The organism is Streptomyces sp. NPDC127106 (assembly GCF_042677605.1).
Classification (GTDB): Bacteria; Actinomycetota; Actinomycetes; order Streptomycetales; family Streptomycetaceae; genus Streptomyces.
Genome location: NZ_JBHXTC010000014.1, coordinates 25,491 through 68,564, shown reverse-complemented (window position 1 = coordinate 68,564; position 43,074 = coordinate 25,491). Strand labels below are relative to the sequence as shown.

The 43,074-nt window shown below is 69.7% G+C and carries 33 protein-coding genes, 1 pseudogene and 2 CRISPR repeat arrays; of the genes and pseudogenes, 19 read left to right on the top strand and 15 right to left on the bottom strand.

Annotated elements, in window-relative coordinates:
• Window positions 1-79 precede the first annotated feature (79 nt).
• Complete coding sequence (locus ACFVGY_RS15210) at window positions 80-859, bottom strand: esterase/lipase family protein (protein ID WP_385676490.1); 780 nt, start codon at window positions 857-859, stop codon at window positions 80-82.
• A gap of 221 nt (window positions 860-1,080) precedes the next feature.
• Between ACFVGY_RS15210 and ACFVGY_RS15205 the strand changes: the two genes are divergently transcribed.
• On the top strand, window positions 1,081-2,118 hold the full coding sequence (locus tag ACFVGY_RS15205; protein WP_360622425.1) for a rod shape-determining protein: 1,038 nt from the start codon (window positions 1,081-1,083) through the stop codon (window positions 2,116-2,118).
• Window positions 2,119-2,272: 154 nt separating this feature from the next.
• Here the strand turns inward: ACFVGY_RS15205 and ACFVGY_RS15200 are convergent, their stop codons facing one another.
• Window positions 2,273-2,725 carry an Lrp/AsnC family transcriptional regulator gene (locus ACFVGY_RS15200; RefSeq protein ID WP_385676487.1) on the bottom strand — a complete coding sequence of 151 codons (453 nt, stop codon included), beginning with the start codon at window positions 2,723-2,725 and terminating at the stop codon, window positions 2,273-2,275.
• Window positions 2,726-2,795: 70 nt separating this feature from the next.
• On the opposite strand from ACFVGY_RS15200, the gene ACFVGY_RS15195 reads away from it, so the two are divergent.
• Both ACFVGY_RS15195 and ACFVGY_RS15190 read left to right on the top strand, forming a co-directional pair.
• Window positions 2,796-3,503: a LysE family transporter gene (locus ACFVGY_RS15195; RefSeq protein WP_385676485.1), complete on the top strand. Its 708-nt coding sequence runs from the start codon at window positions 2,796-2,798 to the stop codon at window positions 3,501-3,503.
• A 17-nt stretch (window positions 3,504-3,520) separates the two neighbouring features.
• On the top strand, window positions 3,521-4,870 hold the full coding sequence (locus ACFVGY_RS15190; protein ID WP_385676482.1) for a carboxyl transferase domain-containing protein: 1,350 nt from the start codon (window positions 3,521-3,523) through the stop codon (window positions 4,868-4,870).
• Between the two features lie 61 nt (window positions 4,871-4,931).
• On the opposite strand, the gene ACFVGY_RS15185 is transcribed toward ACFVGY_RS15190, so the two are convergent.
• On the bottom strand, window positions 4,932-6,224 hold the full coding sequence (locus ACFVGY_RS15185; protein ID WP_385676479.1) for an MFS transporter: 1,293 nt from the start codon (window positions 6,222-6,224) through the stop codon (window positions 4,932-4,934).
• Window positions 6,225-6,438: 214 nt separating this feature from the next.
• On the opposite strand from ACFVGY_RS15185, the gene ACFVGY_RS15180 reads away from it, so the two are divergent.
• The 4 genes and pseudogenes from ACFVGY_RS15180 to istA all read left to right on the top strand — a co-directional run bounded on the left by ACFVGY_RS15180 (window position 6,439) and on the right by istA (window position 12,127).
• On the top strand, window positions 6,439-7,608 hold the full coding sequence (locus ACFVGY_RS15180) for a glutamate--cysteine ligase (RefSeq protein WP_385676476.1): 1,170 nt from the start codon (window positions 6,439-6,441) through the stop codon (window positions 7,606-7,608).
• A gap of 231 nt (window positions 7,609-7,839) precedes the next feature.
• Window positions 7,840-8,937 (top strand): NAD(P)/FAD-dependent oxidoreductase, encoded by a 1,098-nt coding sequence (locus tag ACFVGY_RS15175; RefSeq protein ID WP_385676473.1) that lies wholly within the window; start codon window positions 7,840-7,842, stop codon window positions 8,935-8,937.
• A complete protein-coding gene (locus ACFVGY_RS15170; RefSeq protein ID WP_385676470.1) occupies window positions 8,934-9,824 on the top strand; it encodes an RNA polymerase sigma-70 factor in 891 nt (296 codons plus the stop codon). The genes ACFVGY_RS15175 and ACFVGY_RS15170 overlap by 4 nt, the downstream gene beginning before the upstream one ends.
• 1,039 nt (window positions 9,825-10,863) lie before the next feature.
• Window positions 10,864-12,127 (top strand): annotated as a pseudogene (gene istA / locus ACFVGY_RS15165) (IS21 family transposase).
• A gap of 69 nt (window positions 12,128-12,196) precedes the next feature.
• A CRISPR array of direct repeats spans window positions 12,197-14,546; the repeat unit is 28 nt; unit sequence GGACCATCCCCGCGGGCGCGGGGTCCAC.
• Window positions 14,547-14,564: 18 nt separating this feature from the next.
• On the opposite strand, the gene cas2e reads toward istA, so the two are convergent.
• From cas2e to ACFVGY_RS15120, 9 genes are all read right to left on the bottom strand, one after another.
• Window positions 14,565-14,873: a type I-E CRISPR-associated endoribonuclease Cas2e gene (gene cas2e / locus ACFVGY_RS15160; protein WP_385676467.1), complete on the bottom strand. Its 309-nt coding sequence runs from the start codon at window positions 14,871-14,873 to the stop codon at window positions 14,565-14,567.
• Window positions 14,870-15,877 (bottom strand): type I-E CRISPR-associated endonuclease Cas1e, encoded by a 1,008-nt coding sequence (gene cas1e, locus ACFVGY_RS15155; protein ID WP_385676464.1) that lies wholly within the window; start codon window positions 15,875-15,877, stop codon window positions 14,870-14,872. Before cas1e ends, cas2e begins: the two co-directional genes overlap by 4 nt.
• Window positions 15,878-15,883: 6 nt before the next feature.
• Entirely contained in the window at window positions 15,884-16,639 is a 756-nt protein-coding gene (gene cas6e, locus ACFVGY_RS15150; protein ID WP_385676671.1) for a type I-E CRISPR-associated protein Cas6/Cse3/CasE, read from the bottom strand.
• Window positions 16,640-16,644: 5 nt separating this feature from the next.
• Complete coding sequence (gene cas5e / locus ACFVGY_RS15145) at window positions 16,645-17,442, bottom strand: type I-E CRISPR-associated protein Cas5/CasD (RefSeq protein ID WP_385676461.1); 798 nt, start codon at window positions 17,440-17,442, stop codon at window positions 16,645-16,647.
• Entirely contained in the window at window positions 17,439-18,593 is a 1,155-nt protein-coding gene (gene cas7e / locus ACFVGY_RS15140; RefSeq protein WP_385676458.1) for a type I-E CRISPR-associated protein Cas7/Cse4/CasC, read from the bottom strand. The genes cas5e and cas7e overlap by 4 nt, the downstream gene beginning before the upstream one ends.
• A 121-nt stretch (window positions 18,594-18,714) precedes the next feature.
• The gene (gene casB, locus ACFVGY_RS15135) at window positions 18,715-19,320 is read right to left on the bottom strand and encodes a type I-E CRISPR-associated protein Cse2/CasB (protein ID WP_385676455.1); all 606 of its coding nucleotides are present in this window, start codon (window positions 19,318-19,320) and stop codon (window positions 18,715-18,717) included.
• A gap of 142 nt (window positions 19,321-19,462) precedes the next feature.
• Entirely contained in the window at window positions 19,463-21,169 is a 1,707-nt protein-coding gene (gene casA, locus ACFVGY_RS15130; RefSeq protein WP_385676452.1) for a type I-E CRISPR-associated protein Cse1/CasA, read from the bottom strand.
• Between the two features lie 272 nt (window positions 21,170-21,441).
• A complete protein-coding gene (gene cas3 / locus ACFVGY_RS15125; RefSeq protein ID WP_385676449.1) occupies window positions 21,442-24,327 on the bottom strand; it encodes a CRISPR-associated helicase Cas3' in 2,886 nt (961 codons plus the stop codon).
• Window positions 24,328-24,534: 207 nt separating this feature from the next.
• A CRISPR array of direct repeats spans window positions 24,535-25,172; the repeat unit is 29 nt; unit sequence CGGACCATCCCCGCGGGTGCGGGGTCCAC.
• A 1,758-nt stretch (window positions 25,173-26,930) separates the two neighbouring features.
• On the bottom strand, window positions 26,931-27,752 hold the full coding sequence (locus ACFVGY_RS15120; protein WP_385676447.1) for a DUF4231 domain-containing protein: 822 nt from the start codon (window positions 27,750-27,752) through the stop codon (window positions 26,931-26,933).
• Window positions 27,753-28,357: 605 nt separating this feature from the next.
• Here ACFVGY_RS15120 and aspS point away from each other — a divergent pair.
• From aspS to ACFVGY_RS15100, 4 genes are all read left to right on the top strand, one after another.
• Entirely contained in the window at window positions 28,358-29,674 is a 1,317-nt protein-coding gene (aspS, locus tag ACFVGY_RS15115) for an aspartate--tRNA(Asn) ligase (protein WP_385676444.1), read from the top strand.
• A 422-nt stretch (window positions 29,675-30,096) separates the two neighbouring features.
• A complete protein-coding gene (locus tag ACFVGY_RS15110; RefSeq protein WP_385676441.1) occupies window positions 30,097-31,671 on the top strand; it encodes an N-6 DNA methylase in 1,575 nt (524 codons plus the stop codon).
• Window positions 31,664-32,848, top strand: a complete 1,185-nt coding sequence (locus ACFVGY_RS15105) for a restriction endonuclease subunit S (RefSeq protein WP_385676438.1) — start codon at window positions 31,664-31,666, stop codon at window positions 32,846-32,848. Before ACFVGY_RS15110 ends, ACFVGY_RS15105 begins: the two co-directional genes overlap by 8 nt.
• Window positions 32,849-32,851: 3 nt before the next feature.
• On the top strand, window positions 32,852-35,926 hold the full coding sequence (locus ACFVGY_RS15100; RefSeq protein WP_385676435.1) for a type I restriction endonuclease subunit R: 3,075 nt from the start codon (window positions 32,852-32,854) through the stop codon (window positions 35,924-35,926).
• Between the two features lie 162 nt (window positions 35,927-36,088).
• Here ACFVGY_RS15100 and ACFVGY_RS15095 read toward each other — a convergent pair whose 3' ends face one another.
• On the bottom strand, window positions 36,089-36,598 hold the full coding sequence (locus ACFVGY_RS15095) for an NUDIX domain-containing protein (RefSeq protein ID WP_385676432.1): 510 nt from the start codon (window positions 36,596-36,598) through the stop codon (window positions 36,089-36,091).
• Window positions 36,599-36,868: 270 nt separating this feature from the next.
• Here ACFVGY_RS15095 and ACFVGY_RS15090 point away from each other — a divergent pair, with 270 nt between their 5' ends.
• The gene (locus ACFVGY_RS15090) at window positions 36,869-37,432 is read left to right on the top strand and encodes an HD domain-containing protein (protein WP_385676429.1); all 564 of its coding nucleotides are present in this window, start codon (window positions 36,869-36,871) and stop codon (window positions 37,430-37,432) included.
• On the opposite strand, the gene ACFVGY_RS15085 is transcribed toward ACFVGY_RS15090, so the two are convergent.
• Both ACFVGY_RS15085 and ACFVGY_RS15080 read right to left on the bottom strand, forming a co-directional pair.
• Window positions 37,420-37,887, bottom strand: coding sequence for an NUDIX hydrolase (locus ACFVGY_RS15085; protein WP_385676426.1), 468 nt, complete (start codon window positions 37,885-37,887; stop codon window positions 37,420-37,422). The two genes, ACFVGY_RS15090 and ACFVGY_RS15085, sit on opposite strands and share 13 nt — an antisense overlap.
• Window positions 37,874-38,647, bottom strand: a complete 774-nt coding sequence (locus ACFVGY_RS15080) for an XRE family transcriptional regulator (RefSeq protein ID WP_385676423.1) — start codon at window positions 38,645-38,647, stop codon at window positions 37,874-37,876. The genes ACFVGY_RS15085 and ACFVGY_RS15080 overlap by 14 nt, the downstream gene beginning before the upstream one ends.
• A gap of 95 nt (window positions 38,648-38,742) precedes the next feature.
• Between ACFVGY_RS15080 and ACFVGY_RS15075 the strand changes: the two genes are divergently transcribed.
• The 7 genes from ACFVGY_RS15075 (at window position 38,743) to ACFVGY_RS15045 (ending at window position 42,930) form a co-directional block, all read left to right on the top strand.
• Entirely contained in the window at window positions 38,743-39,435 is a 693-nt protein-coding gene (locus tag ACFVGY_RS15075) for an HAD family hydrolase (protein WP_385676421.1), read from the top strand.
• Window positions 39,436-39,545: 110 nt separating this feature from the next.
• Window positions 39,546-40,448, top strand: coding sequence for a radical SAM protein (locus ACFVGY_RS15070; RefSeq protein WP_385676418.1), 903 nt, complete (start codon window positions 39,546-39,548; stop codon window positions 40,446-40,448).
• Window positions 40,441-41,082 (top strand): hypothetical protein, encoded by a 642-nt coding sequence (locus ACFVGY_RS15065; RefSeq protein WP_385676415.1) that lies wholly within the window; start codon window positions 40,441-40,443, stop codon window positions 41,080-41,082. Before ACFVGY_RS15070 ends, ACFVGY_RS15065 begins: the two co-directional genes overlap by 8 nt.
• Window positions 41,000-41,671: a class I SAM-dependent methyltransferase gene (locus ACFVGY_RS15060; RefSeq protein ID WP_385676412.1), complete on the top strand. Its 672-nt coding sequence runs from the start codon at window positions 41,000-41,002 to the stop codon at window positions 41,669-41,671. The genes ACFVGY_RS15065 and ACFVGY_RS15060 overlap by 83 nt, the downstream gene beginning before the upstream one ends.
• Entirely contained in the window at window positions 41,671-42,258 is a 588-nt protein-coding gene (locus tag ACFVGY_RS15055; protein WP_385676410.1) for a class IV adenylate cyclase, read from the top strand. The genes ACFVGY_RS15060 and ACFVGY_RS15055 overlap by 1 nt, the downstream gene beginning before the upstream one ends.
• Before the next feature lie 35 nt (window positions 42,259-42,293).
• The gene (locus ACFVGY_RS15050; protein WP_385676407.1) at window positions 42,294-42,647 is read left to right on the top strand and encodes a hypothetical protein; all 354 of its coding nucleotides are present in this window, start codon (window positions 42,294-42,296) and stop codon (window positions 42,645-42,647) included.
• Between the two features lie 121 nt (window positions 42,648-42,768).
• Complete coding sequence (locus ACFVGY_RS15045; protein ID WP_376117963.1) at window positions 42,769-42,930, top strand: hypothetical protein; 162 nt, start codon at window positions 42,769-42,771, stop codon at window positions 42,928-42,930.
• Window positions 42,931-43,074: the final 144 nt, after the last annotated feature.

Below are 43,074 nucleotides of genomic sequence, written 5' to 3'. Positions count from 1 at the left end.
GCTGCCCCCCCCCGCGGGGCGCCCCCCCCCCGCGGGGGGCCGGCTGTCCCACACCCGGGCCCCCGGGGGGGTGGCCCGGCTACCCCGCAAGGAAGGCGAGCACCCCGGCCGAGGTGACGTCGTCGCCCAGCAGGTCGTTGTGGCCGAGGCAGCCGACCGCCGTGTTCGCCGCCCCGGCCAGCGGGACGCTTCCGTCCGGGTTCACGACCTCGTCGCAGTCCGAGCGGAAGGTCGCGTACCGTACCGCGCCCGGTGTCTCGTCGCCGGAGTTCAGGTTCCGCACCACGTACGAATTCGGCGTCATGTCCCGGCACGCCTGGTCCCACAGGGCGCAGGCCGACGCGGTGGAGGTGCCGTGGTGGGGACCGGCCAGCGAGACCCAGCGGTCCACGGCCGCGGTGCCGCCGCCGTACTTGACGTACCAGCGGCTGACGAGCGAGCCGAACGAGTGCGAGACGACGTCCACCCGCTCGGCGCCGGTCTGCCGGCGGACCTGCTCCACGTACGCGCCGAGCTGCCCGGCCAGGACCTCGTTGACGGACCGGTGGGTGTCGTAGCCCCAGGAGAAGAGCTCCGCGTCGGTGTACCCGGCGGCGCGGAGGTCCGCGCGCAGGGAACCCCAGACGCCGGGGTCGGCGTTGTAGCCGTGGACGAGGACCACCGGGCGGTGCGCGGGAACCGCCGGCGCGGCGGCGGCGCGGGCGGTCGGCAGCGGCACGAGGAGCACCGCGCCGATCGCGACGGAGAGGACGACGGAGAACCCGGCGGAAAAGCCGGCGGGGAGGCCGGCGCGGAGCGTCGCACGGAGCGCCGCACGGAGCGTCAGGGATGCCGTGGGTTCCTGGCGGCGCGTCAGCATCGGGTCCCCCATACCTTGTTACGCGCGAGTAGCGCGGACGGTGCGGGCATGGTGCTGCCTGTCGGTACAGAAATCCACCCCCGTGCAGCACCTCCCGCCCCGTGTGGCGCACCCCGGCTGGAGCATTCCAACGGGCGCCATGCCCCATTCGCCCGAGAAGATATGAAATGCAACCGGCAATCGCCGGTCTTCCAGCATCAGCGCTCTCGGGAGGATCTGCCGTGACCGTCAGTCTTGAGCAGTTGCGCCGCTGCCACGTCGCCGTCGACCTCGGGGCCGCCAGGACCCGCGTGTACGTCAAGGGCGCCGGCCTCGTCGTCGACGAGCCCAGCGCGGCCGCCGTCAACACCCGCACCGGCGCGCTCATCGCCGTCGGCAGCTTCGCCGAGCGGATGACCGGCCGCACGCCCGACTACATCCGGGTCGTCCGCCCCGTCTCCGGCGGCACCGTCGTCGACATCGACATGGCCCAGCGGATGCTGCGTCACCTGCTCGGCGAGAAACTGCGCCGCGCCCTGCGCCGCAAGCCCCGGCTGCGCGCCGCCGCCTGCACCCCGCACGACGCCGACCCGCTCGCCCAGCGGGCCGCCGTGGAAACGATGGTCGGCCTCGGCGCCCGCCGCGTCGAACTCGTCGACACCCTGATCGCGGCGGCCGTCGGCTGCGGCCTGCCCGTGGAGCAGCCGACCGCGACGATGATCATGGTGTGCGGGGCCGCCGCCACCCAGGTCGCCGTCCTCTCCCTCGGCTCGATCGTCACCGCCCAGCGGATCCCCGTCGGCGGCGAGGCCATCGACCACGCCGTCGTCCAGCACCTGCGCCACGCCCACGAGCTGATGCTGCCCAGCCAGGCCGTCCGCCCCCTGCAGCTGGCCCTGCACGGCAACGGCATCACCGACGAGGGCCCCGCCTCCACCCTGATCCACGGCCGCGACGTGGCCACCGGCCTGGCCCGCTCCGTCCACGTCGACACCGCGGCCGTCCGCGACGCCATCCACACCCCGCTGACCGCCGTCCTCGACGGCATCGGCAAGGTGCTGCGCGACTGCCCGCCCGACCTGGTAGCCGACCTGACGGACCGGGGGATCATGATGGTGGGAGGCAGCGCCCTGCTGCCGGGCCTGGACCAGATGCTGCGCGACGCCACCGGCATGCCCGTCGCCATTGCGGAGAGGCCGGACGTGTGCGCCGTGCTCGGCCTCGGCGCGATGCTCGAAGGGAAGATCGCCCCCATGGTCCTCAACCCGCTGACCGGCTGACCCCTGACCGGCTGACCCCTGACCGGGAGTCCATTGGCCCCGTAGGCCCCGTAGGCCCCGTAGGCCCCGTAGGCCCCGTAGGCCCGTAGGCCCGGCGGGCCCGGCGGGACCCGTGAACCACATGGCTCCCGTGGGCCCCGTGAAGGGCGGCCGGTCAGGCGGTGTTCGGGCCGGACGGCGGCCTCTGCGCCGCCCGCAGCGCGAGCCGGGTGCTGGACTGCGCCACTCCGGCCTCCCGCTTGAGGCGGCGCAGCAGGGTGTCCAGCGCGGCCGGGTCGGCGGCCCGGGCCCGTACGAGGTAGTCGTACTCCCCCGTCACGTGCACCACCTCGGTGATCCCCGGCAGCCCTGCGACGCGCTGCTCGAACTCCTCGTTGGTGGTGTCGTGGCGGAGGGTGAGGTCGATGAAGACCACGAGCCCGCCCCGGGTGTCGGCGGCAGGATCGACGATGACCGTGAACCCGCGGATCACCCCGTCGCGCCGCATGCGCCGGACGCGGTCGGCGGCGGCGTTGGCGCTGAGCCCGACACGGACGCCGAGGTCCCGGAACGAGATCCGCGCATCCTGCTGCAGGATGCCGAGGATTTCCCTGTCTAGGCGGTCCATACCGCGATTCTCGCAGCGGCGGCCGATAATCGCCGCCGCAGCCGCCACCGCGCACCGCACCCTGCCGGGCATGACGGAACTACTGACCCCCGCCCTGGCGGGCACGGTCGCCGGGCTCGGCGTGGCGATGCCGATGGGCGCGATGAGCGTGCTGCTGCTCCAGGAGGCGATGCGCGACCGCCGCACCGCCGTGGCCGCGGCGGCCGGCATCGCGGCCGTGGACCTCGGCTACGCGGCCCTGGCCACCGCGCTCGGGCCCTGGGTGGCCTCCCACGTGGCCCCGGTCGAGGCCTGGATCCGGCTGGCCGCGGCGGCGGTCCTGCTGGCCATCGCCGCACACGGCCTCCGGGCGGCCGCCCGGGAGCCGGGGCTCGCGGCTCCGGATCCCGTGACGGAGCCCTCGGCTCCGGATCCCGCGGCCCCGGACGCCGGGCACCGGGCGGACCGCGATACCGGCCGCGGCACCGGCGGTGGCACCGGCGGTGGCCGCGCCAAGGCCTTCGCCCGCTACGTCGGCCTCACCGCCGTGAACCCCACCACCGCCCTGTACTTCGCCGCCCTCACCACCGCCCAGGCCGCCACCCTGCACACCGCCGCCTCCGCCGCCGCCTTCCTCACCGGGGTCGCCGCCGCCTCCCTCCTCTGGCAGCAGGCCCTCGTCGCCGTCGGCGCCCTCGCCGGACGCAAGGTGCCCGCCCGGCTCCGCGTGTGGAGCTTCCGCCTCGGCTACGGCCTCGTCGCCGCGTACGCCGTAAAGGTCGCCCTCCCGCTCCCGTAGCCCCCTAGGGTGACCCCGTGACGACCCGCCTCTCGGCCCGCGCGGCCATCGCCTCCGTGACCGACCCCGGAAGCTTCGCCGAACTGCCCGCGCCCCCGCGGGAGTCGGCCGCCGACGGCCCGCTGGCCTGGACCGGGTACGACGCCTCCCGGGCCCGTGCCGCGGAGCGGACCGGCGAGCAGGAATCCGTGGTCGTCGGCACCGCCCTCGTCGGCCGCCGCCAAGCGGTCCTGATCTCCTTCGAGTTCGGCTTCCTCGGCGGCTCCCTCGGCCAACGCACCGGAGACCTGCTCGAAGCCGCCTACGCCCACGCCCGCGAGCGCCGCCTCCCGCTGGTGTCCCTGATCGCCACCGGCGGCTCCCGGATGCAGGAGGGCATGCTCGCACTGGCGCAACTCCAGCGCGTGGCCCGCCAGTCCGCCCTGACCCGGGCCGCCGGGCTCTTCCAGATAGCCGTCCTGCGCGATCCCACCACCGGTGGCGGCTGGGCCACCCTCGGCGCCGGAGCGGACGTCGTCCTCGCCCTCCCGGGCGCCCAGGTCGGCTTCGCCGGATCCCGGGTCCGGCCCGCCGACGCCGACCCGGCGGCCTACACCGCGGAGAGCCAGTACGCCTCCGGGCACGTGGACGCGGTGGTGGAACCCGCCCGGCTGCCCGGCCTGCTGGCCGACTGGCTGCGCGTCCTGGCCGCGCCCCGCCAGGCCGGGCCGGTCGAGCCGCCGGCCGCACTGGGCCGCGTACCCGGCGGACTGCCCCCGGCCGGCGGCTGGGACGCCGTACGGCAGGCCCGGCACCCCGGCCGGCCGCGTGCCGAGGCGTACCTGGCCGCGTACTTCACGCTGCACCTGCCCCTGTCCGGGGACCGGGCCGGCGGCACCGACCCCGGAATCCTGTGCGGCTTCGGCCTGCGCGAGGGCCGGGCCGTCGCGTACGCCGCCCAGTGCGGCACGGCGACCCGCCCGGCGGGATACCGTACGGCCGCCCGGCTGATCCGGCTCGCGGACCGGCTCGGCATCCCCGTCCTGACCCTGGTGGACACCCCCGGCGCGGCCAACGACGCCGCGGCCGAGCGGGCGGGGGCCGGCCCGGCCATCGCGGACGCCTTCGCCGCGGTCGCGGCGGCCACGGTCCCGGTCACCACCCTCCTCATCGGCGAAGGCGGCTCGGGCGGGGCCCTGGCGCTGGCCGCTCCGGGCAACACCTGGGTCACACCGGACAGCTACTTCTCCGTCATCGCCCCCGAACTCGCCGCGGCCATCCTCAAGCGGCCTCCGTCCGAGGCCCCGGCCACCGCCGACCAGCTCCGCATCCGCCCCCAGGACCTCGTGGCCCTGGGCGTCGCCCGCGGCATCGTCGGCCCGGCCTGAGGTCGCGGGCGTGCCTGAGGTCGCGGGCCGGCCTGAGGTCGCGGGCCGGCTCGGGCTAGAGCTAGGGCTGGGGCGAGCGGGCGTCGTAGCGGGCGAAGCCGCGCCAGCGGGCGGCCAGCAGCGCGAGGACCAGGACGCAGGCGAGGCCGCCGCCCGTGATCGCCACCGTCGGGGAGGCGAGGTCGCCGACGGTCCCGGCGAAGAAGTCGCCGAGCCGCGGCCCGCCCGCGACGACCACGATGAAGACGCCCTGGAGGCGGCCGCGCATCTCGTCCGGGGTGGCGGCCTGCATCATCGTGGAGCGGAACACCATGGAGACGGTGTCCGCGCAGCCGGCCACGGCCAGGAAGAACAGGCCGAGCCACAGGTTCCGGGTGAGGCCGAACACGGCGACGGCCAGCCCCCACGCGGCCACGGACAGCAGGATCGCCAGCCCGTGCCGCCGGATCCGGCCCTGCCAGCCGGAGAACAGCCCGCCGAGCAGCGCCCCGACGGCGGGGGCGGCCGCGAGCAGGCCGACGGTGGTGGCGTCGCCGCCGTACCAGAGCACGGCGACGGCCGGGAACAGCGCCTTGGGATGGGCCAGGACCATCGCGGCCAGGTCGGAGAAGAAGGTCATCCGGATGTTGGGGCGGGTCCCGAGGAACCGCAGCCCGTCGAGGACGGACGCCCTCCCCCGCGCGCCGCCCTGCCGGTCGGGCAGCATCGCGGGCAGTCGCCACATCGCGTAGAGCGCGGCGGTGAAGCTGATGGCGTCGATCAGGTACGCGCCCTCGTAGCCCCAGCGGCCGACGACGAGCCCGCCGAGGACCGGGCCGAGCATGGCCCCGGAGGTCATCGTCACCGAGTTCAGCGCGTTGGCGGCGGGCAGCTGCTCGGCCGGCAGCAACCGGGGGATCATGGCGGACCGGGCGGGCCCGTTGAGGGCCCCGCAGACGGCCTGGAGCGCGACGATCGAGTACAGCAACCAGACCCGGTGGTAGCCGAGCAGCGCGGCACCCGCCAGCAGCACCGACAGGCCGGTCAGGCCCGCGGAGCTGTACAGGCCGAGCTTGCGCCGGTCGACGGTGTCGGCGATGGCGCCGCCGTACAGCCCGAAGACGACGAGCGGGACGAACGAGAAGAGGCCGACGAGGCCGACGGCGAAGCTGGAGCCGGTGATGTCGTAGACCTGGAGCGAGATCGCGAGGACGGTCATCGCCTGACCCATCCAGGAGACGGTGCCGCCGACCCACAACCGCCGGTAGTCGGGCGAGGTCCGCAGCGGGGTCAGGTCGGCGAATAATCGCGAGGAGCGCCGCGGGGACGCGGACCCCGGGGCGGGCGTGGGCGTGGGTGCGCTCGTACCGGTCACAGCGGATGATAACGAGCGGCCGCCCGCGGCCGACGGACCGGAGGGCCGCCGTTCGCACACCCGCAACAGTCGCCCCACGTGGATCCGCGGTTGCAGGCCGCGCGGATTCTTGCCGGTAACTCGCCACTGCTGCAAGACATTTGACTGAATCGACTGGCGCTCGCCGCCTGGTGTCGGCTCATGATGAAACGACTCGTATGTCCAGGGAGGCGTAGTGATCGAACCTGGCAACAGCACCACGAGCACCGACAACACGGGCAGCACCGTCAACGCGGACAACGACGTCCACGCACCCCTGACGGTCGGGGTCGAGGAGGAGTTCCTCCTCGTCGACGCCCGCACCTTCCGGGTGGTCCCGGCCGCCCCCCGTGTCCTCGAAACCGCCGCGGGCCTCCCCCACGAGGTCCACGCGGAGGGCACCCGCTACCAGGTGGAGATCTCCACCCCGGTCGCCGACTCGGCCCCGAAGCTGCGCGAGGAGCTGGCGGCGCTGCGGCGCACCCTGTCCCGGGCGGCCCGCGCCCACGGCTGCCGGCTGCTGGCCGCGCCCTCGCCGGTCATGGCCGTCGAGGGGCCGCTGCACCTGACCGACGACGAGCCGCGCCAGCGCGAGCAGCACCGCCGCTTCGGCGCGCTCACCGACACCCTGGTCAGCTGCGGCCGCCACATCCACATCGGCACCTTCGACGTGGACACGGCCGTCGCGGTGTCCAACCGGGTCAGACCGTGGCTGCCCACCCTGATCGCGCTGGCCGCCAACTCGCCGTTCTGGGGCGGCCGTGACACGGCCCACGCCAGCTGGCGCGCGATGGCCTGGTCGGGCTGGCCCTCGGCCGGCCTGCCCCCGCACTTCACGTCCACGGCCCACTTCCGGCGCTCGGTGCAGACCCTGCTCGGCTCCGGGGCGGCCCTGGACACCAAGATGGTCTACTGGGACCTCCGCCCGTCCGGGCACTGGCCGACGCTCGAGATCCGGGCGCCCGACATGTCCTCGGACATCGACACCGCCATCCTCCAGGCCGAACTGGTCCGCGCCCTGGTGGCCACCGTCCTCGGGGACATCGCGCAGGGGCGCCCCGAGCCGGTCGTACGGGACGACGTCCTGTACCTGGCCCGCTGGCGCGCGGCCCACGACGGACTGGAGGGCTTCGGCCTGGACCCGTACACGGGGGCCGAACTCCCGGCGGCGGACCTGGCGGAGGCCCTGCTCGACCTGGTGGCCCCGGAGCTGGCCGCCTGCGGCGAACTGGACCACGCGGCGGAAACCCTGGGGCGCCTGCTCCGCGACGGCTCGGGCGCCCACCGCCAGCGCGCGGCGTACGCACGCCGCCAGGACCTGAGGGACGTCCTGCGCCACCTGACGGACGAAACGGAGAACGTCTGACCCACCCGGGCCGCAGGTGCAATCGTTTCCGCACCTGCGGCCTGCGGTGGGTGGGGCAGGCCCCGACCCCATGGGAGGGCGTATCCGGCCCGTTGAGGGCATCGGCGAACGGTGGTCTGTTCGTCGACGAGCGCCAGATCCGCGAGTGATGCAGGTCACTCGACTCGCCCGTCACAAACACGAGGTCGGCTCCATCCCGTGTGTGAACTCGTTGCACAACAGGAGGCACACATGAGGGTCCTGGTGGTGGGAGCCGGTTACGCGGGGACGATCGCGGCGAACCGGCTGGCCAAGAAGGTGACGGCAGCGGAGATTACGGTGGTCAACCCCCGTCCGGACTTCATCGAGCGGGTGCGGCTGCACGAGCAGGTCGCCGGAACCGGAACCGCGGCGACCCCGCTGACGTCGATGCTGAACGAGAGGGTCGCAGCGCGGAGGGGCACCGTCGACAAGATCGGCGACGGCCAGGTCACTCTCGACGACGGGGCGAGTCTCGACTTCGACTACCTGTTCCTCGCGGTGGGCAGCACGGTCGCACCGCTGCCGGGCACCGTTGCGGTGGGGACCTGGGAGGGCGCCCAGGAGGCGCGGGCCGCGCTGGCCGGACTCCCCGGCGGGAGGGCGGTCACCGTCATCGGTGGCGGACTGACGGGCATCGAGACGGCGTCCGAGATCGCCTTCGGCCGACCCGACCTCCGCGTGCGGATCGTGGGACGGACGATCGCCGCGAGCCTCTCGGCAGGAGCGCGGAAGCGTGTGCGCACCGGCCTGGACCGCTTGAACGTGGAGGTCGTGGAGGACTCCGTCGCGCAGATCGACCCTGGCGCCGGGGAGGAAGGAGGCGACCTGGTGCATCTCCACTCGCGCCGGCAGTTCGCTTCCGACCTGACGCTGTGGGCGATCACCGGGACCGTGCCCGACCTGGCCGCCCGCAGTGGACTGGAGGTGGATGCCGACGGGCGTGCGGTGGTCGACGAGCATCTGCGCAGCGTGACCGACCCGCGGATCTTCGCCGTCGGCGACTGCGCAGCGGTTCCCGGAGCCCGCGCGGCCTGCGCGACGGCCATGCCCCAGGGTGCACACGCAGCGGATACGCTGGCGCGGATGATCCAAGGTCGTGAGCCCGAGCCCTACTCCATGGGGTACAGCGGACAGGCGTTGAGCCTGGGCCGGCACGACGGGTTGCTGCAGGCCAGCCGCAGGGACGACACCGTGCGGCGGCTCTACTTCGCCGGGCGCACCGCGGCCGTGCTGAAGGAGCGGGTCTGCCGCTACGCGAAGTCCGGCACCCTCACCGCCACCTACGCCTGGCTTCAGGGGCCGAAGTGACCGAGCAGCCGGATCCTGCGGACGAGTTCACCAGGCACAGGGCTCTGCTGTTCTCGATCGCCTACGAGATCCTCGGGTCGGTGGCCGACGCCGAAGACGTCCTTCAGGACAGCTACCTGCGGTGGCGGTCGGTGGACCGCACCTCGGTGGAGAACACGCGGGCCTATCTGGCGAGGATCGTCACCCGGCAGGCGCTCGGCGTACTGCGGTCGGCCGTCCGACGGCGGGAGCAGTACGTGGGCCCGTGGCTGCCCGAGCCGCTGGTGACCGACGCCGCCGGCGACGCGCCCGACGGCATCGACCACGTGCTCACCGGCGAGGCCGTGACCACGGCGATGCTGCTGGTGCTGGAGGCCCTGACCCCTGCCCAGCGCGCGGTTTTCGTGTTGCGCGAGGTGTTCGGCTTCGACTACGGGGAAATCGCTGCCGCGGTGGGTAAGTCGGAGGCTGCGGTACGGCAGTTGAACCAGCGCGCCCGCAGCAGCGTGCGAGCGAGGCGACACACCGCGGTCGCCACCCCCGCCGAGGCGCAGCCGGTCGCCGAACGGTTCCTGACGGCGGCCGCGACCGGTGACGTCCAAGGCCTCATGGACCTGCTCGCACCCGATGTGGTGTACCTGGCTGACGGCGGCGGGGTCGTGAACGCGGTGCGGCGCCCCGTGGTCGGGCCCGACAAGGTGGCCAGGCTGCTCCTCGGGCTCCTGGCCAAGGGCGCCCGCATGGGCGAACTCGACGTCCGCATCGGCATCTACAACGGGATGCCCTCCCTCGCGGTGCTCATCGACGGCGAACTCGATCAGGTGACCTCGGTCGAGATCCGCGGCGGGGCCGTGACGGCCCTCTACTGCGTCCGCAACCCGTCGAAGCTCACGGCGGTCAAGGTGTGACCCGCGCCCCTTCAAGGCCGAGTTCACAAATGGGACGGGGATGCCGGCAATGCCCAATTCCCCCGTCTCCCCCCTCACCAAGAGGAGTTCGGGGCAGCCGAGCGGACGCGGCGGGACGCGGAGAAGGCCAAGCTCGCCGCATGCCGGCCTTTCGGAAGATCACCAGCACTTGCTTTACCCAGCAGAGCATCCGCCGGACCCTCAGGGCCGCCCTGAACACCTCCATCGCCCAGCAGCCGCTGACGTTCAAGCCGGCCGCGCGCGTCGAGCCGGTGTCGCAGAGACGACCCAAGACGCAGCTCTGGATCGGGGAGCGGGTGCGGCGATGGCGTGGGACGGGTGTGAAGCCCAGTCCTGTGATGGTGTGGACGCCGGCTCGGGCCGGCACTTTCCTCGACGCGGCGAAGGGCGACCGGCTGTACGCGTTCTTCCACCTCATCGCCTCCGCGGGCTCCGGCGCGGCGCGAGCACCGAACACCAGAACGGACCATCCCCGGGGGCGCGGGGTCCACCAACGGGCGTGCCGCCCTCGGGGCGCATGGTGACCGGACCATCCCCGCGGGCGCGGGATCCACATGAACGCGGAGAGGTTGTTGTCCTCGTACCACGGACCATCCCCGCGGGCGCGGGGACCACGGCTCGCCGCAGGTGATGGGGTAGACCTCGCACGGACCATCCCCGCGGGTGCGCGAGGTCCACACGTAGGCAATCTCGTCCACCGCGAGAATCACGGGACCATCCCCGCGGGCGCGGGGTCCACCCCCCGCACATGGCGGCGGCCCGGGCGGCGCCCGGACCATCCCCGCGGGCGCGGGTCCACACCGAGCCGCCCAGGGTGACAGCGTAGGTCTGGGGACCATCCCCGCGGGCACGGGGTCCAAAAAACAGTCCCGGCCCAGGAAGGGACCCATGGGCCTGGGACCATCCCCGTCTCGGCAACGGGTGAAATGAGGGCCACGGGCGGCGGATCAAAAGCAGGCCACTCTCGGATCTCTTGATCATCCTGACTTCACTGGTCTGAAGTCAGGAGGAAGCGAGGGTGATCCAGGTGGAGGACTGGGCTGAGATCCGTCGGCTGCACCGGACCGAGGGGCTGTCGGCCCGGGCGGTGGCCCGGCAGCTGGGGATCTCCCGGAGTACCGTGCTGCGGGCGCTGGCCTCGGACCGGCCGCCGGTTTACCGGTGGGCGCCGAAGGGCTCGGCGGTGGACGCGGTGGAGCCGGCGATCCGGGAGTTGCTGAAACAGACCCCGACAATGCCGGTCACGGTGATCGCGGAGCGGATCGGCTGGGAACGCGGGCTGACGATCCTGCGCGAGCGGGTGCGCGAGCTGCGGCCGGCCTATCTGCCGGTGGACCCTGTGTCGAGGACGGTCTATGAGCCGAGCGAGTCGCGCAGTGCGACCTGTGGTTCCCGCCGGTCGACATCCCGCTCGGCTACGGTCAGGCGGGCCGCCCACCGGTGCTGGTCATCGTGTCCGGCTACTCGCGGGTGATCACGGCCCGGATGCTGCCCTCGCGGACCACCGCCGATCTGATCGACGGCCACTGGCGGCTGCTGACCGGCTGGCAAGCCGTGCCGAAGACGCTGGTCTGGGACAACGAGACGGGCGTCGGCAAGGGCAGGCTGACCAGCGAGTTCGCCGCGTTCGCGGGCCTGCTCGCCACCCGGGTGCACCTTTGCCGGCCGCGCGACCCGGAGGCGAAGGGCCTGGTGGAACGGGCCAACGGCTATCTGGAGACCAGCTTCCTGCCCGGTCGCGTCTTCACCGGCCCAGGCGACTTCAACGCCCAGCTGACCGCGTGGCTGCAGGTCGCCAACCGGCGCCACCATCGCGGCATCGACGCTAGGCCCGTCGACCGGTGGGAGGCCGACCGCGCGGCGATGCTCACCATCCCGCCGGTCGCCCCGCCGAACTGGTGGCCGCTTCGCACTCGCCTGGGCCATGATCACTACATCCGCCTGGACACCAACGACTACTCCGTCCATCCCCGGGCCATCGGCCGTGTGGTCCAGGTCCGCAGCAACACCGAGGAGATCACCGTGACCTGCGGCGACGACGTGGTGGCCCGTCACGCCCGCTGCTGGGCCGCCACCAGTCGATCACCGACCCCGAGCACGCCGCGGCTGCCCGGCGCCTGCGCGAGGAGGTCTGGCAGCAGCAGACCGCCCGCGCACACGCCGCCCGCGCCGCGATGACGGCCCCGGACAGCCTCGGCATCGAGGTCGAACAACGCGAGCTCGGCACCTACGACCGCATGTTCACCCTCATCGAGGGCGGCGCCGGGAAGGAGGACACCTGATGCCCCGCACCGCCACGGCCGCCACCACGGCTGACGCAGCCAAACCCGACGGCCAGACGGCCAGGACCGCGGACCATCCCCACGGACGCGGGGTCCACTGGTCGGCAAGGCACACAAGAAGGCCACCAAACGGACCATCCCCGCGGGCGCGGGGTCCACGACCGGCTCAGGTACTTCCGGACGTGGTTCTCCGGACCATCCCCGAGCGCGCGGGGTCCACACCAGGCTCCAGTGCACGATCTCTAGGCGGGCCGGACCATCCCCGCGGGCGCGGGGTCCACGTACCACAGACCCCTCCCCGAGAGTCACGTTGACCGGACCATCCCCGCGGGCGCGGGGTCCACGACGAGGGGTGACCCGCCCTGTCGGCCTGCGCGGGACCATCCCCGCGGGCGCGGGGTCCATCCGCAGTACACGGTGCAGGAGACCTCGAAGCTCGGACCATCCCCGCGGGCGCGGGGTCCACCACCACAGATCCTTGTGCCGGGTGAACAGGTTCGGACCATCCCCGCGGGCGCGGGGTCCACTCACCCGCCGCATCACCGCTCTGCGGGACCGGAGGACCATCCCCGCGGGCGCGGGGTCCACGGCCGGACCGGGGCATCGCTCAAGTGGGGACACGGACCATCCCCGCAGGCGCGGGGTCCACGAACTTCGTCAGGAACGGGCGAGACTGCCCGCGGGACCATCCCCGCGGACGCGGGGTCCACGACGACGACCCGGACGTTCCGCCGGCCCCGCCCGGACCATCCCCGCGGGCGCGGGGTCCACAGCACCTCACGCGGCACGCCCAGCGTGGACATCGGACCATCCCCGCGGGCGCGGGGTCCACCGAGTGACCGGGCACTCGCTGGCACCATGCGCCGGACCATCCCCGCGGGCGCGGGGTCCACTACCAGAGCGTGTATGACAACCACTACGGCCCGGGACCATCCCCGCGGGCGCGGGGTCCCCCGGTCGGTGATCTCGACGGCCTTGCCAGCCTCCGGACCATCCCCGCGGGCGCGGGGTCCACCCGCCGATGGTCGGGGCGAGGAGCGCGGTGGTCGGACCATCCCCGCGGGCGCGGGGTCCACGCCCAGGTGAGCAGGTCGAAGGCGTAGTAGCCCGGACCATCCCCGCGGGCGCGGGGTCCACCTCCGGTGCCATCCCCTAGGTATGGAACACCGCGGACCATCCCCGCGGGCGCGGGGTCCACCCGGGGATGCCGGCCACGCGCCAGCGTTTGCCCGGACCATCCCCGCGGGCGCGGGGTCCACTCGAACGGGGTCGGCAGCGGCGTCATGTCGAGCGGACCATCCCCGCGGGCGCGGGGTCCACCAGTCGGGGTTCGGGGCGCGTGTGTCGAACGCCGGACCATCCCCGCGGGCGCGGGGTCCACGTCCAGTCGACGCCTGGCACGCCGGTAGGACAGGGACCATCCCCGCGGGCGCGGGGTCCACATCTGCTGAACAGCCATGTCTTCCTACCTCTACGGACCATCCCCGCGGGCGCGGGGTCCACCACGACGTCGCGGACGTCCAGGAGTCGTACGCCGGACCATCCCCGCGGGCGCGGGGTCCACCAGCAGGTGGCCGACGCCCTCGGGCGGGCCTACGGACCATCCCCGCGGGCGCGGGGTCCACAACTGCACCTCCATCAGCCGATCACCCCCCGGAGGACCATCCCCGCGGGCGCGGGGTCCACGGACGATCCGATACGCCCACCAGCACGCCACGCGGACCATCCCCGCGGGCGCGGGGTCCACACGATGAACAGCGCGCACGTGGCGGACGCCCGCGGACCATCCCCGCGGGCGCGGGGTCCACCGAGGCATAAGAAGAACTAATGGACAAGGCGCCGGACCATCCCCGCGGGCGCGGGGTCCACGCTGGAGCAGTCGGAGTAACCGACCTGCCAGCGGGACCATCCCCGCGGGCGCGGGGTCCACCGCCTGGCGCGCGTACCCGAGCACCACCCAGGCGGACCATCCCCGCGGGCGCGGGGTCCACCTTCTTCCGGTGCGTTGCACCCATGGTGCGTCCCGGACCATCCCCGCGGGCGCGGGGTCCACGCGTCGGTCATGGTGGGCATGGGCTATCCCCTCGGACCATCCCCGCGGGCGCGGGGTCCACCCCACGACCGGGGCGGAATACATGCTCGACAGCGGACCATCCCCGCGGGCGCGGGGTCCACGTGTACCGCTCCACCGTGATCAGGGCGGAGCGCGGACCATCCCCGCGGGCGCGGGGTCCACTCGCTCGTCGCCCCCATCGCCAGCGTGGGCAAAGGACCATCCCCGCGGGCGCGGGGTCCACCACCTGATGAGCGCGACCACGGGCCCGATGCTCGGACCATCCCCGCGGGCGCGGGGTCCACCTCGGGGGCGCATGGCTCGGCTTCCTGGTCGGCGGACCATCCCCGCGGGCGCGGGGTCCACACTTTCTGAGCTGGGGCTTTATTGGCCCGGGTGGCTGTTTTCGTTTAGTTGCTTTTGGGGGCGGGCGGAGAGGATCAGCCCGTCGAAGTCGACGGGCTGCCAGCGGTCGCGGCCTGCGGTGCGGACGGCCCAGCCCTGTTCGTTGGCGGCGGGTTCGATGAGGATGGCTTGGCCGTCGCCGATTCTGGTGGCTAGGAGTTCCCAGAGGCGGTCGCGGATGCGGCGGCTGGGATTGCCGACGAACACGCCGGCGCTGGCCTCGACCATCCAGCGCGTGAGGTGTCCGCGGAGGCCGTCCGGGGCCGCGATGAGGATGATGACGGTCATGGTGTCGGCTCGGCCTCGTTGAATTCGGGTCCGATGACCGCAATGTGGTTGTCGGTCATTCCATGTGCCGAAAGATCCGCGTGGCTGGCGTAGTTGGTGCCGCCCTGGACGGTGCCGAGGTGTTCGTCCCACAGGAGGTTCGCTTCGGGGTCTTCGAAGTCCGTTCCCTCGGGGGTGAGGAGGTTCTTGATGTCGGTGACGATGCGGCCGAGGAGTTTGTCGCGGGCGATGAGGTCGCGGAGGCCGAGTCGAGCGTCGCGTTCCTCTGTGAGGCCTTGCGCGGCGAGGTCGAAGGCGAGCGGGATGGTGTATTCGGCCTTGTAGAGGTCCGCGATGTCCAGGACGAAGGACGTGGCTTTGCCGGTGTGGACGAAGCCGAGTCCCGGGCTGGCGCCGAGTCCGGTGATGACGGCGTGGCAGATGCCGTAGAGGGCGGCGTTGGCCGCCGATAGCAGGCGGTTGAGGTCGTCGCCTGCCGCGAAGGCGTCGCCGGCCTTGTAGACGCGACCGTTCCAGGTGACGCCGGTGCGGGCTGCCTGGGCGCGGTAGTACTTGCGGATGCGGGTGCCTTCGCGGCCGCGGAGTTGCTGCATGGTGAGGGTGGAGACGTCCTCGCCGGGGAAGCGCATGCCGTACATGGCGCGGGCGACAGCGAGGCGCTCCTTGGGGCGGGTGACGAGCCAGGCCTGGCGGTGGAGGAGGCCCGCGCCCCGGCTGGGGCCGAGGCCAGCCGCGTACATGCGGACGCCTTGCTCGCCCACCCAGCACACGGTGGTGCCGGAGTCGGCGAGCAGGCGGATGGCCCCGTGGGTGACGCGTGTGCCTGGGCCGAGGAGCATGACGGCCACCATGGCTGCGGGGACCCGGACCGTTTGCCGCTTGTTGATGATGACGACGGCGTTCTCGTCACGGTCCAGGTGGCTTCGTTCCACGTAGATGCTGGAGACGCGGTCGACGAGGCGATGCAGGTCGTGGGGGTCGGCCTTCCACCAGATGTCGGGCACGGGTGGTCATTCCCTTTCAGGGAGCGGGGCGAGGGTGAGCAGTCCGCATCCGTAGGCCTTGGAGGGGCCGATGCCGGCCAGGAGGTGTTCGGTGAGCAGGGCGGGGTCGGTGATGCGCAGGCGTCCTTCGAAGGTCACGGAGCTCATGACAACCTGGGATTCCTTCGTGGTAACCGGCCCTTTGCCGAAGGAACGGCGTTGGCGGGTGGTGATGCGGATGTCGCGTGGGCGCTCCTCGTCGGCGTTGTGGGTTCCGTCCAGGTGGGGGGCGGGGGGGACGTCGAAGCCCCACCGTGCGGTGCGGGTGAGGAACCAGTCGAGTTGGGCGGCGGCGGTGCGGTGGCCCAGGCGGAAGCCGCGCCGTCGGCCGCCGGCGTCGATGCGTGTCTGTTGACGCGCGGTGGGTTTGTCGGGGCGGCTGGTGTTCTGGACAGGGTTGGCGGTGAGGCGGAAGGCGAAGCTGCGGCCCGGTGCCAGCTGCTGCAGGAGCGGGGCGTAGTCGCGTACGGCGTAGTGCTCGCCCTCGGCGCCGGGCCATCCTGCCGCTTCGACGAGGTGGGTCCAGTCCGGTTTGTCGGTGGTGAGGACGAACAGGTGGGGGCGGTGGGGATTGTCCGGGTCGAGCCGCCACAGGGTGCGTGCCTGTTCGGGCAGGCCGGGGAGGCCGCCTTGGACGGCGGCGTGCATGGCACGCGGGCTGGCGAGGAGTCTGCGGCTTTCGGCGCGCAGGGGGTTGATGCGGATGCGGGAGAGGTAGGGCATGTCGGTCACCAGCCCAGGAGGGCGAAGGGGTCGTGGCCGCCGGTGTTCCGGGGGCGTGCGGGGTCGGGTGTGAGGCCGGTGGGGGCTTGGAGGTAGGTGTGCCGAGTGTGTCGGGTCGTGAAGGTCCGACCCTTGGGGGCGAAGGACAGGGGGACGTCGTCGCGGACTTCGTCTCCTGCCGGGTCTTCGAGGGTGGCGGGCAGGTCGATGTGGGCTGCATCGCCGTTCTCGCGTCCCCACCGCTTGCGTACAGCGGGGGCGGCCTGCCAGGGCTCCGCACGCAGCACGTCCTCGAGCGTTCCGGTGCGCTGCCCCAGGGACAGGGGCTGTGCGGGTACGCAGGAGCGGCGGCCCAGCGCAAGGGGGAAGGCGGGGTGGCATACCGCGTGTTCAAGGGTGCTGATGAGGCCTTCAGGGCCTTCCACCGCCGCAAGGAAGATGGCGTCCTGGAGGTAGAACCGCTGGGTGATGTGTGTGTGCTTGGCAGGTGAGGTGGGCTTCTGCTGGCCCTTGGCGGTGACGGCGGCGGAGAGGAGCGGCTGGCCGCGGTAGTCACTCACGGTGTGGTAGTCGCGCAGGATGCTTCCGGGTTGGTCGATGCGGATGCCCAGTCCAAGCCCGGCAAGGTCGTCCAGAGCCGCGTAGCGCGAGCGGCCGGCGGCTGCGGCGAGGAGACCGACGATCCCGGATTTCGTGGGTTCGGGTCGGGTTTCGCGCCGGTTGAAGGTGCTGCGGTCCCCCCATGACTGAAGCGGGCCGGCAAGCCGGAGCAGGAGGACGGAGCTTCGGTCGGGGGCGGTCACGCCCGGGCCCCCAGGGCGGTGGTGATGCGGGCGCGCAGGGTGGCGCGCAGGTCGGAGAACGTGACGGGTTCACCGAAGGCCTGGGCAAGAGCTTCGGCGGTGTCCTTGGTGCGGGGCTCGCGAGTGGTGAAGGTGTGGCTGGCCGCGCCGTAGAGCGGGGCGTCGCCCCATACCCGTGTGGCGGTGATGTGTTCCTCGGCAAGGCGGCGGGCGGAGTTCGCCTGGATGCCGGCTTCCGCCGCGACGGGCTCCTCGAAGGCGGAGACCAGGTTGACCGGCTGGTCGGTACGTACGACGACCGCCACGAGGCTGGGCCGGGTGCGGTGGGCGAACGAGTTCTGGTAGCCGGTGGGCACGGACAGGGCGAAGCTGTCGACGAACCGGTCGAGAGCGTCGAGGGCAGCTTCCGTGTCACCACCGAGGTTGTCGGTCAGCTGGACGAACCCGACGGTGGCGTAGCGGTAGAGGGTGGCGGAGTTGAAGCCGATCGTGCCGATCATTCCGGCGCCGGTCTCGTCCTTCTCGTTCTGGTCGTCGACGGCGGTGAAGTAGTCGAATTCGAGCTGCGTCTCGTGGGTGGAGAGCGCGTGGGCGACCTGTACGGCGGCATCGACGTTGAGCTTGGGGATGTCGGCGACCATCCTGCCGAACAGGGCGACGCCCATGGGGTGCCCAGTCGTGAAGGTCTCTGCGACGGGCAGTTCCTTGGCCGCCTCGGCCAGGGCCTTTTCGTCCAGGGCTGCCAGGTCGGCGGCGCGGTCGTTCACCAGAGCGGCGACCGCATCGAGCTGGGCGTTGCCGTAGAAGAGGAGGTACGCGGTGTCCCCGGCCTTCTTGCCCTGACTCAGACCGAGCTGGGCGAGCAGAGCAGCGGCGATCCGTCCGGCGTCGTCACGATCCAGGCCGGTGTTGCCCGAGATCCGGGTGACGAGTTCGTTGGTGATGCGCTTGGTCCGGGTGGCACGCTCGGGCTCAGGGGCCTGGGCGTCGAAATGCCGGCGGGACGCCCGCTTCCACGCCTGGGAGGAAACGCGGGAGCGGCGGACTCCACCGTAGACGGCTTCCTTGGGGTTCCCCTGGTCGTCCCGATTGAGGTTGGCGGGCGGGACGGTCTGGACGACGTGCACGTCGATGTAGAGGCGCTGGGTCATCGGATGGCTCCAGGTCGGATGAGTGAGCAGTGCACGGCGGCCTGCGGCCGCCACGCGCGCGAACGGAGGGAGGGACGGCGGGAGGGCGTCTGCGTCAGGCGGACACCGGACTTGCTGTCTGTCAGCGGCTGGACTGCGGAGATGCCGTCTTCTGGGTCCAGGCGTAGTAGTCCAGGCCCCAACGGCGGCGTACGCGGGAGCGGGACTCGGGCCGGTTCCAGTGGAGGATGTCGGAGGCCAGTCGGTTGTAGTCGAGGGGCTGCTTGATGTCCCGGAGCTGGGTGACCAGACCGCGCAGCCGAAGCTGGAGCGCTGGCGCCGACGTCGCGGAGAACGTCTGTTGGAAACGGGCGTCGACTGCCGCCTCGCTGGTGCGGTCGTGGCGCCGGAGCTCGAGCACGGCCCGACCGAGGCCAACCCCATCACGGTGCATCGGCCGGTCCTGGCTCTGCTGGTGCAGTCCGTAGAGAGCGAGCGCCGTGTGCTCGGCTTCCTGTGCGGCGGAGACCTCCCCGCGGCGCGCAGCGAAGTCGTCGACCGGACAGGTGTAGAACGGGAACATCTCCAGCACGGTTCCGGCGGGGCGGCCCAGCCCCCTGCGCAGCACTGCGAGGTCCTCCCCGGGCGGGCGTTTCTCCGCCGCATTGCCGGTCTTGCGGCGCCAGGTGCCGTCCGCGGCGATGTAGCGGTGCCAGATTCTCTGCTTCGTGTGGTCTTCGTCGGTCATGACCGTGTCCAGACGTGATGAGGGATTCTGTGTCACAAAGGGCATGCGGGGACGCCCTGGAGGGCATGGCCCAATCGCTCGCTCCGGCCGGCCGAGCACTAAGGGCTTACGACGCCTCGAAAGGGCCCGTGGCGTGTGGCGCCTACTCGTTGTCGGGATGGGCGCCGTTGCGCTGAAGGGCGTCGGCCCGGTGGAGGATTTCCGCACGGCGCCGGAGGAAAGAGGCCTCGGCCAGCGGGACGCGATGCGTACGCTCCGGCTTCCCTTCTCCCTGGGAGGTGCTTCGCCCGGCGAACGCTCCGACGGGCACTGCCAGCAGGAGACGGTCAGCGATCTCCCAGCTCCGGCGCCAGGCGAGTTGTTCCCATGCGAGCTGGCCGGCTTCGATGCGCTCCAGGTCCTCCACTCCCCTCATCCCCGTCAACAACCGTCGCACCAGGGGGTCCAGGGCGTGCAGGACGAGTTCGCCGGGGCGCTGCCCCTTGTCCCAGGGGATCGGTTCGGTGCCCAGCGCGCGCCGCAGATCGGCTGAGAGATGATTGACCGCTGCGGCCAGCTGTTCTGCTTGTTCGGCTACTTCGAGGAGGGCGGAGCGGACGTCACTGTCGGCGTCGAGGGCGGCCAGCGGCAGAGGCAGCGCGTCGAACATCACGTCGTCGATGACGGCCGACTGGTTGCCGTACGCGACACCGAAGAGTTCCACACGCAGCGGATAGGCCCCGCCCAGCTCAGGCACGAGACCGCCGGCCTGGTCCAGGACCTTGCTCGTGGCGAACCCGCTCGTCTTCTCCCCGGCCTCGCGAGACTGCCGCTCGGGCGCCAGGAGCGCATCGAGCCCACGCCATGCGGCCTTCCCCGGCTGCAGGCGCAACGGACGGCGCGACGACGTGGTGCGGCCTCTGTCCTGTGCCGGGTTCCTGCCGCCGGTCGGTTCCACGCGCCACATGGTGTGTGGCTCGGTCTCGGGCGTGTGCGGCATCCGGTCCCCCGCGGCGACCAGGACCCGGGTCACCCGCAGGCCTTCATCGGTCGCTTCCGGAAAGAGCCTGATCCGGCGGGACTGCCAGGTCCACAGGTCCAGGAGCCCCTCGGGGGCTCGCGTCTGCCACTGGGGGGTGCTGGCCGGACGCGGCTCAGCGGGATCTCGTCTCTTCCACTGCGGCAGGTCGGTCGACGCCGGTGGTGCTCCGACCGGGATGTTCAGTAGCAGCGTCTCGAACAGAGTTCTGCCGGCCAGTAGGGTGACACCCATCTGCCCGAGGGGCCCGGTCGGGTTTCCCGTGGTCTTTCCTGCCTTCGCCTGCGGGTCGCCCACGGCACCCGTTTTGATCGCTGCGGTGTCCCAGCACTGCGTGTGCAGCAGCCAGTGCGCCGCCTGCGCCGGAGTCAGCGAGAAGGCGTCGCCCTCCGTACGCGAAGCGAACAGGGGTACGTTGTTGCCGGTAGCCGCCGTCGCGACGATCAGGCCGGCATTCTTCGTCTCGCCCTTCGCGGTGGACAGCCCGGCGACCTGACCGAAGGGCTGCACCGGATCGAACAGGTCGAACAGTCCTCGGTGCGCGTCCAAATATTCCTGGAGCTTGCGACGCTGCTCCTGCGACCACTGCCCTGTGGAGTACCAGTTCATCCACTGGCGCTCATCGGCCGGGCGGCCCAAGGCAGCGAGGACCACGGGGAGCAGGACCTGCCGGAACACGGCCGGCTTCTGCGTGGGGATCTCCACCACTAGGTCGCCGAACTCGTGCGCCTCCAGGAGCGCCGTACGCAAGGAGCGTTCCTGTGCCGGTTCTCCCGTGGCCGACGGTAAGAGCAGCCAGGGATCGTCCGTCAAGGAAAAGCCATGAGTCATCAGTACCCCTTGATGGAATCTCTTCTGTTTGAAGCTAGCAGTGGCGTTGGGACGCGCGCGCGCTTTCTCCACAACCAGCTGCGACAATCCGGTAGTTGACCCCGCCTGCGCACAGCCAGGTCCGCGCTGCGGGGATGGTCCCCTCTTCTGTTTGCATCACGGATCGGGGTTCACGTCGTCCCCGCACCGGGCGGGGTACCGAGCCGCCGGGCTCCGGCCCGGCGGCTCACTACGCCCGTGAGGCAACTGCCGACGCGATCGGCCACGAGCCCCTACACCTGCCGGAGCCCGAACTCTTCGTCGTACGACACGGTGAAGTCGCCCACGCGGGCTCTGCCTGAGGCGTCCAGCACCAGAGCACGGCTCCGTCGCAACCACGGGTGCCCGTGCCAGCCGGGCAAAGGTCGCAGTTCCAGAGCCGGTCGTGTGAGCTTGGAGGGCAGCCGCACCATCGAGCCCAGCACCTCGTCCAGCACGTCCGGTGCCACATCTCCGTTGACGCTCAGGGCTCGCCCCGTCAAGGTCCGGAAGACTGCGTCACCCTCATCTCGGACCACGAGAACGACCTCGACGGATTCGTCACCATCACGCACGGCCGCTCGCAGCGAATCCTCATCGCCGCCCGCAGTGGATCCGCCGTAGTGCAGACCCGCCAGTGTCCGGCGCTCGTGCTCACCGTGCGGAGTCAGTAGGAACTGTCGTGCCACTTCGGCGCGGGCACGATCCCGGTCGTTGTGCTCCCTCCCGGCAGCCTCACCGGCTTCCTGCCACGCTGCGGGCAGCAGCGACGCATCCGTCCCGTACACGCTCTCCACCAGCCCGGGTACGTCTCCCGGAACCGACCACTCCTTGCCCGCACCGGGCAGTACGGCAGCGGTCCGCAGTAGCAGGTGGCGCCCGTAGATCATCTCGCTGGCGAACACGAAGGCCGGCTCACGGCCCGCGCACGGCTGGAAACCGGTAACGAACGCCTTCGGCGTGCGCAGCCGTCCCGGGCGCCACGTGCCTTCGTGCCGGTGCAGCCGTCCGATGCGTTGCAGGAGGAGGTCGACGGGGGCCAGATCCGTGACCAGCAGGTCGGCGTCGATGTCAAAGGACTGCTCGGCGAGCTGAGTCGCCACCAGGATCAAACGTCCGCCGCGGGGCCGCGGCGTCCGTGGGCCCAACAGACGCAGGCTCTCCTCCGTCAGATCGGCACGCCGGGCAACCGTGAAGCGGGCGTGCAGGAGGCGTACTTCGGCGTCACCGAACCGCCCGCACAGTTCCTCGTAGACACTCTGCGCCCGCGCAACGGAGTTGCGGATGACAAGCGCGGTCCCTCCGCCAGCGAGTTCGTCCGCCAGCAGATCACCTACTCCGGCATCCGCCTCGATCTGCAGCCGCTCCCGTTCTGCACGCGTGGATCGTGCACCGGGCATCGCCTCCGGCATCACGTGCACCGCTACGGGGAGGTCCTCGCGCCAGCTCTCCGTCGCGTCCACATGGAACTGCGCCTCCCCAGAGACGGGCAGCCACGCGGTCGTGACACTCGGATAGCCTTTCGGCGCCGGAACGTCCGCCTGGAACTCCTCCCGTGACGCCGCACCGGCGAGGTACGCCTCGAACAGTGCTTGCCGCTGAGCGGGGGCAAGAGTCGCGGAGAGAACGATCACGGGCACCCCCGACTGGCCCAGCCAACGCAGCGCTTCCGTCAGGAACTGACTCATGTACACGTCGCACGCGTGGACTTCGTCCAATACCACGACCTTGCCGGCAAGTCCGGCCATCCGCAGCATCACATGTCGCGTACGGGTGGCCGCGTACAGGAGCTGATCGACGGTGCCCACGACGAACGGGGCCAGCAATCCGCGCTTCGGCCCGAGGAACCACTCTGCGGGGGCGGTCCGCTCCTGCTCGCCGCACACTTCGGGCTCGACACCGTAGGGGTCGTCGTCCATCCCGAACTCGTCGACTCCGCGAAACGCCTCGCCCACGGACGCTCCCGCGTTCTCCAGCAGAGCTTTCCACTCGCGGTTGAAGGCCCTCTTGCCGTGCAGCAGTACCACCCGGGACGCGAGGTCCGGGTCGATGGCCTCCAGCCACCGCCGGGTGCGAGTGAACATGGGGTCGCTGGTCGCCTGGGTCGGCATCCCCACGAAGACACCGTCCGCCCCGAACCTGGCCGCCAGGACTTCCGCCGCCGCCTGAGCAGCCTCCGTCTTGCCTTCCCCCATGGGAGCCTCGATCACCATCAGTCCCGGACCGCCCATGCTGCGCGCAGCATCGACAACCATGGCCTGCGACGGCCGCGGCGCGTATCCGAACCGGTCACGAAGCGCTTCGGGCATCGGAACGGGCAGGGCCCCCCAGCCCCGCTGGAGTCCCAGTGCCGTCCACGCCGACGCCGCCCGTTCACGGGAAGCATCCAGACCCACCTGCTCCAGGTCATCCATGCCTTGGAAGAAGCGCTCGTCGCTCGCGATCCAGTCGGCCATGACCACCAGACCGCTGAGCTGCAACTGCAGTGCCCTCGACGGGACCACCACAGGCTGCGGCTCGCCGAGGTCCCCGAACCCCAGCTCCCGGGTGAACACATCCAGCACCGCTTGCTGAACCTGGCGCCAGAGTCCCCTCCCCCTCAACTGCCCCTTGGCCGTCCTGGGCTCCTGCACGTCCCGCAGCGACGGAAACGCACCATGATGCCCCGCCACCAAAGGCCACACCCAGTCCACCTGCTCCGGGGCCCAGCCAGCCGAGGTCAACAGCTCACGCACCATCAACCCCCCGGCCCAGTCGTGACGCCAGCGCTTCTGGCTCTTCACCCCCGCCACAGAAGCCGACTCGACCCAAGTCAGCCCCGACCGTCGCACCGCCTCCGCGCCTTCGGACCACAGACGCTGATGTGCCGGCGTCGCCTTCCCACAGTCGTGGACCCCGCACAACCAGGTGAATAACCGTCGCCCGCGCCCAGGCCCACCGGCGATCTCATCCAGAGCCGAACGCGTAGAACCAGCCAGGAAGTCTGCCCATAACAACTCGGCAACCGCAGCAGTGTCCAGGAGGTGCGCCATCAGAAGACTCGTGGTGCCCGCGGCCCGCTCCCGCGACTTCCCCCACAACACCTCCAGGGCCGTCACAACGGAGGGCTCATACCGTTCACGCAGCTGCTGTACGTCCACTGGACCTCCACGCACTCGTCCGCAAAGCACCAGAGAGTAGAGACCGCCACTGACAACACGACCTGAACTACGAAAACCGAACCCCACCCCTGACACCTTGAGCCCCGAGGAGACCAACACCAACACCGACGGACAGCAGCCAGTCATCCTCAACCACGGCCCCCATTGCACAGGCGCACCAACGGCCACCTGCGCTTCCCTACCCGAAGGACCATCCCCGCGGGTGCGGGGTCCACGCGGCGGCCGGAGACATGTCGTCGTGCGGAATCGGACCATCCCCGCGGGTGCGGGGTCCACTTCGTGCTCACAACGGCCTTCACCGGCCTGCGCGGACCATCCCCGCGGGTGCGGGGTCCACACTCCGTGTAGCCGCGTCGCTCCATCATCGCCGGACCATCCCCGCGGGTGCGGGGTCCACTGCTCGCGCAGCTCCGCCGCCCGGGCGTCGATCGGACCATGCCCGCGGGTGCGGGGTCCACGGTGGAAGGGTGGGGAAGCCGCGGCAGATTTCCGGACCATCCCCGCGGGTGCGGGGTCCACCCCGCGCTGGAGGCTGGGTGGTCCTGCCCGATCGGACCATCCCCGCGGGTGCGGGGTCCACTCCGGCGTCGTCTTGGTCTTCCCTCGAGTCGTCGGACCATCCCCGCGGGTGCGGGGTCCACCTCGACGTCGAGTCCGCGCACCCCTTCGGTGTCGGACCATCCCCGCGGGTGCGGGGTCCACCCCGGCGGGGTGATCCCGATGTCCCGCAGGGCCGGACCATCCCCGCGGGTGCGGGGTCCACAGGAAGAGGTGATGGGCCTGGTACGCCCACCGGGGACCATCCCCGCGGGTGCGGGGTCCACACTTCCTGAGCTGGGACTCTACCGGGCCAGGTGGCTGTTCTCATTTCCTTGCTTTCAGAGCGAGCGGCATGGGTCAGCCCGTCGGTGATTCGGGTGGCCAGGAGGTCGAGGGATATCCCGCCCTCACCTCGCCGCTTCCACCCGCGCTGCACGCGGAGCGTCGGCCTCGTGGACGCGAAGGTGAAGTCCCGAGGCAGCAGGGCCGTTACCTCGCGTTTCCAACCGGCCCTCTTCCATGCTCGTGGTGAGCTCTGCGGCGAAGGCTTCGTGGCGTGTGTGGAGCACCCGATAAGGGCCGAGGGCGCAGCAGGCTTCGGCAGGGATCGGGCTATCCGTTGCCGCCACTCGTGCCGCGACTTCCGCGGTCGGTTGCCGGCTGGGCAGCTGGCGCGGCTCGACCGGCGGGGTGAGGCCGGCAGCAACAGCCTGACGGATGGCCCGAAGCTCAGCCAAGTAGGCGAGGGTCGGTCGGTTCCACGGATCGGCACTGCGCGGTGCGGTCACCCCCTTGCTGCTCGTAGTAGCGGTTCACGGCGCGAAGCTGCCCGTTCGCGCAGCTCCAGCCCCACGCCGGGCCCACGAGCGGCCCTCCGTCGTTGCCGGCGGCCGTGCCGGGGCCGTTCCCGTGCCGGCTGCGCGTACGCCAGAAGCATGCAGCGAACTCCAGACGTGATCGCCCACACACCCGGCACACGCCAAGACGGCACTTACACAACATGCGACGAAACAGACACGCGCCTGGCCCCGCTGTGTCCCCGCAGCGCCCGTGGAACGCGAAAGGCGGCCCCGGAGGGCCGCCAGGATCACCGTAGTGACTCGCGCCGCCAGCAAAGTTGCCGGTCAGAACGTTTCTGCACACCTGGTGTGCGGTGGGGCGGGTGGGACTCGAACCCACGGCCGACGGATTATGAGTCCCGAGGAGTCAGTCCAGGACAATCAAGTCTGACCTCTATCCGTCCTTACTCGCCTGGTCAGCGGGGTTCCGCCGTCCAGCTGAGTGAGCCCCGACGGGCTCGGACCCCATCCGTCCGAGCCCGTCTGCTCACGCATCGCTCACGCATGTACCCGATCGTCCATGCTCGCTGACCTGCGCATCTCGCCAGGCCACGAGCACTGAGCGCGAGCACGGCGCTGGGAGGAGCCGAGTCAGCACGTCATCAGCAGGGGCAGCCGTTCCCACTCAGCGCGCCCGGCTTGAGCTGCGTCTGAGAGACGAGACCTGTCTGGACTCATCCGTCGTGCAGGTCACGCCCCTCCGAACCCCCCGCAGAGTTCGGGCGGCTCTGAGCGATGATCGAGGCTGCGTCTCGCCCAGGAGGGAGCTTCCATTCAACGACGTGGAGGCCTGCTAACTCGATGACCTCTTCGGGGACCCCCAAGCGATGGAGTGGCGTAGCTCCGTACTTGTCGAGCCAGGCGCGGCGCCGGGCCTGCTCGTCGGGATTCAACGCCGTCCAGCAGTCGAGGGTGACCCCAGGCATACCTCTGATCTCTGTCAAGTGCTGGGCTGCCACGTGTCGGACGAAATGGATGTTTCCGGGGTCCTGAGCTAGGGCAACCAGGCACCATGCCGTCATGGGGGCCATGGACAACCCGTGAGAACCTCTCAGACGCCAAGCCTTCCACTGCCAACGCGGCGCCAGCAGCCAGCGGCTCACTTGCGGCTTCATTCTCTTCGTCCGGACGTGACCCCTGCACGGGAATGCCGTCTGCCTATGCGCCCGCGACGCGCTGCACGCCCACCGGAAGCCGTCGCGATCACCCCGCGCGCTCCTCGCTCGATGAGCTGGACTGCTCAAGCTGAAGTTCGCGCTTCCTCTGCTCTTCCTTCAGTCGTTCGACGAATCCGGCGTACTTCCGCAGACGCTCACCTTCAGGTAGGGGGACATCCCCCTGGCCTGCGTATTCGTCGAGCATGAACTGAGACGCGTTGTAATGCTTCTCGATCTCGTCCGCCGTCGACTGAAGGTTGTATCCACGCTCGCGGAACTTGAAGTACCCCGTTACGCCCGCGGAGATACCGACCAGCGCACTGAGGGCGGACGTAATGATCCGGAGAACCAGACTGCTCCCCTCGTTCATCGCCGTCAGCGTCGAGGTGATGATCGACCCCGTAATGATGATCAGCTGGAAGAAGTTGTGGATACGTCGGTTGGTGTTGGCAGACTTCCGGTACTGGGCGATGAGGTCGAGTGAAGCCTCCCGGTAGATCCGAAGACCGGATGGCGAGTCGAGAGGCAGGCTGGCTGCTGCCGTCTGCCGGTCCTGCAGGGCGTTACGCAGCTCACCCGTGCGGTCAACGATCTTCCTGCGGTTCTTTAGGAGCAGCCAGCCCATTGCCACCCAGAGGCAAGTGACAGCGACCAGGCCCGCATAGCGAGCGAAGACCGGCTTGGTCTGCCAGAGGCCAACGATGACCGTATAGCCCAGAAGCGCCGCGAGCGTGATCGCGCCGGCCAAGCAGAGCCAGTAGACGCGCTGGAAGGCGCGAGACGCCTTGAGCTCAGCTTCGATCTCATCGAATGCCTTTACTCGCGCCCGGTAATCCTCCTGCAAGCCGCGCTCTTCATCTTCCGACAAGAATGAACGCGACCCCTCAACCCCAGCTGTCACCGCTCCCCCAAGATCTCAGCGACACAAGCTGGCGAGAATAGGGAACGTCCAGAGGGCTGAACAAGGCCCCCCGCTCAGCCAAAAAGCTGCGAAGGTTTACGCCAAGATCCGATTGACTGAAACGCGACCAACTGACCAGGGAAATCGCATCCACGCAATCGATTCGAGCCATGATCAAGCACCCCTGAAGGCATCTAGTCGAACATAGGTCTCGGCACCGCCCTGCTCGGCCTCCGCCAAATGCGGTGCGTTCCGCCATGGCCGAAATCGCGTTGCAGCGGCGCAGCACGGCGCCTACCCTCTCGGCAACGCGTTGATGGAGACGAGTAGCCAAGGATCACGCGAGCAGAGAGAGCCGCCGGTAGCTGGGAAGGCGGACTCGCGCCCGAGGTGAAGACCCTCCTGAGCGCGGGGAGGAACGGCCGCTTGGCCCAATGCCCCGCCGGTTCGCCCCCGTCACAGGGCTGAATGAGGCCGCTGCCCTCGGGTGGCGGCGAAAGTGCGGTGGTACCGCGAGTTCCCTTCTCGCCCGCACTCCCAAGGGATCATGACGACGCCCCTGGAGGGCTGCGATGATCCACGCTACGAGCCGCGTTCTGACCTCTGACCTACGCGGCCACATCGACCAGACGGTCTCTGTCTCCGGCTGGGTGAACGCACTCCGGCTGCAGCGCAAGATGCAGTTCGTGATCCTGCGCGACCACTCCGGCATGGTCCAGGTGACCCACAAGCGCGACGGCGGCCCGCTGGAGGCCGTGCTCGAGTCCCTCATCCCGGAGTCCGCCGTGCGAATCACCGGACGCGTCGTGGACGCGGCCCAGGTCAAGCTCGGCGGCCTGGAGCTCGTCCCCGAGACCGTCGAGGTGCTGAACCTGGCCGAGACGCCGCTGCCGATCGACGAGCACACCGGGCCCGAGCACCGGCTCGACTGGCGGTTCCTCGATGTTCGCAAGCGGGAGACCGCGCAGCTGGTGTTCGCCGTGCAGACGACCCTCGAGCAGGGGCTGCGCGAGTACGCCATGGAGCACGGCTGCACCGAGATGCACACCCCGAAGCTGATGGGGACCGCCTCGGAGTCCGGGGCGGAGGTGTTCAAGCTCGGGTACTTCGACCGCTCGGCGTACCTGGCGCAGTCGCCGCAGTTCTACAAGCAGATGGCGGTGGCCGCCGGCATCGACCGCGTCTTCGAGATCGGACCAGTCTTCCGGGCGGAGCCGTCATTCACTTCCCGGCACGCGACCGAGTTCACCGGTGTGGACGTCGAGCTATCGTGGATCGACGACGTCGAGGACGTGATGGCCTTCGAGGAGCAGATGCTCGCCTACGCCATCGCCAAGGTCGCCGACGTACACGGCGAGCGGATCCGGGAGGTCTTCGGGGTCGAGGTGGCCGTGCCCGAGACGCCGTTCCCACGGATCACGATGGCCGAGGCGCAGGAGGTCCTGCGGGCCGGCGGGTGGGACCCCGAGGGGGTGAAGGAGGACCTGGACCCGGACGGTGAGCGTCGGATCGCCGCCCACATGAAGGAGCAGACAGGGCACGAGTTCTCGTTCATCACGCACTACCCGGCGAGCATCCGGCCCTTCTACCACATGCGTTCGGCGGACCGGCCGGACCTGACGCTCAGCTTCGACCTGCTGTGGAAGGGCCTGGAGATCACCACCGGCGCCCAGCGCGAGCACCGCTCCGACGTCCTGCTGAAGCAGGCGGAGGAGAAGGGCATGAGCACGGAGCCGATGCAGGACTACCTGAACATCTTCCGCTTCGGCTGCCCGCCGCACGGCGGCCTCGGCGCTGGCCTCGGGCGGATCCTGATGGTCATGCTCGGCCTGGACTCCATCCGCGAGGCGGCCTTCCTCTTCCGCGGACCGAACCGACTCACACCCTGAGCAGGCACGTCTATGCCGTGGCCCTCACCGCATTCGTGGCGCTGAGGGCCACGGGCAGGGCCGTCTCGACCTGCATCTTCCCCGTCCTCCTGGTGGCTGCGCGGGGTCAGCCTTCGGGGGCGCGCCAACTGCACGCAGGCGACACCGGGCGCACCGCGATCGCGAAGAATGAAGATCAACGAGCCGGGGAATCTAGCCACTACTGACCGCGTGGCTCAGATGAGTCGTTTGCCATACTTCGCGGCTCTGGGGAGAGATATCGTTGCCGAGTCGCCCGCCCAGACCAGCGCCGGCCCGCGCGTGTTCACACCGCAGCGTCTCGCAGGCGTGTACATGCCGGGCACACCCGAAATAGGGTGACCAGTAGGAACACCACGGCCTTCGGGTCGCCGCCCTTTGACGAGCAAGGACAACCCCGACTGATGGCAGTGACCCAGCAGGAGATCGAGAGCCGACTGTGGGACGCCGCCGACGAGCTGCGCGTGGCGATGCCCGAAGCGCAATACTCCTCGGTCGTCTTCCCGCTGATGTTCTGGAAGTACCTGTCGGACACCTGGGAGCACAACCACCAGGAGTTTCTGGCCGACAACGAGGGCCTGGACGGCCTCTCCGCTGAGGAAGCCCACGAGATCGAGTACCGCGACTATCAGTCGTTCGAGATCCCGTTCATCCACACCGGCACAGTCCAGAAGCGTCGCGCCTCCTGGACATCCATCCTCGCCACCATCACCCAGCCCGGCCTCGGCCAGCGGGTCCGCGCCTCCCTGCAAGCCATCGAGACGGCTAACCCTGCCAAGTTCTCCCGTCTGTTCGGGTCCATGACATGGACCTCCGAAGAGGTGCTGTCGGGGGAAGTGTTGGCGGCGGTCATGCAGGCGATGGACCGCGCCCCGAAGATGCATGAGGGCAACATGTCCCACGATGTACTCGGTGGGGCGTATGAGTACCTGCTGAAGCGGTTCTCCGACGGATCCGGTACCCGTGCCGGCCAATTCTTCACCCCGCGCGAGGTCGTCGAGCTGCTCGTCGAGATCCTGGAGCCCAAGGGGCACGAGTCGGTATACGACCCGACTTGTGGATCCGGCGGCATGCTCATCGCCTCCGCGAATCTCCTGAAGGCCCACGGCGGGCGCGGCTACACGCTCAGGCTGCACGGGCAGGAGGCCGTGCCGGATACGGCGGGTGTGGCACGCATGAATCTTTTCATGCACAACCTCACCGAATTCCAAGTCGAGGTTGGGGACACACTAAAGGACCCGCGCTTCAAGAAGCCGGACGGCTCCGTCGAGCAGTTCGATGTGATCCTCGCTAACCCGCCGTACAGCCTGAAGTGGAAGCCCTGGACCAATGACCCGCGCGCCCTCGGCGGGGTCGCTCCACAATCGTCGGCGGACTGGGCTTTTGTGCAGCACATGATCGCCAGCATGGGCCCGAAGAAGGGACGCGCCGGTGTTGTGTTGCCGCACGGCGTCCTCTTCCGCGGCGGCCAGGAAGCAGCCATCCGCCAGCGCCTCCTAAACGACGACTTGCTCGAGGCTGTCATCGGACTGCCTGCCAACCTTTTCTACAACACCACCATCCCCACGGCGATCCTGGTGTTTCGTGCGCCTGGCAGCAAGGCCCCGGAGCGACAGGACGGCGTGCTGTTCATCGACGCCTCCAAGCGGTTCGCCAAGGCCAAGAACCGCAACATCCTGACCGCCGCCGACATCGCCGACGTCGTGACCACCTACCACGCGAAATTCGATGCAGACGGCAACCCGGTGGACCCCGACGGAGCAGGCGGACTTGCTGCGCGACTCGTTCCCACCAAGGAGATCGTGGCGAACGAGTACGACTTGAACATCGGCCGTTACATCAAGCAGGCCGCTGCCGAGCAGGAAGACCTCGGCACTCTGATCGACGCGTACAACCTCGCCCGAGCCGAGCGTCAGAAGGCCGAGCAGCGCATGCTCGCAGTCCTTGCCGAAGCCGGAATCGAGGGCTTTGATGAGTGAGCAGTGGGTTGAGACAACACTCGGTGAAGTGGCCGACTGGTCAGCTGGAGGCACCCCGAAGGCGACGAACCGTTCGTTCTACGACGGCGGGGACGTCCCATGGGCGATCATCAGCGATATCCAGAACGGCCCACTGCGTGAGACTGCTAAGTGCATCACCCCCGCTGGGCTGGACGCCATCGGCGGCGCGAAGAAGGTCGTCCCCGAAGGCGCAGTGCTTGTCTCGATGTACGGGTCGGTGGGCCGTTCCGCAATCGCTCGGACTCCGATGGCAACGAACCAAGCAATCGCCCGCGGGGTCGTCGGGACCCAGGTGTCACCGGAATACCTGTTCCTCTGGATAAACGCTCATGAGGGACAGCTGGACCAGATGGCCAGAGGCGCCACCCAGCGCAACATCAACAAGCAGATCATTACGGCCTTCCCGATCGTCCTCCCGCCCGCCCCGGTGCAGGAGCGGATCGTCGAGATCATCGGCGCGGTAGACGACCACATTGCGGCACTCGACGCGGAAGTGGGCGCACTGCAGGGTGTGTACCGGGCGGCGACGTCTCTGCTCTGGGGCACCGCTGAGGGCGATGAGGCGGCGCCCCAGCTGCTTGGCAACGTCATGCATCTCGATGTCGTACGGACCCCGATGGAAGCGGGAACGACCTACCGCCTTGCTGGAGTACTCAACGCTGGCAAGGGACTTGTGGACAAGGATGAGTTCGACGGGGCAGATACCGAGTACGCGGCGATGAACATCCTTCGGGAGAATCAGGTGGTCATGCGGAAGCTGACTGCCTGGGAAGGGCCGATCACAGTGGTTCCCGCGGGCTTCGACGGCTTCGTGGCGAGCAACGAGTTCCCGACCTTCACGCTTGCGGATGACATTGCACCTGGATGGATGAAGCATGTCTGCCGGACGCCTCGACTGTGGGCTGAGATGCAGAGCAGGGTCGTCGGAACCGTGCAGCGCCGTAAGCGCCTCAACCCCGACCAGCTCCTGTTGGTGGCGCTTCCCGTTCCGTCCCGACGCGAACAGGAGCAGGCGGCGGAGGCCCTGGATGCGATCGAGGGACAGGTCGCTGTGATCCGTGCCGAGGCCACCAGACTCCGTAAGGCTCGGGCGGGACTGCTGTCGGGGCTGCTGGATCGCACTATCGACATCGAGTCCGCCGAGTTGGAGGTCTGAGCCGTGGCGAAGGGCATTCGAGAGCGTGAGTTCCAGAACCTGATGATTCAGTGGTCCCTCCCGATGGGTTGGGGCTTCACAGCGGGCAGGTCGCTACCGCGTGAGACGACACAGACGGTCGTCGCCGGCCAACTGAGGGACGCCATCGTCCGGTTAAACCCTGGGGTGATCGACGGGTTCGACGTGGACGCGGTGGTCGACGAGATCGTCGCCACGGTCAACGCCGTGGAAGGCGGGCTGGTGCGCGCCAACGAGCAGGTGCTACGCCTGCTGCGTGGGCGTAAGGAGTTCCGGGACGCCGACGGCGTGTGGCACGCCCTGAAGGTCATCGACTTCGCGCACCCCACTGCCAACAAGCTGGTCGTGTCGGACGAGGTGACCATAACCGTCCCCGGCAAGACGTCCCGCCGGTTCGACCTCGTGTACTGGGTCAACGGTCTGCCTCTGGTCGTGGTCGAGGTGAAGTCCCCTACTGCGAAGTCTGGATGGGTCAACGCCGCCCGCGAGATCAACCGCGTATATGCCACCGAATACCCGTGGTTCTTCACCCCTAACGTCTTCGCCGTCGCCTCCGACGGGCTGAAGCTGCGGTTCGGTGCCGTCGGCGCCCCCACGAACCTGTGGCAGCCGTTCCGGTCCACCGCCGACGACGAGAACCTGTCCGGGCAGGCCGACGTGCGACGCTCCGTCGAGCTGCTGATGAACCCGGCCACGATCCTGGACCTCCTCGCCAACTTCGCCCTCTTCGACACCTCCGGGGGTGGGGCAGACAAGAAGTACCTGCCCCGCTACCCGCAGATGGAGGCCGCGCACCTGATCCACGAGCGGGTCCTGGAGGGCGGGTCAAAGGGCCTAATCTGGCACCACCAGGGCTCCGGGAAGACACTGCTGATGGTGTTCGCCGCCTCGCTGCTGCTGGCGGACACCCGCACCGAGTCACCCACGATCATCCTGCTCTCGGACCGGACGCAGCTCGTGCGGCAGACCTCCGGGGTGTTCACTTCTGCGATGGGGGATGCCTACTTCCACCAACCCGCCACCAGCCAGGAATTGCGTTCCCTACTGGCCGATGACGTGCGCGGTGTCATCTCCACGACCGTCCACAAATTCGCCGACGCCGGCAAGAACCTGTCGACCCGGGACAACATCATCGTGCTGGTGGACGAAGCGCACCGCACACAGTCCGCCAAGTCGAAGTCCCTAGCCGGGCAGATGCGCGCAGCGTTGCCGCGGGCGAAGTTCTTCGGCATGACCGGCACCCCGGTCAGGAACCTCGCCACCGACACCTTTGCTCTCTTCGGCGAGGAGACAGATCCAGACAGAGTGCTGCACCGGTACTCGGTATCCCGGTCTCTGTTGGACGAGGCGACCGTCCCGGTCATGCTGGACCCGCACCCGGTCTCCTTCGAGATAGACGACCAGGCCTTGCAAGCCGAGTTCGACCAGTTCGCCGACGAATTCGATCTCGACGACCCCGACCGTGAGGCGCTGTCCCGCAAGTTTGGGCGCCTCACCTCGGTGTTCGCCAACCCCGACCGCATCCACACGGTCTGCCAGGACATCGTCGATCACTACCTGGCTGGCACCTACCGCAATGGCCTCAAGGCCCAGGTCGTCGCCTACAACCGTGAACTGGCCGTGGCGTACACGGACAAGATCAACGGGCTTCTCGCAGGCTTCGAGGCGTCACAGGTGCTCGCCGAGGTCGGGAGGCATGGCCGCATCACGGCTGAGGTGAACATCTCCGTCTCGGACTCCAAGGACGAAGACCCCGCCATGCGGCCGTTCCAGCTCTCGGAGGCCGACGAGGAGGAGCAAAAGCGGCGGTTCCTCAGCCCGGACGACCCGCTGTGCTTCCTGGTGGTAACCGCAAAGCTGATGACCGGGTTCGACGCCCCCAACGAGGGCGTCCTCTACCTGGACAAGCCGCTGAAGGCCCACACCTTGTTCCAGACGATCACCCGCCCGAACCGCACCTGGGTGTCTCCAAGCGGGTTCGTAAAGACCTCCGGCGTGGTCGTGGACTACATCGGCCTGGCCGAGGAGGTCCAGCGTGCTGTCGTCGACCCCACCTCGACGGGGGCCGACAAGGGCGGCGGGTTCGTCACCGACCTGTCCGAGCTGGTCGCCGAATTCCGCACCACCTTCGCCCGCATCGAAGACCTCCTCGTGGACGTGGACGGCCTGGATCTCACGGTCCACGGATACGAGTCCGTGCGAGCCATCAACGCCTTCCTGGACGCCAACCCTGGCACCGCCGTGGTATTCACCAAGGACTACCGACTCCTGGCTCGCCTGTACCCGCTCATCAACACCGACAAGCGGGTCGCCAAATACCGGGACGGATTTGGGCTGTTCGGATCCGTTTACACGACCCTGTTCAAGAAGTCCTCAGACGAGGAGCGGAAGGAGCGGCTCGGCGAGCTGGGGCCAATGGTCCTAGAGATCATCAACGCCCACGTCCACTCCTTCTCCGTGGTCGCCTCCCAGGAGGAACCCCTCGTCCTGGACGCCCAGGGCATCGCCATACTCAAGGAGCTGCTGGCTCTCGTCCGCCCGAAGCCCGGCAAGGGCGGCGAGGATAAGACACCGCCGTCTGCGGCAGAGATCTTGGACCACATCAAGGCCGCCCTCGAGAAAGGCGTTGAACCCGGGTCCGCGAAGTACACCGCCCTGGCTGAGCGAATCAAGCAGCTGCGGGACCGGATCATCCAGAACTCCCAGGACGCCCTGGAGTTCCTGGCCGAAGCCCTTCGTGTCGCCCGCGCCATCGTGGATGCCGAGAAGCATCCCGATGAAGCCGTCGTCGTGCTGGACGACGACCACGTCGGCGTCCTGTCACGGATCATCCTCGACCACGCACCGGCCGGCCTCACCGTCACGGAGAGAAACCTGGCCGAGGAGATCGACCAGGTGGTCAGCCGCACCCTCACCCGGTCATGGGACAACGCCGACGCTCGGAACCGAGGCGCCCGCCGCGCCACCGCCGCGGTCTTCCGCCGGTACATGCTGAAGCCGGTGGGGGAACCGTATGACTCCACCGTCGCCTATATCGAAGCCCACTACCTCGTTGACTGACGAATGTACGGAGGCCCGGCAACAGGTATCGGTTGCCGGGCCTCGCTGTGCTGCTCGGCGCCTGCGTCTGCCCCCTGGCCACGCCTGACGGCAAGCTACTCCCCAGCGTCGTGTGGGCGATCGCCAGCTGCCTCCGTGAACTGATGGTGGGGCTTCCATCGGCTATACAGAGCGTCGGCCGCTGATGGGTGATTTCCCCGGTGCCGGCGGCTCCCCATGCTCCAGATAGGCGGTCAGGTCAGCCGCTCGTGCCTCGATGGCGGCGGCGATTCGGCGCGCCAGGCGAGGGATAGTGAGATCCGCTACCTGATCAGCGTTGTGGAAGTCGTAGCCGCGGAGCTCGTCCGCTTGCAGTGCAATCTGTCGACGGTCATCTGCACTTAGGCGGCCGCCGTCGAAGAGGTAGAGGACCTTGTCTCCCTCGCCGGGGTTTGGTGCCCAGTCCACGACGAGGAGGCGGCCGATGTGAGGGGCGATGCCGAGTTCCTCATGAACCTCACGCACACAAGCCTGTCGGGGCGACTCCCCCTCCTCGACGTAGCCCCCTGGAATGTCTCGGTAGTCCTTATAGGACGGCTCGACGAGGAGGACTCGATCGGCTTCGTCGAAGAAAAGAGCACCGGCTGCCATACGGGGGCGGGCCATCTTCGCTTCGTGCTCGTTCTCGCTCACGAATCGGACTCTAGCCCCGCGACGATGCCCAGTGCGGGCCAGTCTGCCACGGGATGGGCTGACGGCCCCTGGTGCCGCGCATCCACACCAGCTCGCGGACTGGCTGCGGATCGGGGACGCCCGGCAGTTCCTCCGAAGCCTCTCCATGTGCAGGCCCATGCCGCGCACCCGCCCGGCTTCGACGCGCAAGGACGTGAAGTGTCCCACGGCCTTCAGCCGCGAAGGCATCCTCAGGGTGTGCCTGGTACCTCGTTGGGCATGGACGTATCCATGGACGAGTCACTGGCCGAGTGGGCCCAACGCGTCGCGAAGGACGAATTGAGCAGCGTGCTGCCACGGCGCTGGGCGCATTCGCAGGGGGTGACGGCTCGGGCGGTTGAGCTTGGGCCGCTCCTTGGGGAGAGCGCCGATCTACTGGCGTCGGCGGCCGTGCTGCATGACGTTGGCTACGCACCCCGATTGGCAGCCACTGGGTTCCATCCACTCGACGGGGCCCGGTTCCTGCGTGATGAGCATGGTGCGGATGAGCGGCTGGTGCGGTTGGTCGCGAACCATTCCTTCGCGCTGCTGGAAGCCGAGGAGCGTGGGTTGAGGGAGGTACTGAAGAGCGAGTTTCCGTTGCTGGACGAGCCTCTGGTCGTGGACGCGCTCGTGTACTGCGACATGACGACGACGCCCGATGGTGAGCAGACCACCGCCGATAAGCGGGTGGCGGAGATCGTGGGCCGCTATGGGGCTGACAGTCTCGTGGGCCGCTTCATCCGTCGGGCTTCGCCGGAGATCTTCGCGGCCATCGCTCGGGTGGAGGCAGCGCGCGTGGCTCAGCCGAGGTAGGGGTACGTGCCGGCGAGGTAGTCGCCGATCTGCTGACGCATGCTGACGTGGATGTCGTACTGGTCGAGGTCCGCGGGCTGGATGAAGCGGACCCCGTCGGCCTCATCGTTGATCGTGGGCGCGCCGCCGACGGGGCGGCCGATGTAGGTGTTCTCGTACTGCTGGCGGATCTCGCCGTCGGTGTAGGCGACGATGTGGTTCGGGTTCGTGTAGACGCCGAGGAAGCCGGTGATCTCGGCGACGATACCCGTCTCCTCCAGGCATTCGCGTACCGCGCACTGCGCGGCGGTCTCGCCGATGTCCTGGGCTCCGCCGGGCAGGGCCCACTGGCCGGTGTCGCGGCGGCGCTGGAGGAGGATGGCACCGCTGTCGTCGACGACGAGCAGGTTGCTCGCGGGAATGAGGGTGTTCGCCTTCGGCGCGGCGGGGTCGTTGTAGTACTCAGTCCTGCCCATGTGCGGCGGTCCCCTCCTGGTCGGGTGTCCAGGGCCGTGCGGCGGCCCAGACGGCTTCGAAGCTTTGAGCGTAGTTGTCGAACCACCCTGCACCGTCAGCTCTCTTGAGGTGCAGGAGGGGGTTGGCGCTGGCCGGCCGGCCCCATACGTGCGGGTTGACCAGCAGGTGGTCGTCGTAGCGGAACAGGGACGTGTAGAGCGTGGTGTCGTGGAGCCGAACTTCGCAGCCTGCCTCGGGGAGCAGCGGGCGGTAGTAGGTGAGGGAGGCGCGGATCTTGGCGGCGAGTGTGTCGCCGATGCCTTCCTCACGTCCTCGGATGGCGACCGCCTGACCGCCCGGATCTCCGAAGCACAGGCGTACGCGGACGCCATCGGCGGCCCGCTCGGCGAGCATCTGGGCGACTTGTGGGTTGGACTGGGCGAAGAACGTGCCGGAGAAGACCAGCACTCCGATCTGCTCCCGTGCCTCCTGGAGGAGGGTGAGCCACGTGTCCCGCGGGACGCTGGCCCGGTTTTCGTAGGTGCCGATCAGCTCGCTGCCTAACGCGGCGGTGGGCTTGGTTGCCCGTGCCTGCGGGGCGGGCCAGAGGAAGGACTCCTCCACACGCAGGTGCTGGGCAACCCGGAACCGGTGGCGTGGGTGCGGCACGCGTCCGCCGAGCCAGCGGCCGACGGTCTTGGGATCGACCTCACAGACTTCGGCGAGTGACTCAGGGGAGACGCCGCGCTGGGCGAGTACGGAGTGCAGCCTCTCGTTCACAGCCGTCATGCAATCGGAGCCGGAAGTGGTCGGGCAAGGACGTTTTGGGACGTTCCCGCGGCTTGGGGAAGGTCGACGGTCCTTACGCTGACGCCATGCAGCTCATCGTCCTATGGGACATCGACCACACGCTCATCGAGAACGCCGGCGTCAGCAAGGAGATCTATGCCGCCGCGTTCTCGTCTCTCGTGGGCGGACTGCCGACGGAACCGGCGCAGACAGAGGGGAGGACGGATCGACTGATCATGCGCGGGATGTTCCGACATCACGGGGTGGCGGAGCCTGAGTGGTCCGTTGTCGAGGCTGCTCTCGCCGGTGCTGGTGCGGGGCGTGAGGAGGATCTGCGCCGTCGGGGCATGGCGTTGCCGGGGGTACGCGAGGCCCTCACAGCTGCGGCGGAGCGCCGCGACTGGGTCTCGTCAGTTCTGACAGGGAACATCGCGGCCAACGCACGCGTGAAGCTGTCCGCCTTCGATCTCGATCCGCTGCTGGATCTGCCTGTTGGGGCGTACGGGGCCGATGCCGAGCAGCGGCCCGACCTCGTCGCGGTCGCGCGGGAGCGGGCCCAGCGCCTACGGGGCGTAGGTGAAGACATCCCGGTCGTGCTGATCGGGGACACCCCCCGGGACGTCGAGGCCGCCCTCGCCACCGGCTCGGAGATCATCGCCGTCGCCTCCGGCATCCACAGTGCCGACGAGCTGGCTGCTGCCGGTGCGTCCGTCGTGCTACCAGACCTGTCGGACACGGAACGGGTCATCGCGCTCCTGGAGGGCTTGGCAGGGCGCTGAAAACGTCCCGGGACGTCCTCGGGAGCGTCCGTATACGCGGTGATGCGGTCCCAACCCCCTCGGCCACGATCAGGGCTCCAACGAGGCGACTGGCCGAAGGGGGCCCACACGTGATCGGGGAAGTCACCGGGATCCGCAGGATCCGGATGCTGTACCTGCAGCTGCTGTACCGCTGCAACTTCGAGTGCCTGCACTGCTTCCACGGCACGCGGCTCCAGCACGCCGACGTCTTCACCGCCGAGCAGGCCGCGAACCTCCTCACCCTCATGCGCGAGGAGTACGGCACCGAGGCCGTCACCCTGCTCGGCGGGGAGCCGTTCGTCTACAAGGAGCTCGCCCGCGTGGTCCGGCACGCCAAGCAGGAGCTGGGCTTGCAGGTCGAGATCTGCACGAACGGCTACCGGATCGAGCGCCGTCTCACCGAGATCGCCCCGTACGTGGACTTGCTGCGGATCTCGCTGGAGGGCGTCGGCTCGACCAACGACCACATCCGCAAGGCCGGCAGCTACGAGAGCGCGCTGCGCGCTCTCGACCTCGCCCGGGAGCTCGGCGTCCGCACCGGGGCGACCATGACGGTCACCTCCAGCAACATCAACGAGGTACTGCCTCTGGCCCGCACCCTCCAGGATCTCGGCGCGCGCCAGCTCAAGCTGCACTGCCTGCGGCCGGTCGGCCACGCCGCCAACCACCCGGAACTGCTGATCACCGACTCCGCCGCGTACGTCCGGCTGCGCGAGCAGCTCCAGGAGACCCGGCTGGACATCGAGGTGATCGTCGACGAGGACCTGTCCGAAGACGGCGCCCCCGAGATCTGTGCCCCCGTCGGCGGGCCGGTGGAGATCGAACGGATCGAAGCTGATCCGCGCGGCGCACTGACCATGTCCTGCAAGGCCGTCGGCAAGGACTCCCACGCCTTCTGGTACGACAAGCTCGCCGATCACATCGTCCACCGCCCCACCGCCACCGACGAACTCACCCTCGCGGTGCCCGACGTGGTGTACTCCCGTGTCTGACCACCCGCGGTTCGAGAGCATCGAAGGGCTGCGCGGCACCGGCAAGTCGACCATCGCCCCCATGCTGGCCGCAGCCCGGGAAGCCGTACTGGTCCCGACCGTGCCGACCTTCTACCAGCCGCTGCGGAGGGAGGTGGACAGACGGGAGAACGTGGAGGCCCGGATGTGCTTCTACCTCTCCGCCCTGCTCACCGCGGCCGACGACATCCGGCGGTACCTGTCCGCGGGCACCCCGGTCGTCGTGGAGAGCTACTTCGCCCGCTGCCTGGCCAACCACCGGGCGCTCGGCGCCCGGCTTGGCATCACGCTGCCGCCCGATCTGCCACAGCCGGTCACGTACTACCTGGTGTGCGCGGAGGGCGAGCGCCAGGCCCGGCTCGCCGGCCGGGACAAGCCGGACTCCCGCTGGGACGCCCTGGTCGAGAGCGCCTCGGACCGCGTCACTGACGCCTACCTCCCGTTCCGGATGCACCGCGTGGACACCACAGGCCGCGGCCCCGACGAGGTCATCCAGGCGATCCTCGCCACCGACACCCAAGGAGCGCACGCCCGTGCAGACGCAGAGCCTGTGGGAGCACACCCTCACCTTCTTCCCCCAGTTCCTCGCCGCGCTGAGGGAGCACACCGCTCCTGACGCCACGGTCGCCGTCGTCGGAGCCAGTGACGGCAAGTTCATCCTGCCGCTGGCCGCCGCCGGCTACCGCGTCGTCGCCATAGAGCGTGACCCGCTCGCCCTGCACGGTGGCGAGGTCCACCTTCCGGGTGACGAGCGCACCCACGCGCTGGGGCTGATCGACCGGCTCAAGCTGGAGGAGCTGTACGACCGCGTGCAGGTGGTGGAGGAGGACTTCCTCACCGGCGACCCGCTGGACTCGCCCTGCGACGCCGTCTGGACGAGCTGCTCGTGGCACTACAGTGCCAACCACCACCGCCCGCTGGCCGAGTTCGTCGACCGCATGCAGCGCCTCGTGCGGCCCGGGGGCCTGTTCGGCGCGGAGTTCATGATGCCCGTCGAGCAGCGCCACTTCCTGGTCGAGCACTACACGTCCCCCGAGAAGCTCCGCCGGAACTTCATCGGCGACTGGGACATCCTGCTCACACTGCGGACCACCGAATTCACCGAGCGGGCCCACGTCGGGCAGCTCCAGGACCACACCCACCGCATGGGCCTGCTCCTGGCAGCCCGCACGCCCACCATGTACCGCTACGGGAAGAAGGACTGATGAAGCACGAGTACGAGGCGAAGTTCCTGGCCGTCGATGTCGCCGACCTCCAGGACAGGCTGACCAGGCTGGGTGCCGTCCAGGCTTTCCCCCGGACGCTTCTCACCCGCAAGATCTTCGAGAACGACAACCTGGACGGCGGCGCCTGGCTCCGCCTGCGGGACGAAGGCACCCGGTCCACGCTCACGCTCAAGCAGGTCACCGACTCCACCACGATCGACGGCACCACCGAGATCGAGACGGAGATCGCCGACCTGCACGCCATGGCCGACATCCTCCGCAGGCTCGGCCTGAGCGAGGTCCGGTACCAGGAGAACTACCGCGAGGAGTGGCGCCTGGGAGAAGTCGCCTTCGACTTCGACACCTGGCCCGACCTCCCCACCTTCCTCGAGATCGAGGGCCCCGACGAGGCGTCCGTCCGCCAGGCCGCCGCGCTACTCGAACTCGACTACTCCGAGGCTCGGTTCGGCAGCGTGGACGAGATCTACAAGAGCGAGGCGGGCCGCGACATCCTCGCCGAGCCCACGCTCCTCTTCTCGGACGCCGAGAAGGGCGACCCCACCCCCGTGGCCGTTCAGGCCGACTGAACTGTGAAGGCCGCGCAGTGCTTCTGGAACTGGGCATGCCACCCCGAGTGATCCCCGGCATCGCCGACTTCGCGCGCGGTGGGCTGCCCGCTGCGGCAGCGACAGACGACGGCAACCTGTGGGTGGACGGCCGCTGCTGGCTCTACTGCGGCCAGCAGTGGACCCGCGTCCTGTGGATCGGCCCGGTCAGCGTCGCCGGCGCCCAGGCCCCCATGTATGCCTGTGGACCCTGCATCCAGGAGCTCCAGGAGCGGGTCTGGCAGGCGATCCTCCTGGGCGACGAGCCGAGCCGCCCGGCGCAGCCCGATCCACGTCCCGGCATGGAGGCGCCCTCCGAGCCCAGCAGTGGACGGCACCGCGCGCCGGGACAGCGCCCGCGCCGCCCCTGAGCCCCGCCCCCGTGGTGAAAGCCCACGGCCGCGGGGGCGGCCCCTCGCAGTACCCAGCACCTCCGCACGCCAAGGCTTCCCGCCGGACCCGGCGGGAGATCGGTAGAGGAAGGAGCACCAAGTGAAGGACACCAAGCCCTCCGTCGAGGAGGGCCTCCTGGTGGCCGTGGAAGCCCTCGCGAGCGTCCACGACCGGCACGACAGCAACGCCTCCGACCCGGGACAGGGCTCGTCGGGCGACGGCCCCTGGCCCACCGGTGACGGGCTGAACCACGCGGCGTAAGCGCCGCAGGCTCCATGGCGGAGGGGGGGGGGGGGGGGGGGCCCCCCCCCCGGCCGAGACCCCCGGCGGGACGGGACAGGGCGGGGGGGTTTGAAACCGCCGTTGTGGGACAAACAAAAAGAGGCGGGGGGGGGTTGGGGGGCC

Coding starts and splice junctions, on each gene's coding strand:
- ACFVGY_RS15050 (WP_385676407.1), top strand. CDS start 42,294: ATGCCACCCCGAGTGATCCCCGGCATCGCCGACTTCGCGCGCGGTGGG.
- ACFVGY_RS15175 (WP_385676473.1), top strand. CDS start 7,840: ATGAGGGTCCTGGTGGTGGGAGCCGGTTACGCGGGGACGATCGCGGCG.
- ACFVGY_RS15085 (WP_385676426.1), bottom strand. CDS start 37,887: ATGGGCAGGACTGAGTACTACAACGACCCCGCCGCGCCGAAGGCGAAC.
- ACFVGY_RS15210 (WP_385676490.1), bottom strand. CDS start 859: ATGCTGACGCGCCGCCAGGAACCCACGGCATCCCTGACGCTCCGTGCG.
- ACFVGY_RS15055 (WP_385676410.1), top strand. CDS start 41,671: ATGAAGCACGAGTACGAGGCGAAGTTCCTGGCCGTCGATGTCGCCGAC.
- ACFVGY_RS15075 (WP_385676421.1), top strand. CDS start 38,743: ATGCAGCTCATCGTCCTATGGGACATCGACCACACGCTCATCGAGAAC.
- casA (WP_385676452.1), bottom strand. CDS start 21,169: ATGACTCATGGCTTTTCCTTGACGGACGATCCCTGGCTGCTCTTACCG.
- aspS (WP_385676444.1), top strand. CDS start 28,358: ATGATCCACGCTACGAGCCGCGTTCTGACCTCTGACCTACGCGGCCAC.
- ACFVGY_RS15195 (WP_385676485.1), top strand. CDS start 2,796: ATGACGGAACTACTGACCCCCGCCCTGGCGGGCACGGTCGCCGGGCTC.
- ACFVGY_RS15090 (WP_385676429.1), top strand. CDS start 36,869: ATGGACGAGTCACTGGCCGAGTGGGCCCAACGCGTCGCGAAGGACGAA.
- cas7e (WP_385676458.1), bottom strand. CDS start 18,593: ATGACCCAGCGCCTCTACATCGACGTGCACGTCGTCCAGACCGTCCCG.
- casB (WP_385676455.1), bottom strand. CDS start 19,320: ATGACCGACGAAGACCACACGAAGCAGAGAATCTGGCACCGCTACATC.
- cas6e (WP_385676671.1), bottom strand. CDS start 16,639: ATGCCCTACCTCTCCCGCATCCGCATCAACCCCCTGCGCGCCGAAAGC.
- ACFVGY_RS15105 (WP_385676438.1), top strand. CDS start 31,664: ATGAGTGAGCAGTGGGTTGAGACAACACTCGGTGAAGTGGCCGACTGG.
- ACFVGY_RS15200 (WP_385676487.1), bottom strand. CDS start 2,725: ATGGACCGCCTAGACAGGGAAATCCTCGGCATCCTGCAGCAGGATGCG.
- cas2e (WP_385676467.1), bottom strand. CDS start 14,873: ATGACCGTCATCATCCTCATCGCGGCCCCGGACGGCCTCCGCGGACAC.
- ACFVGY_RS15110 (WP_385676441.1), top strand. CDS start 30,097: ATGGCAGTGACCCAGCAGGAGATCGAGAGCCGACTGTGGGACGCCGCC.